This window comes from Winogradskyella sp. A3E31, from assembly GCF_046720935.1.
Classification (GTDB): Bacteria; Bacteroidota; Bacteroidia; order Flavobacteriales; family Flavobacteriaceae; genus Winogradskyella.
The window spans coordinates 403,701-461,371 of record NZ_JBHNWH010000001.1 but is presented as its reverse complement, the minus strand read 5'-3'; the positions used below and the strand labels follow the sequence as shown (position 1 = coordinate 461,371).

Genomic DNA, 57,671 nt, shown 5'->3' with positions numbered 1-57,671 from the left:
ATATCATTAATATTGGTTCTTCTGCTGGTAAGGAAGTGTATCCAAAAGGTAATGTCTATTGTGCAAGTAAACATGCTGTTTTAGCAATTACCGAAGGGATGCGGATTGACTTGAATCCCTACGGAATTAAAGTTAGTGCAATTAACCCTGGGTTAGTTGAAACTGAGTTCTCTGAAGTGAGGTTTAAAGGTAATGACATTGCAGATGATGTTTACAAAGGCTACAAAGCCCTGCAGGCTGAAGATATTGCAGAAATTATTCATTTTGCAGTAACACGTCCAGCACATGTAAATTTAGCAGATGTTTTAGTGTTTCCGACAGCTCAAGCGAATTCTACAACGGTAAAAAAGGATTTGTAATTTTGAAGGTGTCTTCGAGAGCCTCAGACACCAAAAAAAGAGATCCTCTGAAATTAAATTAAACGAATGAACAATAATAGTAACGGTCACTGAGGTTCTCGAAGTGACCTTCTAAACATGAGAAAGATCCCTGAGTAGTTATGATTAATAAACGCCTTCTCATCAAACACCTACTCGCTCACAATGACGAGAACAGTTTCTATGATAAAAAGCGTAAAATTGATATTGGGTATAAGGAAGGAAAAGCAAAGTTTTTAAAACATGTCTGTGCACTTTCAAATAGTAATCCTAAAAATAATTCGTACATCGTTATTGGGGTTGAAGACACTGATAATACGATAATCGGAGTTGATTTTTTTGATGATAGTAAAATCCAGAATCTCATTAATGCCTATCTTACCAATCCGCCAATAGTACAGTACGAAAATATTCCGTTTCCCCATCTACCTGATGATAAAGTCGTTGGGTTAGTTACCATCCGACCAATGGAAAAACTAACATCACTACGGAAAAATATTTGGAAATATTATGGAGGTGCCGTTTTCTTTAGGGATGGTAGCATTAGTATGCCCAAGGTTTTTGATATTAAGGTCGAAGACGTCAATTCTTCAATTGTTTCTGCTATTGAAAATCATGCACAAAATAATATTGAACTGACCTTAAACGGGGTTTTTGACTTTATGAAAAAGCGTGAAGACTACGACCCAAAATACAAGGTTTTTAAGGAATATTTTGTTTTATGTTGGGCTGGCCAACGCAAAGAAGTAAAAGATGAAATCTTTTTTTCTCGTGTTGATATTGAATTGATAAATGAGCAGAAACGTTTGTTTTATTCAGCTTTGGATGAAGTCTCCATTTTTCATTCAGACAACGAGTTTAAGATTATAGAATACGTAAAGCTAGGCCTTCATAATACACACAAATATTATAAACTTGAAGAAACTGTTATTCATTTTGAAGACAATGCCAAGTATTCTATAGATACAGAATTAATCTTTGAGCCTCCTTTGTTTGATAAAAAAGTGTTACATCATATCTACAATTCTAATAATGCTATTATTCAACGATTAAAAAAGGGGCTTCATCTCAGCGCTAATGACAAACAAGATCTTATTAATTTACCAGCAACCTATCTTATCTGTTATTTAAATGGTTTTGAAGAAGCACTTTCAAAATTATTAGGGGCAAAATCTTTGATTAAAAACTATAACAAACCTCTTTATACATCTTACAAAGAAACACTGCGGATTCTGCGTAAAGTAAAATACAATTAATTGTAACTAAATTGTTAACAGACAGACTTCTAGATTCGTTTTTATGGATTATTTTATACACTTCGTCGAAAAATTGAAAATTATCAGCCGTTCATCGAAAAATTGTATGTAAAAAGGATTTTTTAAACTATATTAGCTTAGCTATTAATAAGTTATAACAACCTTGTTTCTCCCGACAAAGATACGGCACTGAAACAAGGTTTTGTTTTATATGAAATTGACACCTTATTGATAAGTTCTTTATAAAATATCAGTCCAAAAACCTCGATAAGAAATCGTTAGTTCCCATAACAAACACAAGCCCAAAACCTATATTGTGATATGTTCCTCTGTTAAATGTACTTTGTAATTCTGTTGGTACATTAATTTTGGTCTTACTTGTTTTATATGAATAATCGATAAATACCATAAAGTTCCCTCCGATCTCATAATTAAAATATAAACCATAAGACGCTAAGCGACCGTGATCCGTTTGAGAGACATTATCACTTTGCAGGTTATATTTGTTTTTAAATTGAGCGTCACCAATAAGAGAAGCAGAAACACCCAATCTCATTTTTTCTGCTGGTAAAAATTCGTAACCAACATATAAGTATTGTTCGGTAAGTGTTGTCTTTTGATAGTTACCTACCAGCGCCTTATTTTTGACCTTAAAATAATTCTGCCCTAATCCTACTCCTACAAAAAATTGCTTGTAAGGATACAAATGAAATCTGAAATTCATTCCACCTCTGCCTTTAAGACCGTCACCCATAAAGTTCTCGCCAGTTGTAATTGGAGCATTATATCCTAAGTTAAAGGATGCGAAGCGTTGTCTTGTAAAATCTTGTTCGTTGATTTCTATATCTATATCATCCTCCTGCTCTTCATCCTGGCTGCTAACAACTAAGCTGAAACATAAAGCCACAAATACAAAAAAGATCTTAGTAGTTAAAGTTGAAGGCATAAGTTGAATCGGTTAAGATGAATGTTTCAGTAACTTCGGGCTCCCCATTAATAGAATATGTAAATTCTATTGTAGAGTTCAGCGGGGCAAAAAAGGATTGCTCAACATCAGGTCTATTGTCATTAAGACTGCCTGTTTCCGTTCTATCTTCAAAGCAAAAGCCTTCATTGAGTGCCAATTCACCAGCATCATATACTTCCACACAAATAGCATCTTTAAATTTAAAACTGAACTGTATAGAATTTCCGTCCCCACTCGTCCTGGTAATTGAGTAATTAACTTGCCCTAAACGTATTAATTCAACAGTGTCTAAGTCGAAAATTAAATCATCCGGAGTATAATTGACCGTGGTAGTTCTGTAAACGTATTTTGAATAATAATCTCCTGCATCAATTTCAATGGAAAAATCATCGTCCTTATCGAATAAAGAAGTTACTGAGAAGTTGCCGTCATTACTACTAAAATTTCTTCCTAATAAAAATTCATCTGTACCTTGCGGGCCGGGAACGAAAAACGAACCCGTTCTTCTCCTGGTAAAAACACTTACCTCAGCGTCTGGGATAGGGCTGCCTTGTTCATCTAGAGTTTGTCCTTTTATCAAGATTCTTGTATCATCTTCAAACCGTACCTCACAATTAAAAAGGATAAGTAAAAAGATGAAAAATGCTGAAGTTTTAAATTTCATTCCTGTTTAGGTTAGTTCTTATTAAGATGGGTTTTGTAGGAAAAGGTTGCGTATTAAATGACAAAAAAAGAGCTATTCTCTCTCGAATGGAGGCGGAGGGCAAACAGGATATTGATATTCTTTAGGAATTTCTTCTATTTCTTTAGTATGATAAAGACCAAAAATATGCATCCACCAACTTTTTAAAGCCTCTCCTTCTGTGAACAAATAAGAGTTTTCGATATTCGGTTTATTACTACTTATGTCTATACTAACGACCGTAACAAAAAAGTATTCAAGCTTACCTTCCTTTGTTCTGTGATATGCAAAAAAGTTATAAGAATAAATCGAATCATTGTTTGATGGCCCAATAATACGACCAGAAAGGATCATTTTATCCTCATCAACCAAGGCTTTTTTATAATCAAGAAGCCGATTGTAGGACCAAGTATTTGGAGGAGGGTTGTAGTTTTTCAAAAACTCGATATCTCCTTTAATCAGTCTTTGAGAATGTTTCCTCCCTATTGAATCTAAAGATTTAAAATCGACAATCTTCTGGGCAAAGCTATTCAAACAAATTAAATAACTAAGCCCAAATAAAATTGTTTTCATCTTCAACATCAAATTACAAATCGAACTTAATACCTTGGGCTAAAGGTAATTCTGTTGTGTAGTTAATGGTATTGGTTTGTCGGCGCATGTATATTTTCCATGCATCAGAACCAGACTCTCGTCCTCCACCTGTTTCTTTTTCACCACCAAAGGCACCTCCAATTTCAGCACCTGATGTCCCAATATTTACATTAGCGATGCCACAATCAGATCCACCAACAGATAAGAACCGTTCAGCTTCTCTTAAGTTATTGGTCATAATAGCTGAGGATAACCCTTGAGCAACGTTATTTTGAATGTCTATGGCATTTTCTACATCACCCGAGTACTTCAGCAAATACAATACTGGGGCAAATGTTTCGTGCTGTACAATTTTATACTCTGGCTGTGCTTCAGCAATTGCTGGTTTTACATAACATCCACTTTCAAAACCTTCGCCAGACAATACTCCGCCTTCAACAACGATATTTCCGCCTTCTTCAACCACTTGTTCTAAAGCCTTGTTATACATAGCAACCGCATCTGTATCAATAAGTGGTCCAACATGATTGTTTTCGTCTAATGGATTGCCGATTCTTAATTGTTTATAGGCATCAACAACCGCATCTTTTACTTTGTCGTAGATACTTTCGTGTATAATTAAACGACGTGTTGACGTACAACGCTGACCGCAAGTCCCAACGGCTCCAAAAACAGCACCAATCACGGTCATTTTAATATCAGCATCTGGAGTGACAATAATGGCATTGTTTCCACCTAATTCTAATAAGGATTTTCCTAAACGCCCAGCAACTTCTTTAGCAACTATTTTACCCATTCTGGTTGAACCCGTTGCCGAGACTAAAGGAATTCGAGTATCCTTCGTCATAAATTCACCAACTCGGTAGTCGCCATTTATAAGACAAGAAATACCTTCTGGTAAATTGTTCTTTGCAAAGACCTCAGTAGCTATATTTTGACAAGCAACACCTGTCAACGGAGTCTTTTCGGAAGGCTTCCAAACACAAACATCACCACAAACCCAAGCTAAAGCTGTATTCCAAGCCCAAACTGCTACAGGAAAGTTGAATGCAGAAATAATACCGACAACACCTAAAGGGTGGTACTGCTCATACATACGGTGGCCTGGTCTTTCAGAGTGCATGGTCAATCCATGTAATTGACGAGATAGACCAACTGCAAAATCACAGATGTCAATCATTTCCTGAACCTCACCTAATCCCTCTTGGTAAGATTTTCCCATTTCATAAGACACTAATTTTCCGAGTGGCTCTTTCTTTTCTCTTAACTTTTCACCGAACTGTCTTACAACTTCACCTCGTTGTGGTGCTGGCATTGTTCTCCAGGTTTTAAACGCCGTTGTTGCTGCCTCCATGACCTTGGTATAATCTGCTTCAGAAGTTGTTTTAACTTTAGCAATTAGCTCTCCATCAACCGGGGAAAGACTTTCAATTTCATCACCGTTAGAGAACCAATCCGACCCTGTTGATGTTCCTAAGTTTGTCTCTTTTACACCCAAATCTTGTAGTGCTTCTTTTATTCCGAAATCAGTTGCAACTGCTTCCATATATTTTATTTTTATTAAAATTTTACGATTAGAAAGCACCAGAATACTAGTGCTTATTTTGAGCCACGAAGGTACTAATAAAAAGTGGGTTTACTCTTTGAAAAGCCTTTGGATTTTAGCTACCTTTAAAACTGATTAAAATAATTTAAGACCATTTTAACATTAGCCTTGCGTCTATTCCTACATTTTGAAGCGTACAAATTATACACGCGAAGTTTTACACCGCTTTTTCGCCATATTTTAATCATTAATTCATTCTCATCATGACAATTAAAAACTTCGCATGCCTTCTTCTCATTTTGGCACTTACCTCCAGCTGCAAAAAGAAATCCATTGAAACCGATAACATTTTTAAGTTTAGGGACTATATCAGTTATACAACTTCAGGTGTAGTTTCAGTAGCAAGCCCTGTTAGAATTTCCTTAGCAGAACCAGTTGATAGCTGGGTCATTGATGAAGAATTGGATGCTGACATTATTAAAATCGAACCAAACGTTAATGGTCGTTTAATCGTTAGAAATCCGAGCACTATTGAATTTATTCCCAAAACACGGTTAAAGCCAGATACAGAATATGCGGTTACCATACATCTTGATGAGGTCATCAAAAATATACCAAAGGATTTTGATGAATATACATTTCAATTTAAAACCATTACACCAAGTTTTAATATCACCACAAATGCCCTTCAATCTTACTCAAAGTCATGGCAGTATATGAATGGAATTCTACGATTAGCTGATGTTTTAAATATTGAAGATGCAAAAAAATTGGTGCAGGCAGAACAAAAAGGAAAAGACCTAAACATAATTTGGAATACAAAATCTGAAACTTCAAAATATTTTGAATTTAAGATAGATAGTATTCAACGTTTTGAAGGTGATAGTCAACTAGATATATCATGGGATGGAAAAGCTGTTAACGCAACAAACAAAGGTTCAAACCTCATTAATATACCAGGCAAAGACAATTTTACAATTGTCGCTGTTGATGTAGAACAAGCACCTGAACAATATCTCTCCATTAACTTTTCTGATCCTTTAAAAAAACAACAAAATTTTGATGGCCTTGTCACTATCGAAAATGTGTCCAATCTAAAATATGTGGTAGATGGAAATGTGCTTAAAGTCTATCCGAATGAAAAAATAGTTGGTGATGTTTTAACTGAAATCTTTAATGGTATTATAAGCACGGATGGGTATAATTTAAAGAACCCTTATTCTGAAACGATTTCGTTCGAAGCTCTAAAACCAGAAGTTAGGCTTATCAGCAATGGGACAATTCTTCCAAATTCCAAAAATCTCACTTTTAATTTTGAAGCGGTTAACCTTCAAAAAGTAGATGTACGCATCATCAAAATTTTTGAAGACAATGTACTTCAGTTTTTACAAACACAAGACCTCAACGACAACAATGCATACACCATTAGAAATGTTGGTCGTCGTATTGCCAAACAGACGATTACACTCATGGAAAGCCCTTCCGAAAATACTGGAGATTGGCGAGCGTACAGTATTGATCTTTCAAAATATATGCAAGCTGAGGCAGGTGCCATTTATCGTGTAGAACTAAGTTTTAAAAAAGCCTACTCTTTATATGAGTGTAACGGAAATTCAGTCTCAAATAATCAAGAAGAATTTTCTGAAGATGATTTTAACTACTATACATCTTTACAAGAAGAGGTTGATGAAGAGTTACTTGAAGAAGCTTACTGGGACAATATCAACTATAATTACAGGGATAGAGGTTATAATTACAGAGAACTTAATAATCCGTGTACACCTTCATATTTTAATGTAAATAGAGTTGTTTCTCAAAATCTAATCGCTTCAAATTTAGGTGTTATTGCCAAGCAAGGAGCAGATCGTGATTATTTTTTTGCCGTTACCGATATTTTAACGACGCAACCTAAATCTGGTGCTATCATTACGCTCTACAACTACCAACAACAAAAATTAAAAAATGCCTCTACCAACTCTTCCGGAATTGCTAAAATTTCTACGGAACAGCGAGCTGCATTTGCAATAGTCTCACAAGGCAAAAATGTAACCTATGTAAAATTGATGGACGGCAATGCTCTTTCCTTGAGTAAGTTCAATGTGTCTGGTCAAAAGTTACAGCGTGGTCTTAAGGGATACATTTATGGTGAGCGTGGTGTTTGGCGTCCTGGCGACAGTCTGTTTTTAACTTTTGTTTTAAATGATAACGCTAATAAGCTTCCTCCAAAACACCCCGTAAAATTAGAAATTACCGATCCTGTAGGTAAGTTAGTGTATCGTAAAGTGAGTATTGATAACGTTAATCATTTTTACGATTTTAAAGTACCCACTACCTCAAATTACAAAACAGGAAATTACACAGCAACCTTTTCAGTCGGTGGCGCAAAATTCACCAAAGCTTTAAAAATTGAAACTATTAAACCTAATCGCCTAAAGATTAATATTGATTTAGAAGCCGATATCCTTTCTGCGGCAAAACCGATGACTGGTGAACTTAATGTAGCCTGGTTACACGGAGCTCCAGCAAAAAATATCAGAGCAGAAATAAAAGCGAAATTTACAGCATCTAACCAAGCTATAAAAAATTACGAAGCCTTTACTTTTACAGATCCTACGCAAAAATTTTCATCGGAAGAAAGTGTCTTATTTGATGGTAAACTCGATGTCAACGGAAAAGCTAAACTTAAAAAAGCCTTATCAGTCAATAATAAAGCGCCAGGCATGCTTAATGCTCAATTTTTGGTAAGGGCTTTTGAAACTGGTGGTGACTTTTCTATGGATGCCTTTTCTTTGCCATTTGCCCCTTACGACACTTTTGTAGGTTTAAAATCCCCTGAGGCGAATAAATATGGTTCTTATTTTACAGATGAGGATCATCGTTTTGAAATTGCAACCGTAACACCTGAAGGACAGCCCGTAATGCAGAAAAATGTTGAAGTTAAAGTCTATAAAATAGAATGGCGGTGGTGGTGGAATTCATCCTATGATGATTTAGCAAGTTACATTTCTTCTGACTATCACAGACCTATGCAACAATTTACCTTAAACACAGATAGTAATGGAAAAGCCAATTTTAAACTTAACATTCCAGACGAAGAGCGCGGTCGCTACCTTATAAGAATTACCAACCCAGAAAGTGGTCATTCCACAGGTCGAACGGCTTATTTCTATAAAAATTGGTGGGGTAGTTCTAATAATGGTGATAAAGAAGCGGCTAAAATGTTGGTGTTCTCTTCAGACAAACCCAAATACAATGTTGGAGAAACAGCAAAAATCACCTTTCCTTCTGGTAATGAAGGCAGAGCATTGGTCAGTATAGAAAATGGGTCCGAAGTATTATCGCATCAATGGATTAAAACCGAAAAAGGCGAAACCTCAGTTGACATTGATATCACTGAAGAGATGGCACCTAATGTATTTATAAACATATCCTTGCTGCAACCACATTCTGTTACTGCAAACGATTTACCAATCAGGCTTTATGGGGTTATTCCTATTGAGGTGGAAAATCCAAAATCCATACTACAACCTAAAATTAGTATGCCAAGTAGCATAAGACCAAAAGAAACCTACAGCATTAAAGTATCAGAAGCCAATGATAAACCAATGACCTATACGTTAGCAGTTGTGGAGGAAGGCTTGTTAGATTTAACACGATTTAGAACACCAAATGCCTGGGATAGTTTTTATGCCAAGGAAGCATTAGGTGTTAAAACCTGGGATGTTTTTGATGATGTTATTGGGGCTTATTCAGGAAGTATAGACCAAGTATTTGCCATTGGTGGCGATGGTAGTGCTACAACTGGTAAAAACAAAAAAGCAAATCGCTTTAAACCCGTGGTAACCTATCTTGGCCCATTCGTTTTAAGTGCCAGTGAAACCCAAAAGCACGAACTGGTTATGCCAAATTATATCGGTTCTGTCCGTGCTATGGTTGTCGCAGGTAATAATGCTGCGGAAGCCTACGGTATTACAGAAAAAGCAGTGCCTGTTAAAAAACCATTAATGGTTTTAGCAACTGTGCCACGAAGCCTTAGCCCCGGTGAAAAGTTGACATTACCTGTAACCGTATTCGCCATGGAAAACAACGTGAAACATGTTGATATCAATCTTAAAATAAGTGATGGCATCAAAGTTATTGGGCAACAAAAACAGAGCTTATCTTTTGATAGACCAGACGAGAAAATGGCCTATTTTCAATTAGATGTCAGCCAAGCTAAAGGGATTGAAACTATTGAAGTCATTGCCACAGGAAATGGTGAAAAAAGCAATTACAAAGTTGAAATTGATGTGGAAAACCCCAATCCAATTACTTCAAAATTAATAGACAAAACACTCGAAGCCAATTCAACTTTAAACATTGATTTCAACACCTTTGGTGAGAATGATTCTAATTCTGCTCAGATAGAATTCTCAACCTTACCTCCGATGGATTTTTCAAAACGTTTGGCGTACCTCATTAGGTATCCTCATGGCTGTGTGGAGCAAACCACTTCTGGTGTATTTCCACAATTATTCCTTTCAGATATTTTTGATTTAACTGGGCAACGTAAAGCTGAAATTCAAAAGAATATTAAGGCAGCGATAAAAAGATTGGGGAATTTTCAACGACCTGATGGTGGTTTAAGTTATTGGATAGGCGAATCTACCGCTGATGATTGGGGCACCTCTTATGCTGGCCATTTTATGATTGAAGCCGAGCAAAAAGGATATATTTTACCACTTAGCTTTAAAAGTAATTGGTTGCGCTACCAAAAAATGGAAGCCCGTCAATGGCGACCAAAATACCGCTCGTATAATGACGACCTTTCACAGGCTTACCGACTATACACTTTGGCATTAGTGGGTGAGGCAGACTTAGCATCTATGAATCGACTCCGCACCTTTAAACAACTTTCAAATGATGCCAAATGGCGTTTGGCGGCAGCTTATGCATTAGCAGGTCAAAAGGAAGCAAGTGATGCTATATCCCAAACAGCTAATATCGATTTTAAATTATCAACTTATAATTACCATACTTATGGTTCTATAGATAGAAACAAAGCAATGGCTTTAGAAACTATGGTTTTAACCAAGAATCCTAAGTCAAGAGAATTGGCTGTTTCTTTGGCAAAATCCTTATCAAGTGATACGTGGATGAGCACCCAAACTACAGCCTATGCACTATTGGCCATGGCGAAAATGGTAAAATATAATGGTGGCAAAGCAATTAATGTTACCTATGAAGTTAATGGAAGAAGCTTTACTGTAGATTCCAAAACAGCTATGGCACAACGCGGATTGAATATTAATGGAGGTCAAAATAAAATCACTATTAAGAACAATAATGAGAATCTGGTATATGCAAGAGTGTTGTACTCGGGAAAATTACCATTAGGTCAGGAAACTTCTGAGCAACGAGGCCTTAAAATCAATATGGTTTTTAAGAATCTAAATGGTAAAGTGATAGATGTTTCAAAATTGTTGCAAGGGCAAGATTTTGTTGCAACCGTGACCGTGAGCAATCTTAAAAATAATGCAATTAAGAATGTTGCGTTATCTCAAATTTTTCCTTCAGGATGGACAATTGTTAATACACGATTTAATGATTTTGGAGACACAACTGTGAGTAGTGCCAGATATACAGATATTAGGGATGACAGAGTTAATTTTTATTTCGATTTGGAAAGGAACAAAGCCAATCAAAGCAGTAAAACATTTACGGTTTTATTAAATGCATCATACTTAGGCACCTATTATTTGCCAGGAACACAAGTCGAAGCTATGTACGATAATGACTATTTAGTCCGTACCAAAGGAAAATGGATTACAATAGAAAAATAGAATGAACACAAAACCGCCATATTACGCCGTAATTTTTATTTCTAAGCAATCTGAAGCTATTGAAGGCTATTCAGAAATGTCTAAAAAAATGGAAGAATTAGCAACGCAGCAACATGGATATCTGGGTATGAATACTGCTCGAGATGAGGTTGGCATTACTGTAAGCTACTGGAAAAATTTAGAGGCAATAAAGCAATGGAAAGCCAATTCTGAACACCTAATGGCACAGCAAAAAGGAAGAGAGCAATGGTACAATTGGTATAATGTAAAAATCTGTAAGGTTGAACGTGAATATGGGTTTGAAAATTAATATATGACGTTTATCAATTACATAAGGCAACATAAAATCAAAACTATAATAGTTTTAGCACTTTTGATAGCCTATTATTTCTGCTTACCCAAACCTTTATTTTCTGACCCTACGGCTACAATTGTAACGAGCAAAAGCAATACATTAATAGGTGCATTAATTGCTGATGATGGCCAGTGGAGGTTTCCTCAAAACGATAGTTTACCAGAAAAATTTAAAACCTGTGTCCTTCAATTTGAAGATGAGTATTTTTATAAGCACCCTGGATTCAACCCCGTTTCTATTTTTAAAGCACTCAACCAAAACTTGTCTTCAGGAACAGTAAAACGAGGCGGAAGCACCATCACGCAACAAGTGATTCGTTTATCCAGAAAAGGAACAAAACGTACCTATTTAGAAAAATTTAAAGAACTCATACTTGCAACCCGATTAGAGTTTCGACACAATAAAGATGATATTTTAAAACTCTACACGAGCAATGCTCCATTTGGTGGAAACGTTGTAGGATTAGATGCAGCCGCATGGCGCTATTTTAATAGAGATGCGCACGATTTATCATGGTCAGAAAGTGCTACGCTTGCCGTTTTACCTAATGCTCCAAGCCTTATTTATCCTGGTAAAAATCAAGAGAAGCTCCTCAAAAAACGTAATCGCTTGTTGTTGAAGCTTCATAAAAATAGTATTATCGACACGCTTACTTACCAACTTTCTATCTCAGAAGATCTTCCTCAAAAACCGTATTCTTTACCTCAATTAGCACCACATTTAGTTCAAAAAATAGCGAAATCCCATAAAGGTAAACGTATCAAAACCACTATTGATCCTTATTTACAAGAGCAAGTAAATGCCATTGTAAACGAACATCATAAACATTTAAAGCAAAATGAAATCCACAATATGGCGGTACTGGTAATGGGTGTAAAAACAAGAAATGTTCTAAGTTATATCGGTAATTCCCCCACTGAAAAAACACATCAAAGTGCCGTAGATATAATAGATAAACCACGAAGTACAGGAAGTATTCTTAAACCATTTCTATATGCAGCGATGATGGACGCGGGTGAGTTATTACCCAATACTTTGGTTGCCGATGTCCCAACGCAATACGGGAGCTATCAGCCAGAAAATTACAATCAGACATACGATGGTGCAGTACCTGCAAGTACAGCTTTATCCCGCTCTTTAAATGTCCCTGCCGTTCGGCTATTAAAAGACTTTGGATTAGAACATTTCTATAGCTATTTAAGTCAACTTCACTTAAAAGACTTGGATAAAAATGCAGATCATTATGGCTTATCTCTCATCTTAGGTGGTGCTGAAAGTAATCTTTGGGATTTGTGTAAAAGCTACGCAGCATTGTCCTCTACTATAAATCATTTTTCAGAACATTCTAGCCAGTATTATACGGATGAATTTATTGAGCCTAATCTATTAGCCGAAAACTCGGTTGATTTTGGTCAACTTAAATCAGAAAAAACCATTTTCGATGCTGGGTCTATTTATCTTACGTACGAAAGCTTAAAACAAGTCAATCGTCCGGATTCTGAGGTTAATTGGGAATTTTACGATGAAAGCAAATCCATTGCATGGAAAACAGGTACCAGCTTTGGGTTTCGGGATGCTTGGGCCATTGGAACCACCAAAGATTATGTCGTTGGTGTTTGGGTAGGTAATGCAGATGGTGAAGGAAGACCAGGGTTGGTTGGTGTAGAGACAGCTGCACCTATCTTATTTAATGTTTTTGATGTCTTACCAAACAGCGAATGGTTCTCTATGCCTTATGATGAAATGCAACAAGTTACACTATGTAGTCGTAGCGGTTTTAGAGCATCCCATGCATGTGATGAAACGAAACATTCATGGATTCAAAATAGTGGGCTTAAAACAAAAGCCTGCCCTTATCATCAACTTGTAAATTTAGACACTTCAGAGCAACATAGAGTTAATGGCTCTTGTGAAGATATTATAAATATTAAGCAAAAGTCTTGGTTTGTGCTTCCGCCCATACAAGCGCATTACTATGCTTCAAAACATCCATTTTATAAAGATTTACCACCATTAAAACAAAGCTGTGTTGACCTTGAATCTTCACCAATGGAGTTTTTGTACCCTACCCAAAACAGTAAACTATTCTTACCTAAAGACTTTAACGGAAAGACCAATGATGTTGTACTAAAAGTGGCACATTCTAAATACAACACCAACTTATTTTGGTATGTTGATGACGACTATGTTGGCACTACAAAGGACATTCATAATTTGGCCATAAAACCTTCTATTGGCACCCACCAAATTACTGTTGTTGATGATATGGGGAATGAAATTTCAACTCGAATAACGATTGCGGAATAAATTTTCCCACGTTTTATTCCCTATTTTTGCTTAACTAACAACATTTTTAAATGGACACACTTCAATTTATACATTCTGGCTGGGCATACTTGGTTTTAATCATTTTAGTCTTGGCAACACTTAATGCGCTTTATAAATTCTTTGCGGATAAAGAATTTGACGCCAAAGATTTTAGAATCTCTCTTTTTGCATTGATTACCATGCACATTCAATTACTCATTGGGATCATCTTGTATTTTACAAAAGATTATTTCTCGACGATTTCAGAAGTTGGAGGCATGGGAGAGGTTATGAAAAATGACACACTCCGAAAACTCATCGTTGAACATCCTTTAACCATGATAATTGCAGTCGCTTTAATAACTATAGGTTACTCTAAGCACAAAAAGAAACTGACATCAAAACCAAAGTTTAAAATGTTAGCCATTTTCTACACCATTGCTCTGGTTCTGGTTTTATATATGATTCCTTGGCAACAATGGTTTAGCTAAAAAACAAAGGCAAAACTTCTCAGTTTTGCCTTTATTTTTTATTATAGTTAGTTTTTAATCTGTGACTTCTTTAATGAGATATACATATACTGGGAAGTGATCACTAAAGCCATCTGTAAACCCGCCATCTGCAAAACTTCTAAACGGATAGCCTTTATAGCGACCTCTTTTATTTACTAAATATTGCTTGTTAAAAATACCTGCTTTCCACATTCTGAAAGACGAATAGTCATCTTCAATTAAAGGCTTTGTTACCATAATCTGATCAAACAAACTCCAGGCATCTCTATATGCCGTTGTGCCATATCCTTTCTCAACAAACATTTTTTCAAAAGGGTTATAGATCCCTTTAAGCTCGACATCTTCTTTTTCTTTTTTGGCATTCAAAACTTTCTTTACGCTGTCATTTGTCGGGTCGTCATTTAAATCACCCATTGTAAAAATCTTAGCATACGGATCAATAGCTTGTAAGGAATCCATTAGTTTTTTTGTCAGTTTTGCAGCACCTACTCTTTTAGGTCTGCTTCGGGCTTCTCCTCCACTTCGAGATGGCCAGTGGTTTACTATAATATGAATTAGTTCTCCATCTAATTTTCCTGATACTAATAATTGATCTCTTGTATAAACTCGTTTTCTTGAAAAGTCATCAAATATTTTTAGTTCGTGAGAACTTGAGCTTATCGGTTGAAATAACGCTTTTTGATATAGTAGTGCTACGTCAATGCTTCGTCGGTCTGGACCTTCAAATTGAATAATCCCATAATCCTTTCCTACTAATAAAGGGTCATTAACTAAATCTTCTAAAACTTTACGGTTTTCAATTTCACATACTCCAAGTACGGCTGGTGAATTTCTTGCTATATCAGTCCCTATATCGGCGATAACCCTTGCCATATTTTTTACTTTTTTGGCATATACCGCTTCTCTATCCGCATTCATTTCCATTATGGGACTAGCTTCATCAAACTTTGTAGTATCATCAACGGTGTCGAATAGATTCTCTAAATTATAAAAAGCAACCGTATGGATTTTGAAGCGTTTTTTTTCTTGTGCAGTTGCACTAAAAACAAAGAATAAAGTAAATATAATTACTATCGATCTTATCGTTTTCATTACTATGTATTAAGGTTTTGTTATGAAATATCAAATTGCCTGCCAAAAGTATGATATTATGATAAATAATGTAACTTTGTGCGCCTTAATTCTTTCAGATTTAAGGAAATTTTAAACTCAATTTTACAAATAGGCATGAAAAAAAGTTTTTTACTCGTTCTGTTTTCAATGGCTTTTATCTTAGTAAGTTTTGCTCAGCAAACTCTTATTAAGGGAAGTGTTTTAGACGGAACAACGGGTGAACCTATACCAGACGTAATAGTCACATTAGAAGGCACAACCCTAAGTACAAAAACCAATGGTGTTGGTGAATTTCAGTTCACAATCAACATCCCCTTAGGTGAACAGGTACTTAAAATCGAAAAAGCAGGATACGTTACTAAGCGTTATCCAATTGTTGTTAACGAAGGTGAAACTGTCGATATTAGCGACATGACCATGAGTTATGACCCAAGCGACAAGGATGACCTCTTTATTATTTCTATCTCTGATGACAACCTTAATAGTGAGGATGATGGGTTAACAGATAACATTTCTGGTCTACTTCAATCATCGAGGGATGTGTTTTTAAATGCGGCTGCGTTTGATTTTAGTGCAACGTTTTTTAGACCTCGTGGTTTAGATAATGCCAATGGAAAAGTACTTATTAACGGTGTTGAAATGAATAAGCAATTCAATGGAAGACCACAATGGGGAAATTGGGGAGGCTTAAATGACGTACAGCGTAACCAAGTGTTTTCAATGGGAATTACCGCCAATGATTATACCTTCGGTGACTTAGCAGGTACAAACAATATTATTATGCGTGCTTCTAGTTATAGAAAAGGAGGGCGTGTGTCTTATGCTTCTGCCAATAGAAGTTATACTGGCAGAGTAATGGCAAGTTACAGTTCTGGTTTGTTAGAAGGAGGCTGGTCTTATTCTGTTTTAGCATCTCGTCGTTACGGTGATGAAGGATTTAGAGACGGAACTATATATGATGCCAATTCATTCTTCGGTGCAGTTGAAAAGAAAATAAACGACAAGCACAGTATTAATTTTACAGGTATTTACGCTAAGAACAGACGTGGCCGTTCAACGGCGATAACGGAAGAGGTCTTCAATCTAAAAGGAGCGGAGTACAATCCTTTTTGGGGTGAGCAAGACGGAGAAATCCGGAACTCAAGAATGCGAGAAATTAATGAACCTATTTTAATGCTGAACCATTATTGGGACATTTCTAAAAAAATAAGATTAAACACCAATGTTGCCTATCAATTTGGTGAAATTGCTAACTCTAGAATCGATAATAACGGAACACGACTTGTTGTAAGTAATGGTGAAAACGTATATATCGGTGGTGCGAGAAACCCAACACCAGAATACTATCAAAACCTACCTAGCTTCTTTCTACAAGATGCTAACCCGAGTGCTTTTGATTATCAACAAGCCTATTTAGCACGAGAACAGTTTGTTAATGATGGGCAATTGGATTGGAATCGTTTATACGAAGCTAATGCAACCTTGGCTGCTCAAGGAGGGAACTCTATTTATGCTTTACAGTCTGACGTTATTGACGACCAGCAATTAACAATCAATTCGATACTAGATGCCGATTTAGCTGAGAACATTCGCTTAAATGCTTCTATAAATTATAGAACGTTAAATAGCGAAAACTATGCCCGTATAGAAGATTTATTGGGAGGTTCTGGTTACTTAGATATTGATGCTTTTGCTGAGCTAGAAGATGGACAAGTCGGAGCGGGTCAGTTAGAAGATTTAGCCCAAAGTAATATAAGAACACCTAACCGTATCGCTACCGAAGGCGATCGTTATAAATATAACTACGAAATTGATGCGGATGTTTTTAGTGCCTTTGCACAAGCGCAGTTTAAATATAGCAAAGTAGATTTCTATGTTGGAGCTAATGTCTCACAAACCAGTTACCAAAGAAATGGCCTTTATGAAAATGGTTATTTCCCAGGAACAGGTGACAAAGGATCTTTTGGGAAAAGTGAAAAATTAGATTTTTCAAACTATGGTGTTAAAGCCGGTGCAACTTATAAACTAACCGGACGACATTTATTTGATGTTAATGCTAGCTACTTTACTAAAGCCCCAAGTATAAGAAACTCATTCGGTAATGCTAGACAGAGTAATGAAACTGTAATTGGTCTTAAGAGTGAAAAAATTCAATCTGTAGATGCGAGTTATATATTTAGGTCGCCAATTGTTAAGGCTAGATTAACTGGTTTTTATTCTGGCTTTTCTGATGGCTCGGATATCGGATTCTTCTTTACGGAAAGTTCATCAGGATTTTTTGTTCAGGAAATTCAAACTAATATAGAAAGACGACACATTGGGGGTGAACTAGGAATTGAAGCTCAAGTGACACCAACTATTAAATTAAAAGGTGCCGCTTCAATTGGGCAATATACTTTTACTAATAACCCAAATGTCTATTACACTAGTGCAGACTTAGCACAGCCTTTGACTTATGGTGACGGAACAACAAAGCTTGAAGATTTACATGTTTCTGGTGGACCAGAGCGTGCCTACCAAGTTGGGTTTGAGTACAGAGATCCTGATTTTTGGAATATAGGAGTTACAAGTAATTTCTTTTCTAATGCCTATGTCGATGCTAGTGCTTTAAAGCGCTCTGATGCATTTGCAATAGATACGGATTTAATAGATGAGAGTCTTTTTTCTCAGGGAGGTAATATTTCTGGGAGTCCATTTAACGATTATGATGAGGAAGTCGCCAGACAACTTTTACAACAAGAACAATTTGATGACTATATGTTAGTTAATGTTATCGGTGGAAAATCTTGGAGAATCGATGATTATTTTGTCGGCTTCTTTGCAACTATCAATAATGTATTCAATACTAAATATAGAACTGGTGGTTTTGAGCAGTCTCGGCGTGTAGACTATCGCAGTCAGATTGAAGAGCAAACCAATCCTAACGGTCCGGTATTTGGTAACCGTTATTTTTATGGTAACGGTACTACCTATTACCTAAACGTTTACGTAAGATTTTAAAATAAGACACAACAACATAAAATATATAAAATGAAAACTTTAAACATTAATAAAATAATACTACTTCTAATCAGTCTAGTGGTATTTACAGCTTGTGTGCAAGACGATGAGTTCAGTGTACCAGATATCACGGTTGAAGAGCCTACGTTAGATGGTCCCGAAGTACCTATTAGTTCTTTAGCTGGAGATTTAGCTCAAGAACAAGGGAACTCAGAATTAGATTATTCTGATGAGGATGCCATAGTAGAATATGTATTTAATGAGAACCCTCAGTACGTAACTGGTTACGTTGTTTCTAGTGATGAAGCTGGCAACTTCTTTGAGGAGATTATTCTTCAAGACAGTCCAGAAAACCCTACAATCGGTATAAAATTATTAGTAGACGTTAATCCATTGTTTGTACGTTACGAAGTTGGTCGTAAAATTTACGTTAAGCTAAATGGACTGGCCGTTGGGATTACAAATGGTGTATTGACTTTAGGTGCTAGAAATGGTAACGAAGTCGATAAAATTCCTTCTGCATCTGAAACCAATGTCATTCAGCGCTCTGCAGAAGTTGCAACATTAGTACCACTTCCATTGAGTATGACAGACTTTTCTGAAGACAAGACCAACTTATACATTCAGTTACAGGATGTACAATTTAATAGAAACGAAGTTGTGTCTGAATCCAAAACGTTTGCTTCAGAGCAAGAAGATCAATTTGATGGTGAGCGTGTTTTAGAAAGCTGTACTTCTGGAGCTACACGAATTTTTAGCACCAGTACTTTTGCAGATTTTAAAGGACTTCTTTTACCTTCTGGTCGTGGTAGCATGAATGCGATCTTAACACGAAATTTCTTCGGTGACACCTTTAATGTTGTGGTAAATTCACCTGCAGATATTAATTTTGATAGCGAAGAACGTTGTGATCCAGATTTTGTAGAATGTACAGGTGCTTCTGGTGGAGGAGCTGCTTTCTATGAGGAAAATTTTGAAGGATTTGCTGGTTATGCAGCCGAAGGTTGGACAAACGTTAATGTAAGTGGCGGAAGCACAGAATGGGTTATTGGTAGCTTTAGTGGTAGCAGTTACGCTCAAATATCTGGCTTTAGTAGTGGCGAAGATGAAATTGATGTATATCTTATTACGCCACCAGTAAATATGGACACTACAACAGGAGAAGAACTCTCTTTTGATGTGCAAACCAATTTTGACAACGGTAATATCTTAAGCGTGTTAGTGTCTTCAGACTTTACAGGCGACCCAACAACAGCGACTTGGAGTCTATTGGATGCGTCTATTCCTTCTGGTCCATCAGGCGGATTTGGTTCATTTGCCCCAGTTGGTCCGATTAACATTTCGTGTTTAGATGGTACGGTTCATTTCGCATTCTTCTATGAAGGTTCTGACCCAACAGCAACAACACGTTATCATGTTGATAATATTGAAATAACAGGAAATTAATTCCTGCAGTATAAAGCATAAAAAACCACATCTTATCGATGTGGTTTTTTTATATAACTTTCAAGCTATGTTTATAGACACCTTTTATATTTCATTTTTTAACCGTTTTAAAAAGGGCTTTAAAAAGAAAGCTGTTCTTTTGGCTCAAGTATATATTACGTTCTTAGAACTCTCATTAGTGCTCTTATTGGTTAGTTTCTTTGCCGCTTTTGCCAACCAAATGAAGATAGATTTAATGTCTCAAACAAAAGCCATAGTCCTTCTTATAATTTTAGCAATAGGTATTTGGTTTAAAAATTGGCTGAAGTTTACTGGCAAAAAAAGGAATGTTTTAAACGCCAGCAAAAAAAGAAAAGATGAGCCTTTGTGGAAACTGATTTTGGTGCCTATTGTATGCCTTATTTTAACATTTGTATTTGTAAAATCCATATATTAAAAATGCCACCCATTGGGTGGCATTTTAAAAGTCTTTATGTAAACTAATCTAAGCTTTTTCTTTTTTACAACAGGCTTTGTTGCAATCCTTAGCGCAGGCCATTTTTTGTTCCGCAGTTTTATCAGCACAACATTCTTTTTTACAATCTTCTGGACATGGCGCTTTTTCTTCAAAGCTATCGACCTTAGCCATATTCTTTACCATATAAACATCACCTCCACCAACTTTGGTTACCACATCTTCTAGAGACTTTGGCGTTACCTTGTCAGAATCGTATTCTACCATAGCCAATTCATTCTCAAAATCTACCTTAGCAGATTTAACACCTTCCATTTTTGCCATTTTCTTTTCTATGGTCTTTGCACATCCCATAGCACATGTCATACCATCTATGTTAAATTTTACTTTCGCATAGTTAGCATTAACATCTACAGTTTCGACTATATCATTTTCAGAAGTCTCAATCGCTAAGGTCTTAACTTCAGGTTGAGTTTCATTCTTACATGAAAATGCCATAATTAAAAGCGCAATGATTGTAATATTCTTTAATGTCTTCATAAATCTATTATATAATTAGCCTGACAAATCTAATAATTAACGTGATTATTGAAAGATAATTAACGAATTTTGTGATTTGTTTGCAAGTCTGTTGTATGAAAAATCTTAACCTAAAGTGGTTTTACCTTATTTTACTGTCTATCATCTGGGGCAGCTCATTTATACTCATAAAAAAATCTTTGCTAGGTCTTACCGCTTTTCAATTGGGCGCCCTTAGAACTGTGTTTGCTGGTATCATTCTGTTAGCCTTTGGGTACAAAACACTAAGGCCTCTTAAAAAATCTCATTGGCAATGGATTTTTATTTCAGCTTTATTGGGCTCGTTTTTTCCTGCTTTTTTATTCGCCATTGCACAAACTGAAATTGACAGTGCCATTACTTCTATAATCAACTCCTTAGTACCTTTAAATACGGCACTTGTTGGTGCTGCCGTTTTTAAAATTGGCACGACGAAAAGACAATTTTTAGGAATTGTCTTCGGGTTTATTGGTTGTGCTATTTTAATTTTTAGAGGAGCGGAAATCAATCCTGACCAGAATTATATGTATGCTGGTTTTGTAGTCGTTGCTACGTTGATGTATGCCGGAAATGTCAATATTATTAAGCGCCATTTAAACGACGTTAAACCTCTAGCCATTGCTGCGGGGAATTATACGTTTATAGTTATACCCGCATTAATCATTCTATACGTTACTGATTTTTTTGCCGAAGCTACATTTGAAAGTCCATATTTTAAATCAGCTATTCTTTTCACATTGATATTATCCATTTTTGGGACAGCAATGGCAAAAGTAGTTTACAATACCTTAGTACAGATTTCAACACCGGTATTTGCTTCTTCAGTAACCTATATTATGCCAATAGTTGCTTTAATTTGGGGATTAATTGACGGAGAGTCCTTTGGTTTACTGCAAGGAGTTGGTGCAGTAATTATTTTAGTCGGTGTGTATTTAGCAAACCCATTTAAAAACAAAAAACCGAAGCCTATGACTTCGGTTTAGATTTTTGTTCTTAACTAATTTTAGTTAAAATCTTCTTCAGTGACTCCTTCGTTAATTTTAGCTTCAGTCGTTTCAAAACTTAAAACTTGTGGGCCAGCAGTAATTGTCATACTAAAAGGCATCATTACACCATTAACATCTTGATAGTTTGAATAATCAGTAATGCTTGTTACAGATTGTCCTCCTGCTTCAACAGTTTCTTCTGTTCTCAGTAAATAACCTGTTTCAGCATCATAGTACCTAAAGCTTTCGTTTTCATCTTTAGTTACCTTAATTTTATAGACATCTGTCCCATCAATATCTGTAAGGCTCTCTAAACTGATATTAGAAGTGTCCATATATAATTCTGGATAAAGCCCTTTTTGAGATTGACTTTTGCTTAATTGGTCATCTGTCATAGGAATGCGCTGCCCTTGTTGCTCTTGGTAACCCGTTGAACCATCAAACTTACGTTTTACGATGGTTCCCATACCTTCAATCGACATTTCCATAGAAGACTTATTAGGAGCCATAGCTTTCATAACAGCCTTCGGCTTAAAAGGTGCTCCCTGAATAGTAACATCCGCATTCATCAATGTGGTGTTTACTGTTTTTAGTTTTGCTTCGCCTCCAATGGCCTTGACATAACTATTTAAAACATCAACAGCAGTTAACCCTTCTGGTAATGGTTTTGAAAATACTGGCTTCTCTGTTGCTTCGGCATATTTGGTGTAGTATTTAATTGGCATTCCCAACGTTTCCAACCCAGTTAAAACATCACTTCCTTTGCCAACAACTACAATTCTAGCATTATCAATGTCAAAATACTTATTGGCTACGCGCTGAACATCTTCTACTGAAACATCATTAATATTTTCTAAATAATTTTCATAAAAATCATCTGGAAGATTATTACGCTTAATATTTAATGCATAATTGGCAATTGTTTGTGGACGTTCTAATGCCATAACAAAATTACCGACATACTTTTCCTTTGCATTAGATAATGTTTGAGGATCCACAGGCTCAGTTCTAATGCGCTTAATTTCTTTTATAAACTCAACTACGGCGCTATCCGTAACTTCATTTCTTACTTTTGCACTTGCCACAAAACGTGAAACACCATAGCGGTTTGAGCCCAAGCTAGAACCTGCACTGTAGGTGTAACCTTTATCTTCTCTGATATTTTTGAATATATAACTATCTGTACCGCCACCTAAAATAGTATTAGCTATTATAGCAGAAAAATAATCATCATCGTTTTGTTTTAGGTCTACATTATTTGTTACAGAGATACTTGATTGTGTAGCATTTGGCATATTCACAAAATCAATCTCAGTACTAGCAACATTTGGGGTTAACTTTGGATCAGGTAAATCCGTTAAATTTGACTTTTCCCATTTCCCAAAATGTGTTTTAATCTGTTTTTTAGCTGTTTTCTCATCAATATCACCAACAATAACAATATAGGCGTTGTTAGGACTAAAGCGTTTTTTGTATAAATCCTTTACATCTTGAAACGTTACATTTTTTACCGTTTCTTCAGTAGTAAACTCACCATAAGCATGGTCTGTTCCGTAAGCTAATGCTGAACCAACTCTGCTCGCTGCAGCATCTACACTTTTTTCACCCTGCCTGAGGTTATCTAACAACTTATCTCTTTCTTTTTTAAACTCTTCTTCTGTTAATAAAGGATTAATTGCTGCATCTGCCATTAATTCTACAATACGATCTGCATATTTGGTCAACGTGCTTGCAAAAGCTCCACTGGAACCAAAATTAACATTAGCCCCTAAAAAATCAACTTCTTCATTAAAATCGTCTTTAGAAATGTTTGTTGTACCGTTTCCTAACATAGAAGATAGAATACTTGCCACACCAGCTTTATCGCCTTCAACTAATGGCTTATTATCTATACTTAAAGAATAAGAAACTCTAGGTAGTTTGTTGTTTTCAACAAAAAGCACTTTAATACCATTGTCTAACTCCCACTCCTTTGGATCATCGATGGATATTTTTGGAGACGGTCCACCCTCCGGCATTTTGGATCGGTCTATCTGTGCATTTGCCCCAAAAGATAATAGAGCAATAATTAAAAATCCTGATATTTTGGTCATAAATGTCTTCATCTTATTGGTCATCTTTTTTAGGTAAATATTCAATTTCTACACGCTGATTTGGGCTCAAATACTTTTTAGCCACATCTCTTATTTCTTCCCTAGTAATAGAACGGTATAAATCTAATTGTGTGTTTATTAGATTTACATCTTCATATAAAAGATAATAGGTAGCTAAAGAACTTGCAATACCAGCAACACTAGAATTTGAGCTCACAAAACGACTCTCGAATTGATTTTGAAGTTTTTGATAATCGCGTTCTGAAATTAATTCAGTTTGCATCTTTGTTATTTCTTCGTCCATCTCTTCTAAAAGCGTATCTAAAGCAGTATCTCCTTGTGGTAAGGCAAAAAGTGCAAAAATATTATAGTCTACTTGTGGTAAATTAAATGCTTGTACTTGTAATGCTTGCTTCTGTTCATCAACCATTTTTTTATAAAGTACTGAACTTTTACCTCCACTTAAATAGGTAGAAATCATATTTAACACATAAGCTTCCCGAGTGGCTTGACCCGGTAAACGATATGCAGCTAATATTGCCGGTATTTGAATATTAACATCATAAGCCGTTACTTTTTTTGTTTCTGTTATCGGAGTTTCTTTCGGAAAATTTCTAACCACTTCAGGTCTAGATTTAACTGCACTAAAATAGTCTTTGACCAATTGCTTTGTCTCTTCGATATCAATATCACCAGCAACAACAAGCACAGCGTTATTAGGGCCGTAGTATTTATTGAAATAAGCATTAAATTGATCTAAAGTAGCTGCATCTAGATCTTCAGCATAACCAATATTAGGATCTTTGTAGGGATGAACTTCAAATAAATTACTTCCGATGGTTTCTAACAACTTTCCATAAGGTGCATCATAACGTAGTCGTTTTTCTTCTTTTACGACTTCATTTTGAGTGTCTACTCCAACTTGGTCAATCACAGGATGTAACATGCGCTCAGACTCTAACCATAATGACAGTTCCAGTTTATTGGATGGAAAGACCGCGTAATAATCTGTGCGATCTTGAGATGTAGAGGCGTTAAACGTCCCCCCATTTGCAGGGATAATTTTCATAAATTCCCCTCGCCCTATATTTTCTGAACCTTCGAACAAAAGGTGCTCAAAAAAATGAGCAAAACCAGTACGGTTTTTTTCTCGGTCTTTTCCGCCTACATTATACATCACCGTTGTCGCTACCACTGGAGCTGTATTATCTTGATGTAAAATAACATGTAAACCATTTTCTAAATCGAATTCTTCAAATTCAACTTTTTGTGCAGTAGCATTGACGCTAACAAGCACTAAAAGCGCAAAGCTTAAAAAGCAATTTTTCATTTTTAAAAGTTTTGTTAATAAAATTTCAATGTGTTAGTCTAGGTGTTTTAGATTTTGTTACACCCAAGTCTTCAAATATAATCAACTATTTAGGCATATTGTGTTAGCGCAGTATTAAATCTTGACTAAGTCACTCAATTAAAGGCCATTAATAGCGTTTTATTTTCATAAATTTCCTAAAACTATTGAATTGCCATTCAAAGCCCACAAAGTATTTGTAGATTAATAATTTAGGAGTATATTTGCACCCGCCTTAATTAAAGGTGAGTTCATTAATAAAAACAAATTAATAAAAACGTTACGCTATGTACGCAATTGTAGAGATAGCAGGGCATCAATTTAAAGTTGAAAAAGACCAAAAAGTTTTTGTTAACCGTTTAGCAACAGAAGAAGGTAAGAAAGTGGATTTCGATAACGTTCTTTTAATTGGTGATGGTGACAATGTAACTGTAGGCGCCCCAGCTATAGACGGAGCACAAGTTAGTGCTAAAGTCTTAAAGCACCTTAAAGGTGATAAAGTAATCGTCTTTAAAAAGAAAAGACGTAAAGGTTACCGTGTTAAGAACGGTCACCGTCAAGCATTGTCTGAAATTATAATTGAAGGCATTACAGCTTCTGGTGCTAAACCTGCAGCTAAAGCTAAGGCAGAGAAGCCAGCAAAGAAAGCTGACACTTCAACAAGCTCAGCAACCAAAGCAAAAGCTGCTCCTAAGGCAGAAACCAAAAAGGCAGCACCTAAAAAAGAAGAAACTAAAACTCAAGATTTAAGCAAAAATACTGTTGCTGAATTAAAAGAGATGGCTAAAGCAAAAGGTATTACAGGATATTCTTCAATGAAGAAAGCTGAATTAATCGCTGCTTTAAGTTAATTATATAACACTAAAATCGAAATACAATGGCACATAAAAAAGGAGTCGGAAGTTCGAAAAACGGTAGAGAATCAGAATCGAAACGCTTAGGTGTTAAGATTTTTGGTGGACAAGCTGCTATCGCAGGAAATATTATCGTAAGACAACGTGGTAACACGCATCACCCAGGTGAAAATGTTTACCAAGGTAAAGACCATACATTACACGCACAGGTTGATGGTCTTGTAAAGTTTACAAAGAAAAAAGACAATAGGTCTTATGTTTCTATTGAGCCGTTTGAAGCTTAATTAAACATTCTTTTTCAATACATTGAAGCCCTTTCTTTTAGAGAGGGCTTTTTGTTTTTAACCCTTTATTGGTATTGGCTAATTTGAAAGTGAAGATTCTTCACTTTGTTCAAAATGACAGACATGAGTATTTAGACAATATCCATCTTCTTCAATAAAAAACTGGCATTCATGTTTTGGCAGACTCCCTTTTTAAGTTTGTAGTCGAAATGAAGTTCGTCATCTATTATTTGAGCATCGAAATAATAATTTTTAACTGGTTCTAATTCGCTTTCTATCTCAGTAAGGCTTAAGTCGTGTGTAGCAATAATTCCCGTAGCATTAAGATTAACCAACTTCTCAACGAACTTTTTTGAGCCAATGGCCTTATCTGTGCTATTGGTGCCTTTTAAAATTTCATCCAAAATAATAAAGTAAGTATCGTTTTCGAGTTGATCCACAATAAACTTAAGTCGTGTCAATTCTGAAAAGAAATAAGAACTATCATCATCTAATGAATCCGTAGTTCGCATACTTGTCACTAGCTTAATGGGCTTATATCTACTAGATGCTGCACAGACTGGTAGCCCCACATTGGCCATAACAATATGAAGGCCAACTGTTCGTAAAAACGTACTCTTACCTGCCATGTTTGCCCCTGTGGTGATAAAAAATTCTTTGGTATTAATCTCTAAATCACTGTTTACCCGTTTAGATTTTTCAAGTAATGCATGTCCTAATCCTGAAGCTTGAATAGTTTCTGAAGAACTGATAATTTCAGGATACACATAGTCTGCGTGATTAAAAGCATAGTTACCTAAGCTATTGTAAGCATCGAAAAAAGTAACCACTTCGAACCAGTCTTCAACCTTATGATTGTTATCCTGTATCCATCTTTCAATATAATACGATTGCCGTATATCCCACAGAAAATAACCATTTCCTAAAATCGCAGACAGCAAATTATTTCTATTATCCAATGCATCTAACGCTTTTGAAAATTTTGAAAATAATTGTGATGCTTTTACGGTATTTGACTTAATTTTTTGCTGTTGATGCTTTAATAATTCAGATGAAAATTCAACATCTTCTATATGTTTTAAAAGCAAAGCATATTGCCTAAAGGTATCTTTAACTTTTGATGTATTATTAGCTAATAGGTTGATTTTTTTTAAGTACAAGCCAGTGATTCCTAAACCTATTAGCAACCAATAACCCAACCAATCTATTGGGATGAGTTGTGTAACGGCAAGGCCAACAATTATCACGGATGCCACACTAAATAGAGACGTTACAAGTAACAATTGCTTATTTAAAAAGGGCTTGTGATTTTTGAGCCAACTAATTACGTCTTTTGCTGAATACTCTACCTCAACTCCTTGTGCAATTGCTGCGTATTTCTGGTACCATTTGGGGTGACTTGCCAATTCCATGGTAGCTTCTTGTCTTTCCTTAATGCCTTTTGTGTTATTTGACAAAAGGTAATCTACTAACCTTTCTGTTCCCTCTTTAATAGTCGTTCTATTTATAAACTGGAAAAAAGATCCCTTTCCAAAAAGGTCAATGTCTAAACTGTAATAATGGTTTGGGTTTTGAAACTCTAATCCTTGTGGTCTTTCTTTAAAAATCCCTTTAGCGATTTCAAGCTCTTCTTCGTTAATTTTAACCAAGCGTTTATTAAGGTCTCTTTCAATCTTACAGTCCGTATATATAGATAAAACATAAAGGAATAAGCCTATCCCAATTATTGCTATTACTACTGCAACCTGCCAATATGAATAAGACAGATATATACCAAAAATAGTTGTCGAAAATATGATTAGGCGTATGGTACTAAGTGCCAATAAACGCTTCTTTAATTGCGAGACTTTAGAAGTGTGCTCTGAAAGCTGTTTTTTATAAAAGTTCTCAGAGTTGTCCATATCCTAAAGATCTAGAGCATCTAATTCCTTAAATACATTGATCACCGTTTGCACAGCATCTTTATAAAATTCTGGGTCTATATTTTCGAAGTCGTCCGTAGGTTTATGGTAATCCTCATGATCGGCTACACCAAAATATATAAACGGGATATTTGCTTTATGAAAAGCAGCATGGTCACTAGAATTTGTCCAGTTTTGTGCTTTGTCTAAACCTTCGTGACCAATTAAAAGATCAACTCTTCCAAAATCTTGAAAGTTGACTATTGTAGGTTTTATTTTAGGATATAGACTTGGGCCTACAGCAAAAAGCTGATTGTCCTCACTGCGACTGATCATGTCCATATTAAGATTTAAAACCATTTTATCTTTTGGAATTAAATTACTCTCAACAAAATGATAAGCTCCTTTTAAACCGAGTTCTTCAGCATCGAAAGCAGCTAAAATCACATTGTGGTTTGGAGGGTTTTCTTTTAAGTATTCTGCAAATGCAAATAGAGCACTTGTCCCAGAAGCATCATCATCCGCACCATTATATATTATACCGTCTTTAACACCTTCGTGATCATAATGTGCAGAAATAACTATGTACTTGTCGGTTGCCTTTTGACCTTTAATCAACCCTAAAACATTAGTGCCTTCGTAAGCTTTTATCTTGGTCTTGAAACTGAATGTCTGGATATAATCATCATCAATAGGCATCACATCTAATGCCTTAAATTGTTCTATAACATACTCCTTAGCTTTTATTCCACCAACGGTTCCTGTTCTTCGTCCTTCAAAGGCGTCCGAGGACAAGGTTTTAATATTGTTTATAAGGCCAACTTCATCAAAACTATAATTTTGAATGTCTTTTGTTACCGATGCATTTTCAGAAATTTGTCCGACACAAGACAAGCAAAATACGATACTAAGTAGGCTTAAGAATAGGTTTTTCACAGTTATAAAATTAGACCTTAAATCTAACAAAAAAATCCCGAGCAAAAAGGGCTTTGCTCAGGATATTATGCGTTAGTTTTATAAGTTTTCTGTTTTAGCCCTTTAAAGTAGCTGCCATATATTCTCTATTCATTCTTGCAATATTCTCAAGAGAAATTCCCTTTGGACATTCCACTTCGCAAGCACCAGTATTGGTACAGTTACCAAACCCTTCTTCGTCCATTTGTTTTACCATGTTCATAACACGGTCAGTAGCTTCTACCTGACCTTGAGGTAATAAGGCAAACTGAGACACTTTGGCACCTACAAACAACATCGCCGATGAGTTTTTACAACTTGCTACGCAGGCTCCACACCCAATGCACGTTGCTGCGCTAAAGGCATCATCTGCATCGTGTTTATTTACTGGGATAGCATTAGCATCTATAGTATTCCCAGATGTGTTTACAGAAATAAATCCTCCTGCATGTTGCACGCGATCAAAGGAACTTCTATCGACAATTAAATCCTTTATTACCGGAAACGATGTTGCTCTAAATGGCTCAATATATATGGTATCACCATCGTTAAAAGATCTCATGTGTAATTGACAGGTTGTAATATATCGATCCGGTCCGTGTGCACGTCCATTGATAAATAAAGAACAAGAACCACAAATTCCTTCTCTACAATCATGATCAAAAGCAACTGGAGATTCTCCTTTAGAAATCAATTCTTCATTTAACACATCTAACATCTCAAGAAAAGACATGTCTGGAGATATCTCGCTGATTTTATAATCAACCATTTTCCCTTTGTCATCAGCGTTCTGTTGGCGCCATATTTTTAACGTTAAATTCATAGCTGCTTTTTATTTATAACTTCTTTCTTTAACTTCTATATTTTCGTATTGCAAGTCTTCCTTATGAAGAACTGCATCTTTAGGCTCTCCTTTATACTCCCAGGCTGAAACGTATTGGAATTCTTTTCTACGCATAGCCTCACCTTCTTCGGTTTGATATTCTTCCCTAAAATGGCCACCAGCAGACTCTTCTCTCAACAAAGCATCTTTAGCAAATAATTCACCAAGTTCTAAAAAGTCTGATACCCGCAACGCTTTCGCCAATTCTTCATTATATTCTTCACTGGTTCCTGGCACTTTTACATCTTTCCAAAACTCAGCTCTTAACTCTGAAATCTCATTGATGGCAGATTTTAAATCTTCTGCATTACGAGCCATTCCACATTTATTCCACATAATTTTTCCTAAACGCTTATGGAAATGGTCTACAGAGTGTGTTCCGTTGTTGTTGATTAAATGATTAATAGTATCAACAACGTTTCTCTCAGCTTCATCAAATGCTTTTGAATCCGTTGGGATTTTTCCGGTACGAATATCATCAGCCAAATAATCTCCTATAGTATAAGGCAACACAAAATAGCCATCTGCTAACCCTTGCATTAATGCCGAAGCACCAAGTCGGTTTGCGCCATGATCTGAGAAATTAGCTTCACCAATACAGTATAAGCCAGGAACAGTTGTTTGAAGGTTGTAATCAACCCAAACACCTCCCATGGTATAATGAACCGCTGGATATATCATCATTGGAGTTTCATAAGGGTTCTCATCGACGATTTTCTCGTACATCTGGAATAGATTTCCATACTTAGCTCTAACAACCTCTTGCCCTAATTTTTTAATTAAAGCATCATCGTTTTCGTCTAAACCTTTTACGTGTGCTTGCTCCTTTCCATATCTCATAAATGCTGAAGCAAAGTCTAAATAAACGGCTTCACCCGTAGCATTAACTCCATAACCGGCATCACATCGCTCTTTTGCTGCTCTTGAAGCCACATCACGAGGCACTAAGTTTCCGAAGGCAGGGTAGCGTCTTTCTAAATAATAATCGCGATCCTCTTCTTTTATATCCGTTGGTTTTAATGTTTTATTTCTAATGGCCTCTACATCTTTTTTATGTTTTGGCACCCAAATTCGTCCATCGTTCCGCAAGGATTCTGACATTAGTGTTAATTTCGATTGGTGATCCCCAGAGACAGGTATACATGTCGGATGGATTTGAGTATAACAAGGGTTGGCAAAGTAAGCCCCACGTTTATGGGCTTTCCATGCTGCTGTTACATTACTCCCCATAGCATTTGTTGATAAGAAAAATACATTTCCGTAACCGCCTGTTCCTAAAACGACAGCATGAGCTGAATGCCTTTCAATTTTTCCTGTTACCAAATCTCGGGCTATTATTCCTCTTGCTTTTCCATCGACAACAACAACATCCAACATTTCGTGTCGGTTGTACATCTTAATCTTGCCACGTCCAATTTGGCGATTCATAGCAGAATATGCTCCCAAAAGTAATTGTTGACCTGTTTGTCCTGCCGCATAAAATGTTCTAGACACCAATACTCCACCAAACGAACGATTGTCTAACAATCCACCATACTCCCGGGCAAAAGGGACGCCTTGCGCCACACATTGGTCAATAATATTAGCCGACACTTCCGCTAAGCGATACACATTCGCTTCGCGCGAACGGTAATCTCCACCTTTAACAGTATCGTAAAATAATCGATATGTTGAATCACCATCCCCTTGATAATTTTTTGCCGCGTTAATTCCACCTTGTGCTGCAATGGAATGCGCACGTCTTGGTGAATCCTGAAAACAAAATGCCTTTACATTATATCCAAGCTCTGCTAAAGTTGCTGCTGCTGAACCTCCTGCTAACCCAGTTCCAACAACAATGACATCGATGAGACGCTTGTTAGCTGGATTAACTAAGTTGATATTATTTTTGTGATTAGTCCACTTATCTGCTAAAGGACCTTTTGGTATTTTTGAATCTAAAGCCATAGAACTATGATTTAGTGATTAAAATGATGATAAAGCGCAATAAATACAAACCCTAAGGGAATTCCGATTGCATATACTTTTGCAAAGCCTTTTAATCCTTTTGTGTATTTGTTATTTGCCCCTACAGACTGAAATGCCGAGCCAAACCCATGAAGCAAGTGTAAACATAGAAGCACAAAAGCTAAGACGTAAGCACCAACTCTTAATGGGCTTTCAAATTTATGGTGTAATTCTTCATAATATCTGTATCCTTCACCATCTGCTAAAAGACCCGACATGTCCCCTTGAATGTATTTGGTATTGATCTCAGGAATCCAGAAATCAATAAAATGAAGTACTAAAAAGGCTAGGATAACCAAACCACTCAATAGCATATTTCTACTCATCCAAGTAGAATTGGCACCACCAGTATTTTTTGCATAGCTGATTTTACGGGCACTTCTGTTTCGAGCTTCTAAAATAAAGCCCATTACAAAATGAAAAATGACTCCAAAGATTAAAATAGGCTGTAAAATATATTGAACCGCCCAAAATGTTCCCATAAAATGAGATACTTCATTAAAGGTATCTGGACTAAAGACGGATAAAATATTAATAGCAAAATGTTGCAGTAAAAAAACCATTAGGAAAAAAGCTGAAAGTGCCATCGCAAACTTTCTTCCTACCGAAGAATTTAGAATTCCGCTCATTGTAGATAATGTCTTATGTGTTAGTTACACAAAGGTACGGCGCAAATGACGTTTCTACAAAATGGCTAACATTAAATTAATTATTTAGAATGGTTTTAATCTAAAAATTGAATCTCGGATTGACCACCGTATTATAAATGGACCCGAATGAATAGCTAAACCCTACACTTACAAAATAATTATAGCCAGATTGTAATTGTTGCTGCTGCAATAGCAATTCTTCTAAAGAAACATCCCCGGCCGGAATGGTCACCTGATTTCGGGTGATACTATAACGTCCAAAAATGTCGAAATTAAACCCCTTGAATATTCTAATGTTGGCACCGAGAAAAAATCCTACTGAATATAATTCGGTGTCGTGGAGATATTGTTCAAAAGAAGCTTCTGCATTAAGGTTTCCCCATTCTTGATTGATGGCACCACCTAAAACAATGTTATGCTCCCAAAGATATTCTTCAGTTTCATTAAAAACGGTACGCTCAATGTAGTCATTAAAAACAATACCGTTTCTGTAAGATAATGTCAGAATCTTTTTGGCGGATTCATCATATTTAAAAAAATCGTACTCAATAGCGGGTTTAAAGCCCCAATACAAATCCCTATTACTAAATGTTGTTGTACCTATATCACCAAAAAAACCATAAGACCAATGCTGGTTGATGCTTATGACGTCGCTAATACTAATGCTTTTATTATTATTTATGGTTTTGATTTCTTCATCATCGAAAGAGAATGTGTTTTTATTTTCACTAAATCCAGCCCTTAAGAAAAATTTGTTTTTAGCTGTTACTCTTCTCGCCGAAAAATTGAAATTAAAATTACTGGAGTTATTTGTTTCTTGTCCATTTAACCTCCCTCTTGCGCTCAACCTAAAAAGCCAAAAATTCCACGGATCTTTTTGTTCAACTTTATTTTCCTCATTCTCTGGTGTTGGTACAGCAACAGAAACTTCGTCAATTGTCCCTTTTGCAATCCAGAACCTAACCAACCCAAGTTTTAGTTGTTCTAAAATCTTTTTTCTAACGTCATCGTCAGTCATGTTCGTATCTGTATTAAACAACAGTTTGTAATTAATGAGCTCAAATACATCCTTTCCAATAAAGTCAACTTCATAACTTCGCCCTCCACTACCATTTCTTTGGGTAGTAAAAAACAGGTGTACATCAGCTAAGCCTTGATCTCTTACAAACTGAACATTTCCAAGATTTTGACGCAAATAATTACTGTCACAAACATTACAGTCTAAAAAAATTCGAAGTTGTTGTGTGGTGTCTTCTTGAGCGTTTGCAGATAAAAACAAACAAAAGAAAGCAATGAAAGCGGGGTACTTTAGCATGGTTGATTGATGTCTTGATTAGGTTTGGGCAAATGTAGCCACCCTAATAACGACTAGCTTCCGCTTTTAGTTTCTTTTAACAGATGTTTTACATTTTTGACGCTTTTTTTACAATTGGCTAGTTAGAAACAGAAGGAATCAGTCCTCTAAGACCCATATCTACTACTTGTTCCCCCGCTGATGGTTCAAATTTACCGTCGACATTTACTTCGGTCCATTCAAAACTATTGTTGATTGAGAAAGATAAGGTTACTTCAACGTCGTTGGTTTCATTTCCTGTAATGGTAAAACCATTTTCAAATTCCCCTGTTACCACACAAGACCCTTGTGGTACTGGAGAGGTGTCAAACAAGGGATTAGGTACTGTTGTAGCACCTTCTGGAGCTTGTCCTTGGGCAGTAAAGCCTAATGCTTCAAATGCCCAAAAACCCTGTAACACATCATCATTCACTGTGAATTCGCTACCGTTTAAACTGAACGATGTAATGTAGTTGTTATACCCTAGAAAGCTGGCCAATCTCCCAGTAATATCAGTGTTATTTTCGTGTATTATAATATCCCCTTCTTGATAGGATAAGGAAACACGCACCCAATTATAAGCTCCAATAGACACTTCTTCTAGAGGAATACTCAAAAACACCCCATTATCCCCAGTTAAAATTGCATTTTGAAAATCAATAGCCAATTCCCCACCAGCCGTAGTCTCTGGCCCTTCATAAATAATTTCTCCTTGCCCAAGAAGCGTAGTGGCTGTTGGTGCAAATTCAATATAATTAGCGCTCATTTGCTGAATAACTGGGGTCTGAGCTGCATTACCCTGTGCAATACTTGCTGGTTGCCCTAAATTATTTAACCGTACTTGGTTAGAGTCAAACTTTAATTTTATAATTAAATTGGGGTTTGCTGTTGGTGTTGAGTCATCGCTAGAATTACAAGAAATAACAACCAGCATTAAGCACAACAAAAGTGGAGCAATTGGTTTCATAGGTTTTTGAATTTTATACGTATTAAGTAAAACTCAATTTTTACTATTTTATTTCAAGCTTGGCTTTACTATTATTGATTTCAATACTATAATTCCCTTTAGGCAAATAGTACTTTCCATTACTTGCTTTATTGATATCAATACTCGTGTCGGCTTTCATCAAAGCTTTTCTTCCTTTTTCAGTAAGCTCTAAATTGTAATCGATGTAATTGAACCCTTTATCAGTATTCACATTCATTGAATTTAATTCGGATCCATTTTCTGAAAGTATTTTAATCGTCTTTTCTCCCGAAGTCTTACTATAAAACTGAATTGTTGTAGATGGTTCGTAAGCCTCTAACCATTGACTCCATGAGCTTCCCCAACGAGAAGAATGGCGAATTGGGTCTATGTCGAAAAAGGTTATCGCATTGTTGTTAGGCTGATAGTCTTGTAGAGGTTCAACATTTGCCAAATATATACTTCTGCCGTGAGTTCCTATCAAAAGATCCTTTGCGTTTGGTTGAATTACCATGTCATGTACTGCAACATTCGGCAAGTCTTTAACAAACAAGTCCCAATTTTTACCCATGTCAAAAGACACATAGGCTCCATTGTCAGTTCCTAAGTAAAGGATGTTTTCATTTTCTGAATCTTCAATAATGACATTGACTGGTGATGCAGGTATATTACCGCTGATATCCGTCCAAGTTTGTCCATAGTTATCGCTCATATAGACATACGCCTTAAAATCATCCCATCGGTAGCCGTTAAGCGTTACATAAACACGCTCTTTTTTATGTTTTGAAGCGACCACACGACTGACCCATAAATCTTTAGGAAACGCACTGGATATATTAGTCCAACTGCCACCTGCATTTTTAGTAACATGTACCAAGCCGTCATCGCTTCCGGTGTAAATTAACCCAAATTGAAATGGGCTTTCACTAATTGTTGCTAATGTGCCATAAGCAACATTGCCTTTTTTCCCTCCTGTTGTTAAATCATCGCTAATGGCTTCCCAATCACTGCCTTGATTCATGGAACGCATCAGTTTATTGCCCCCTAAGTATAAGATATCTTGATTGTGCGGGGATAACAAAATAGGAGTTTGCCAATTGAAACGGTAAGGATTCTCACCCAAAGTGTGCTTTGGTTGAATATAGGTTCTATCTCCTGTTTCTAAATTCAAGCGATAATAATTTCCAAATTGAAAACCGGTATACACAATATCAGAATTACGATTATCAATCTGAACTTGCATGCCATCACCACCCATTATTGATTCCCAAGGGTATTGCCCTTGCTGGTGCCACGATTTATCCTCTCTTGCATTATGTGCGCCTTTCCAAACACCATTATCTTGCAAGCCGCCATAAACATTATAAGGTTTTTCGTTGTCAACATTTATAGCATAAAACTGCCCAACAGAAGGAGAGTTGTTTTTAATCCAGTTTTCTCCATCGTCATAGGTAATATTTACCCCACCGTCATTTCCGTTAATGAGGTGGTTCGGGTTTTTGGGGTTTATCCAAAGTGCATGATGATCCGCATGGACATTTTCTGCCGAAATAGAAGAAAAACTTTTTCCTCCATCTTTAGATTTTAAAATTGGAACGCCGTAAATGTAAATATGATCTTCATTAGCTGGGGACACATGAATGTGACCAAAATAATAGCCGTAACTGAAATAAATACCATCCAAAAAGTCTTCATGAGTCTTCTTCCAACTTTTACCTCCATCAGTACTTTTATACACTTCAGCTCCAACAACAGGTGTATCAAAAAGCATAGAGTTGGCATCTTCCAAATATTTAGCCAGATCAATAGGCTTTACATTACCTGAACGTACCATTTGCTTTACATTCTCGGCACGGTACTTTTCCTGAAAGTTATTGCTCTTTAAAAAATTGTTTAATTTTTTATCTTCTAATGCTAAAAAGTCTGAAGTGCTCATCGACTTAAAATCATCTTTAGTTAAAGTCCTTTTGCTTGCTGAGCTTTTCGAAGCATTATCTGGTCGTCTAAATTGACTGTCGTGTATGGCATAGATAGTATTGTCATCGTAAATAGCCACTCCTATACGTCCAACCCCTTCACCAATTGGGAAGCCGCTTTCTTCAGTTGAAACTTTAGTCCATGTTTTACCTGCATCTGTACTTTTATAGATTGCTGAATTATTCCCATTCCCAGAAAAATTCCATGCTTTACGGTCTTTGGCCCAGGATGTCGCGAACATAATATTGTAATTATCTGGGCTATGTCGCAAATCAATGATACCGCTCATGTCGTCTACAAAAAGGGTTCGATTCCATGTTGTTCCGCCATCCGTGGATTTATAAATACCTCGTTCTGTATTAGGTGAATATAAGTGCCCCGTGACACCAACAACAACGATATCTGGATTCTCTGGGTGAACTAGAATACGGCCTATATGATGACTATCTAAAAGCCCAACATTTATCCAAGACTTGCCATTATCTGTAGATTTTAATATTCCGATTCCTGCATAAGACGAACGTGACGCATTATTTTCACCCGTGCCCACATAAATGGTTCGCGTTGGCCAATGCGCAGCAATATCTCCAACATTTTGAGTGTCCGAATTATCTAAAATAGGTGTAAAGGTTGTTCCATTGTTTACCGTATGCCATACTCCTCCAGAAGCATAGGCCACGTAAAATTCTGAAGGCATGTCTGGATTAACATCTAAATCCACAACACGCCCACTCATAATCGTCGGTCCAATATTTTTAAATGGCACATTTTTTACTAAGGAATTTTCAGCCATCTGGCGCTTTTGTTCCAAAGCATTTTTAATCGTTTCAGCAGAAGTAGCAGGTTGTTGTGAAAATCCTAAAAAAGAAATAAATAATAGGGCAAGGGTACAGTTTTGTAATCTCATCTTTACGGTTAGTTTTTAATGTGATGAAATTAATCATTAAAAGGACGCCTTCAAAATTGACTGAGAAAGTTTAACAGCATAAAAAAAGCAGCTTTCTTAGAAAGCTGCTTTTATCCGCTATTATTTTTTTGGATTAATTGATTATTATCTTTTTTGTGGCTATAGCATTTTCGCCTTGTATTCTAAAAAAGTAAATCCCCGATCTCATTTGGTTAACCGAGATACGTTGTACTCCATAGCTTGTGTCTAATTGTATCGATTGAATTATTCTACCATTAATATCAATAATCTCAACAGACTCTATAGTTATCGGAGAATTATTCGATAGGTTTATAAAGTCACTAGCCGGGTTAGGGTATAATGAAATGCCCTCAGCCAATACATTATCCTCAGTGCCTAAAGAACAGGATGCAAAATTGGTCATTAATGGTTCACTACAAACCTGACTTGATGTACTTCTGGCTTGCAATTCATTTCCACCATCAATGTCATTTTGATCAAGATTACGTTTTGCCACACCATTAGAAACCGAATAGTGCATTATGGTGTTACTATCGATAACATGACCTAATTGGTGACCATGCCCTAACTCATGAACAGAAACTGTTTCGAAATCGTATTGACTTGCTGTCGGAGCACTTGTACTAAAGTTCCAGTTTGCAGTATCATCAAAAGCAATATCTAATTCGGTAACATACCAATCAATACCTCCACTACCATCAAAACAACCTGAGAAACGCGATGTACAACGTCCTAAGACTCCACCTGGCAATTCCGCACCATTATCAAATCGCACCACGTTGACACCATCACTGGCAATCACATCAACCGTCGTTGGGGAACCAACAGTCCAATTGATTTTTGAGTTACACCTCCATGTATCTAAAGATCTAACAAACGCGTCGTTTGCGGCAGTGTTAGCATCAAAATCCGTTTGCATTTGCCACTCGTACCCGCCATTGCCATCAGTATCGACATGTTGCAGAAAATAAGCGTATTGGGTTGTCCCTGGTGTTGGTGTGTATTCGGCATTACTATGCGCATACTCAACCGTTAAGCTCTGACCCGATACTTGGGTGCTTGTATCATCATGTCTAATTCTTATCGCTCCAGTACCTGCTTTGTCTGGTACCTCAACAACAATTTCTGTGTCTGACCAACTCATTATTTGAGACTCTAAAGCATCATAATAGAGCATTCCGCCATAATCTGAATTTGAAAACCCGACGTCACCCATTACAGTTCCAAAACCGCTACCAGTAATGGTAATCGTTGTTTTTGTTCCTGCCGTAGCAACCATAGGAGAGATATTTGTAACCGCTATAGCACTTCGGCTATTAGTGGTAGCCATACTTGCTCTTTTAGTATCCGGGTTAAAATCATTTAAAGACTGTAATTGACGTCCTGTTTTGTTCTGTAATTCCTGATATAATGTTGTTGTAATTCCATCGATACGCTCAACTGCACTTACAGCTCTATCCGTTTCAATATCGTATTGGTAAAAACCCTGTACGGAACTATGTGACCTGTAAGCCGGCAAAGTGGATGATCGTTGTAGTTGCTGAGAACTGTTGTTTAAAAAGAACACACCAATGCTATTGGTTTGCAAACTTAGACTTGGAGACACTATTTCCATTTCTAAGTCGACTGTACCTCCGCTGGTAATAATTTCAATCGTAGGCTGTACTTCTCCTTTAAAGGATTTGTACACCTCTACAGTATTTACTGTATAGATATTAGTTCTATCAGCATTCCAAAACGATGCTTTAGAAATCACTTTTCCTTCGACAATGGCATCAGAGTGACTCACTTGTTCGTCTAGTGTTAAAGGTTTAAGTGCGGCTTGCGACCAAGCTAATGTCGCAAAAGTTAGGGTGAAGAAGAGTGTAGAAACTCTTCTTACTAAAGTAGTGTTTTTCATTTTCGGTAGATTTAGGACAGGCAATATATGTCTTTTATCGTATTAATCAGTATTTAATCGATGAAATGTATTCATTTGTAGTAAAATTCATATTTTCATCGATATTTTTTGCATTTCGTCGGGCGAAAATAGTGGTCTTTTTTCAATTGAGCAATTTTAAAAAGTATTAAATACGAACAATTTTGTAGCTCTGGATGTTTCAAAAAATAGATTTAATCTGAAGCGACGCATTAGGTGTTGATTTTCAATAAACTAAAACTGTTCAGTTTTAAAATTCTTTCCCTATAAAACTGTTTATAACTGTCACCAGAGATTTTAAGATTTCCCTTTTTGGTGCCCTTCAGAATTCTTACTTTTGAAATCAACTTATACTATTTGATGTGCTGTTTAAATTACAGCAATTCAAATACCAAAATATTATCTCGATGAAATACACTCCAATAGATTCTAGTCTCTTTATAAAAAACCGTAAAAACTTTGCCAAGTTTATGCAACCGAGCAGTTTGGCGATATTCAATTCTAACGATATTTATCCGACTGGTGCAGACAGTACCTTGCCATTTGCACAGCATCGCGATATTTTTTATCTCAGTGGTGTGGACCAGGAAGAAAGTGTATTGGTCATTTTTCCGGATTGTCCAAAGGAAAAACATCGTGAGGTGTTGTTTTTAAAAGAAACCAATGAACACATTGCGGTTTGGGAAGGTGAAAAACTCACCAAGGACAAAGCCTTTGAAACCTCTGGTATTAAAACCGTGTATTGGTTAAAGGATATGGAAAAAGTGTTGTTTGAACTGATGACCCAATGCGACACCGTGTACCTCAACACCAACGAACATTACAGAGCAAGTATAGAAACCGAAACCCGTGAAGCCCGGTTTGCGAAGAAATTAAAAGACAAATATCCTGCACATAGTGTCGCTAAAAGCAATCCTATTTTACAACGCTTGCGTTCTGTAAAAGATCCTATAGAACTAGAGATTATGCAACAGGCTTGCGATATTACCGAAAAAGCCTTTCGTCGTATCTTAAAATTTACAAAACCTGGTGTTTGGGAATACAATCTCGAAGCCGAATTTATGCACGAGTTCCTCAACAACCGCTCTAAAGGGTTTGCCTATACTCCGATTATCGCTTCTGGAAACAATGCCAACGTGTTACACTATATTGAAAACAACCAACAATGTAAAGCTGGCGATTTAATATTAATTGATGCTGGTGCAGAATACGTCAACTACTCAAGTGATATGAGTCGTACGATTCCTGTTTCGGGAAAATTCACCGATCGTCAAAAAGAAGTGTATAACGCAGTCAATCGTGTAAAGGACGAAGCGACCAAAATGTTGATTCCTGGTGCGTATTGGGAGCAATACCATGTAGAGGTTGGTAAACTGATGACCTCAGAACTTCTAGGTTTAGGATTACTAGATAAAGCCGATGTCCAAAACGAAAACCCAGATTGGCCAGCATACAAAAAATACTTTATGCATGGCACGTCTCACCATATTGGTTTAGACACGCACGATTATGGTTTACTACACGAACCGATGCAAGCCAATATGGTCTTTACCGTTGAGCCTGGTATTTATATCCCAGACGAAGGTTTTGGTATCCGTTTAGAAGATGATGTCGTAATCCAAGAGTCTGGTGAGCCATTTAATTTGATGCGTAATATCCCAATTGAAGTTGAAGAGATTGAGGAGATTATGAATTCTTGAGTTTTATCATAATCAATAAAATCTTAGTAATAATTTGAGATTATTACCTAATTTCGGTATCTTTCTCAAATTATTACTAAGATTATGACCTTATCTGATTATATAAATCAACGCTTATCCTACGAAGAATATGCATTCTCGTTAGATGAACTCCAATCAAATAGTGATAAAAGTGAAGTTGCCATTACAAGAGAACTCTCAAGACATGTTAAAAAAGGAGATATAATAAGTCTTAGAAAAGGTTTCTATCTTATAATTCCTCCTCGCTATTCAACATCTGGAAAAGTTCCTATTCAACTTTATGCCGAAAAACTTTTCAAGTACCTCAATAGAGATTATTATCTCGGATTCTACACCGCAGCAAAATTTCATGGTGCGAGTCATCAACAAATCCAAAGTGATTATGTAATGATAGAACAGCCCAAGCTTTACAATACTAAAAAAGACAATGTTCATATTAACTTTATCACAACTTCAAAGTGGCCAAAAAACAACATCATAAAAAAAACAGGAGACGCTGGTTTTTTTAATATTTCAAGTCCTGCGTTAACAGCCATAGACCTTATCCATCACCAAACTAAATTGGGTGGTCTTAATAGAATGTTAGCTGTTTTAGAAGAGCTGTTAGAAGCCATCACTTTAACAGATGTTGAAAATGTTTTACGTTGGTATCCTTATAAAAGCACCTTACAACGATTTGGGTTTTTATTGGATGAGTTGGGAGCGGATGCACAAATCACACAACCTATAATAGAGCATCTTAGGGAAAAACCGTATTACCCTGTGTTGCTTTCGCCTAGATCGCAACAAAAAGCAGGAGCTGTAGATACTATTTGGAAGGTGGACGTTAATATTAAATTAGAAAGCGACTTATGATTCCCAAGCCTTTTATAGCGAAATGGCAATCCCAAGCTCCTTGGAAAGAATTTGCCCAAGTAGAGCAAGATTTGGTGATTAGCAGAGCTTTGGTTGCCATTTTTTCTAATGATTTTCTTAATAAACATTTGGCGTTTAGAGGCGGAACTGCTTTACATAAGCTCTACCTCAATCCTGCTCCACGCTATTCTGAAGATATTGATTTGGTACAGATAAAACCAGGACCTATAAAACCTATTATGAAACGGTTAGGTGAAGTCATTACTTTTATTGACCAGCCAAGACGCACCCAAGTTAAAGGCCATGGCGCAAAAGCATTGTACAGGTTTACCTCAGAATACGAAGGCATTCCGCTACGTCTAAAATTAGAAATTAACTGTAAGGAACATTTTAATGTATTGGATTGGGTAAGTTTTCCTTTTAAGGTGGAAAGTGAATGGTTTACTGGTAGTGCAAATATTAGAACCTATAGCATCAACGAACTTTTGGGCACAAAGTTAAGGGCTTTGTACCAACGGAGCAAAGGACGCGATTTGTTTGATTTAGATTACTCAAGACGAAACATAAAGATTGATATAGACGAGATAATACACTGCTTTAAAGTCTATACAGAATTCTCAACAGGTAACAGACCACCAAGCCAAAAAGAGTTTCTATTAAATATGGAACAAAAAGAGCAAAACCCAGATTTTATTGGCGATATGGAAGCGCTTTTAAGACCCGAAATTACATATATCCAAGAGGAAGCTTTTAGTTGGTTGAAATCTGAGGTGGTTAGTAGGATGTAGTTTTATTAATATTGTATTTTGGGGATTGAGGAGATTATGAATGCTTAAGACCTATAGGTTAATTTGGAATTGAATTCTTTTATTTCTTATAATTTTTTCAAGTTCTTCTATTGTTAACATTGAATAAGAAGGGGACTTTTCGTTTAAACAAACAAAGCAAAATCTAAATTTATCACCTAACAGTTTTCCAAAATTGAATTCATTTTCAGTTGCTCCAAAAAAGAATCCTTTTGGGTTTTCAGGTAAATATTTTTTGGTTGTTTTTAATTCAACAAAGAGAATTTCATCCAAATGAGTTTCTATGTAACCTTTCTCAAAAATTATCCCTTTCAGTTTTGGTATATAAACCATGTCAAAAGACTGTAAGTAACTATATGGAATATTAACTCTATCCAATAGTTCCTTCTTCATGTCCTTATCTATTTTAAAAAAGCCTGTTTGCTCTTCAATAAGGTAGTTTATGCCTTGCTTTTCCGTAGCATTATTTGATAATGTCAATTTAAAAGAATCCTTTCTTGACATTATTGGCTTGTTTTTATTTGGTAATCATTGAAACTAAGTTTTGGATTCTGATTCTTAAAATCAAGTAATTCAGAAACATCGATTTCAAAAGCTTTAGCAAAAACTAAAATATTAGTAAGTGAAATATTTCGTTCACCTCTCTCAATCATTCCAATATATGTCCTATGAAAACCTGTTAAAAAAGATAGTTTCTCTTGACTTAGTCCTGCCTTAGTTCTTAGATGTCGAACTCGGTTACCAAATTCTTGAAGTATGAATTGATTTATCATAAATCAAAACTATACTTATTGTATGCGGCATTCAACATACAATAAGTATCAATATTGAGATAAGAAATTTACATCTTTACCATACTCTTCTCAAAAACATACCGCTGTAACTTCTGCAAACTCTCCAGCTTATCACTGGTATTGACCAAAAGGGAGATATTGTTATTACTACCACCATAGGCAATCATACGCACATTCACATCTTGTAGCACCTGGAAGAGTTCTGGCGTATCTGGGTGGTAAATGATATGATGGCCTACCAAACAGACAATACTCATGTAATCATCCACCTCAACGGTAGCAAATTCTTGTAATTCTGCTGTAATGGCTTCCAGGTTTGTGGTATCGTCAATGGTTAAGGATACGGCAATTTCGGAGGTGGTAATCATATCAATGGACGTTTCATAACGCTCAAAAATTTCAAATACCTTCTTTAAAAAGCCATGCGCCAATAGCATACGTACCGACTTTATTTTTATGGCTGTAATGCCATCCTTTGCGGCTATAGCCTTAATACCTTCACCATTTACTTGGTTAGTGATTAATGTGCCATGAGCCTCTGGTGCCATGGTGTTTTTTAGTCGTAGTGGAATATCTAAACTGCGCACTGGCATTACGGTTTGTGGATGCAAAATCTTGGCACCAAAATAAGCGAGCTCAGCAGCTTCATCATAAGATAAATGCGACAGCGCTTGTGTATCGTTAACATAACGAGGATCGTTATTGTGGAAGCCGTCAATATCTGTCCAAATCTGTACTTCTTTGGCTTGGACTGCTGCACCAAGAATGGTCGCTGTATAATCACTTCCGCCACGTTGTAGGTTCGTTATTTGTCCTTCGGCATCGAGACAGATAAAACCTTGGGTGATGTACATATCGGCATCTGGAGTTGCCTCTAACAATCGTGTTAGATTTTGTTGTATGTAGAAATTATCTGGCTCATGACTTCGGTCAATACGCATAAATTCTAGTGCAGGGAGCAACACAGCATTAATTCCTTCTTGCTGTAATAATCTGCTAAACATATACGTGGATAGCAATTCCCCCGTAGCCAGTACAGTATTATTTATAGTTTGTGTGAAGGGCTCGTTGACAAGGTCTAATACCAATTTAAAAGACCTGTTGACATAAGCACTCACGGCTTTACGTGGGTCTTCGTTTTGCAGTAAATCGTAAACTGTAGCATTGTAGGATTCATTCAACTGACGAATCTGTTCTATAGCCTGGTTGGTCTTTCCTTGTTCCATAAGCCCAGAGATTTCAACCAAAGCATTGGTGGTGCCAGACATGGCAGATAGCACTACAATTTTTTGTTCATTGTCTGCTGTAATAATATCCTTAACATGGTTCATGTTTATTACTGAACCAACCGATGTGCCGCCAAACTTATATACTAACATGATTAAAACATTTTAGGACGCAAAAATAAGTGAGCTTTAAGGCCAACACCTAATAAATAAAAGAATTAGTTTATTTTTGCACAGATTGTTAATTAAATAACAAGTGATTGCTGAGGTTCTCGAAGTTACGATAGGAAATACTAGACATTTCGAGAGCACTTCGATAAACTCTGTGTAAGACCTCAATGTCCATAAGCATTAACAAAAATTAACTAGTAAAATGAAAACCATAGCCTCTTGTGTTGAGGAAATACTCATTACACAGCCCTTTTTAGAAGAAGCCCTTTTTAGGCAGATCATTAATTTTTCGGCGTTATCCGAAGAATTGCAACAGCCCATAAGCAAAATGCTTAGAAAGCCTGTAAAAACAGGTGCCATAATGATGGCCTTGCGTCGGTATAATCCACCTACACATTTGCGCCAGTCTCAAAAACTTAAAGGTGTTTTAAACCAACTGGGCGATATTACCGTTCGTTCTAATTTGGAAGACTTTACATTTCAGAATTCGGACACCTTGGTTAAAAGTCATGCTAAGGTTCTTGAAAATTTTAATCCAAAGGCGTTTTATGGATTCTCTAGGGGAATTTATGAAAGTAATATTGTGGTTTCGACCTCCGAAAGGCAAAAGGTCATAGATAATTTTAAGGCAGAAACGATGATTGGCTCGCAAGATAATTTATCGGCCATCAGCATTCGATTACCAGAAAACAACTCTAAGATTTCTGGATTGTATTATCAAATTTTTAAGCGTTTTGCTTGGGAAGGGATTGCACTCTACGAGGTGATATCTACGACTAATGAGTTTACTGTTCTTGTTGAAAATCATTTAGTGGATCAGGCCTTTTCTGCGATTAAGAATTTGAATAACAATTAAATTATTGAGTACTTTTTTTCACCCCTAAAGTCCCCTCAAGGGGACAATTGTTGTAATCAGCCAATCAGAAAAGTTGAAGATTAATGACTTTAAACAAAATCTATTGCACCTTTGTTTTCTCTTAGTATTTTAATTGGGACTTTAGGGGTGTTTTTCTATAAGAGTTATTGCTTATATACAAACAACCGCTCGATACTTTCTTTAGGTGACAAATTCTCTGCATGCCAAGAAAAGGTCGTTTTTGCTCCTTTTTCCCAAATGCATTTAAAATCATTTGGAGCAGCATACTCACTTATAAAAACGGTTTGTCCATCCTTAGATTTTTCCCTGCACCATTGCCAGAATTGCTCGTGGTCAAAGTCGTCTTTATATTTTGTTGTTGATGCGTAGGGCGGATCGCAATACACGATGCTATTAGCTGGTATTTCTAATTCTAAATAGGATTTACAAGACAGCTCAACTCCTTTTAGTTTGGGGACTTGCTTTGTGATATTTCGGTAATGCTCGGACCAATAATCGCGCTTGCCTTCCTTATCTCGTCGATAGCCTGCAAACCATTTGCCGCCAAACGAATTGAAGCCCACATAACCCACAAGATGTTTCGGATAATCGTCTTGGTGGTATTTTATCGCCTTATATTCTGTCTCACTTACGGATTTCGGTGGATCCCAATGTTCATAGATTAAAGCATGCCACATTGCCATTAATTCTTCGTGCTGGTCATTGGCAATTCGTAATCCATCTACTTTGTCAATCATGTTCATACCACCAGCAAAAGGTTCTACATAGGCCTGCCCCTGTTTTCTATCCTTCAATAGTATCGGCAATAAATCTTTGGCAAAGCGCGCTTTGCTTCCCATGTACTTCATTTTACTTCCTGTTTAAACGTTGTAAAAATAACGTAGCTAGAAAAACGGTAAACGCAGGAATTACCCAACCCAAATTATACTTTGCCAATGGAATAATAGCCACAATGGGTTGAATCGTTTCAGGAGGAACCAAAAAACTGAGGACATCTGGTAAACTGAACATAAACGTAGTGATAACTACTGCTCTAAACACTAGTTTAGTAGCATACCTGTCTGGGACCACGTTGAGCAATATCAATACAATTGTTATAGGATAAATGAACATCAGTATCGGTAAAGCGACCATAATGATGGTGCCAAAATCTAACTGACCTACAACCACACCTAATACAGATGCAATAATAGCCGTTACAACAAATACGGTTTGCGAGTTGCCCAATAAGCCTTTAAAATAATCGGCGGTACCAGCCACAATACCAATGGCTGTGGTAAAACAAGCTAATGAGATAAGAATACTCAGCACCGTATTTCCAAACGTCCCTAAAGCCGAAATACTAATGCCTCTCAATAAATTAGCACGTTGCATATCGCTACTTAATGTGTCGTCGATATTGATTTCTGTACCGTAGTAGGCCCCAACCGAAATTAATCCGGCGTAGATTACAAAAAGACCAAACCCTGCGATAAAGCCTGCGCGTCTAATTAAAGCTCGTTTGGCATCAAAAGCGTCTACAGAAACATTTTTAAAGTTCAGTGATACTATTATTACCGCACCTACGACGACTGCGCCAATAGCATCAAACGTTTGGTAACCTTCCAATAAGCCACTAACCAATGGCACCTCTAGAGTTGGGGAATTAGGCAAACTACTGGAGTATAAGCCAATACTTATAACCATTAAAAGCATAATGACAATCAACGGGGTCAAAAACTTTCCGATAAGACTTAAAATTTTAGAACGATTTAAGACGAAGACCAAAACCAACGCGAAATAAATAAGGCTCGTTAACAATGGACTTGTTCCAAAGGCAGGATGAATAGCAATCTCATGTGTTGCAGAAGCTGTTCTGGGAGACGGAATTGCTGCCGAAATCACATACACTAAAATACAATAGACATAACTGAATGTCGGGGACACCTTCTTGGCAAAATCGAACATGGTGCCCTGTAATTTGGCATGGGCTAAAATTCCTATAATAGGAATAAGCACAGCCGTAACCATAAACCCTATGGAAACCCAAAGCCAATCTTCACCAGCAGTGTATCCTAAAAGAGGTGGCAACAATAAATTCCCAGCCCCAAAGAATAATGAAAACAAAGCAAAACTGGTGACTAGGAGTTCTTTTCTTTTATACACTATTGTGTTTTTTATTGTAGATAAGCACCAAATATAGTAAAATGTACTAATGAAGTAAGCCCTACCAAAACCTAAATTTTATCTTTGTTCTAATGACTATAGCGTATAAAAATAGTAAGGTTTATTTCACTGATTCTAAAAACGGGATTCCTGTTGTTTTTCTTCATGGCTTTTTGGAAAACAGTAGCATGTGGCATACTCTTATTGAAGCACTACCCTCAACGTATCGTTTTGTATGTATAGACCTTCCTGGCCATGGCAAAACAGACAATTTTGGATATATCCATACGATGGAAGATATGGCTGAGATGGTATATTTTGTTTTGAAACACCTTAAAATTGAATCGGCTTTTATGATTGGTCATTCCATGGGCGGTTATGTGGCTTTGGCTTTGGCCGAGACCCATCCTGAAGTATTTAGAGGTCTTTGTTTGATGAATTCAACATTTGAAGCTGACAACAAGGAAAGAAAATTACTAAGAACGCGCGCAAACAAAATGGCCCAAACCAATTTTGAAAATTTAGTGAAAATGTCCTTCGCCAATTTATTTGCCCCAGAAAGTAAATTAAAGCACAAGACTGAATACGAAAAAGCATTGTCCGAAGCACTAAAAACATCTCCTCAAGGTTATATCGCTGCACAGGAAGGCATGAAATTAAGACCCAATCGATTAAAGGCTTTAGAAGCACTAAAAGCAAAAAAACTTATTATTTATGGTCTTAAAGACCCCGTAATTAATGGCGAATCCATGAGAGAAAATCTCTCAGAAACCGATGTTAAATACGAAGAGGTTTCCGAGGGTCACATGAGTCATATTGAAAATAAATCAGAATTATCTTACATAATAAATCATTTCATCGAATAATTAAGCATAAAAACTTGTATTTTCATTTATTTTAAATAAGTTTAAGGACTAAACCTAGAGATTATGAAAAACTCTACACAACCTCTTAAGCCAAATAAACTGTTATGTGACGTCTTCGGTCATAAGTACGAGATGTCCAAACAGGTGACCTATCATGTTAAGGAATATACATGCAAGTGTTGTAAAAAGGAATTAACTACCGATAGTAATGGCCGCCTAACTGAACTGACGCCCAAGTTTAAAGATATTAATTCTGTTTTGGCGCGTATCTACAGCAATAAGCTATCAAGAATGAAACAAAGGCGCTTCTCCACTTCTGCAGCTTAATTTTTTTAGAATAAGAGTATCTTAACATAATAAATTTTTCTCTTTCATATTTTATGTTATACTATCAGTTGTAAAACCCCAAAAACAATTAATAGCACTACATGAAGCATATACTTTGCTCCACCTTTGGACACCAATACAAGATTACCAAACACATTACAGATTACGTAAAAGAATATGAATGTGCACGTTGTAAAAATCGTGCCACTATAAATAGTCTTGGTCATTTAATTAAATTGACCAAAAAGAGAAAAGATATTAATTCTACTTTAGAAGATTTCTTCAAAAAAAGGAAGGAGAAGAAAAAAGAACTTAGTCATTCTCATTAAAGCTCTTCCAGCCTTTTGCAATGATTGGAATTTTAGTTTCCGCCCGCGTAACCAAATGAGCACCCTTACTCTCTTCTGTCATATACCCAATAACGGTTAAATTAGGGTTGCCTTTTATTTTTGGAAAATCATCTTGTGAAATGGTCATCAATAATTCATAATCCTCTCCACCATTTAGAGCAATCGTTGTACTATCGATATTAAACTCTTCACACGTTGAAATCACCTGGGGATCTAATGGTATTTTATTCTCATACAAATCACAGCCTACTTTGCTGTGTTTACATAAATGAAGAATTTCGGAAGATAAGCCATCACTTATATCAATCATACTTGTTGGCTTTACTTTTAAATCTTTTAGTAAAGCAACAATATCTTTTCTGGCTTCAGGTTTTAATTGTCGCTCAACAATGTAGGTGTACATCGATAAATCTGGTTGATTATTTGGGTTGACTTTAAACACTTCTTTTTCGCGTTCAAGAACTTGAAGCCCCATATAAGCACCACCCAAATCACCAGTAACCACCAATAAGTCGTTTGGTTTAGCACCATCTCTGTAAACAACAGATTCGCTCTCAACCTCTCCAACTGCTGTTACTGAAATAATAAGTCCAGAGGTTGAAGACGTTGTGTCACCACCAACAACGTCGATATTATAAATTTTTGCTGCATGTTGAATGCCAGCGTACAATTCTTCTAAAGCTTCCAAAGGAAAACGATTAGAAACTGCGATAGAAACGGTAACTTGAGTCGGAGTGGCGTTCATGGCACAAACATCCGAAAGATTAACCATAATTGCCTTATAGCCTAGATGTTTTAAAGGCACGTAACTTAAATCAAAATGCACCCCTTCAACTAACATATCTGTAGTCAATACAACCTGATTCTTTTTAAAATCTAAAACTGCGGCATCATCACCGATACTTTTAATCGTAGATTTTTGAGTGATTTCAAAACGTTCCGTTAAATGTTCAATTAACTTAAACTCACCGAGTTCACTCAAAGGGGTCCGTTGAGGGTTCTTATCTTCTATCATGCTGCAAAAATATTGTGCTTTTTATAATTATCGCATACTTTTATTGTGTTATTTCGTTTTATAGTACCCTGAAAATCCCAAATTTGAAGTAAATTGCAAAAAACTGAACCTATGAAATTCTCTAAATCCCTAATACTAATCTTAACTTTAGGTACATTCTTAACCATGTTAAACTGTGGTGATGACGATGAACCAACGCCCCCAACAGTTGTAGATACTGATAGTGATGGTAGAGAAGATGCTGCTGACAATTGCCCTAACGTTCCAAACCCTGATCAATTTGATACGGATGGAGACGGCATTGGCGATGTCTGTGATGACGATGATGATAATGATGGAGAACCAGATGTTAGTGACAACTGTCCTTTAACATCTAACGCTAATCAATTAGATACTGATAATGACGGTGTTGGGGACGCTTGTGATGACGATGATGATGGCGATGGTGTTTTAGATGAAGATGATAACTGTCCATTGATCCCAAATGCAGACCAAGCTGATGATGACAATGATGGAGTAGGTAATGTGTGTGACGAAACAGCTACTGGTAATACTGAACCTTTATTTAGATGTGTTGGTGGTTTAGCCGGGCCTTATCCATGTGATGGTTTAGATGTACTATCTATAATTAATATTGATACTTTAGGCGGAAACCCTTCAGTAGAAGGAAGTGATATTTGGGGTTGGACTGACACTTCAACGGGTGACGAATATGCTTTAATTGCCTTAAGTAATAGCACTGCCTTTGTCAATGTAACAGACCCATTGAATCCTATTTTTCTCGGTCGATTAAATTCTAATTCATCATCAAATGTTTGGCGAGATGTTAAAGTTTATAATGACTATGCGTTTATAGTTGCGGATGGTGTTGGTCCACATGGCATGCAGGTGTTTGATTTAACCAAACTCAGAGGTCTGACGTCAGAACAGTCTTTTTCATCCGATGCAGTTTATAATGGAGTAGGAAGTTGCCATAACATTGTGATTAATGAATCTGAAGCAGTTGCTTACTTAGTAGGTTGTAGTTCCACAAATGGCGGAGGCCCAATTTTTATAGATATTTCCAACCCCTTGAGTCCAACATTTTTAGGGGATTATACAGCGGGAGGCTATTCTCACGATGCACAGGTTATAACGTATAACGGTCCAGACTCGGATTACACAGGTAAAGAAATCTATGTAGGAAGCAATGGAAATTCAGATCGAGTCGTCATATTAGATGTTACGGATAAATCTAATGTCGTTCCGATAAGTGACTTTACCTATCCACAAACAGCATATGCGCATCAAGGGTGGTTTACGGAAGACCAGGCTTATTTTATATTAGGGGACGAACTCGATGAGACTGGCTTTGGTTTTAATACCAAAACATTGGTCTTTGATTTTACAGATTTAGACAACCCTTCATTGTCGTCCACCTACACAGGACCTACGGCTGCTATTGACCATAATGGATATGTATTAGGAAACGAGTACTACCTTGCAAATTATAGAGCGGGTATGCGAATTTTAGATATCTCGAATATTGCTGCGGCTACTAACTCGATGACAGAAACTCATTTTATAGATACCTTCCCATCTAGTAATAGTGCAAACTTCAATGGCACATGGAGTGTCTATCCTTATTTTGCAAGTGGTAACATTATTATAAGCGATATAGAAGGAGGCCTTTTTATAGTGCGAAAAAGCGAATAACTATGTTGGCCAAAAACATACAGCTACTATGTATTGGCGTGTTCTTATTGTTTTTCAATTGTAAAAATGATGATTCAAATAATTCCCCGCTTCTACCTAATTCGGGTACTATTGAATTTGTAAAAACATTCGGAGGGTCTCAAAACGATAGTGGTCAATCTGTTGTTAATACTAATGATGGCGGTTACGCTGTGTTGGGGTTTACTCAAAGTAGTGATGGTGACATCGCAGACACACAAAATCAAAGTTTTAAGTATTGGCTCCTTAAATTTTCGGTGTCCGATGACCTTGAATGGTCAAAAACCTATGGTGGATCAAGTGACGATAGAGGAAGAGATTTAATTCAGACAAGTGATGGTGGCTATGCTATATTAGGCTCAAGCAATAGTAATGACGAAGATGTTACTGAAAATTTTGGTTCAGCGGATTATTGGTTAGCTAAGTTAGATGCAACAGGAAACATTTCTTGGCAAAAGTCATTTGGGTTTCAAGGCAACGATAATGGCATTTCTGTGATACAAACAAACGACCAAGGTTATTTAATTACAGGTGTTTTAGATGTCACAGCTTCAGGGGGTGAGGGCAATACAAACAGAAACGCTTTAAGACATGCTGGCGGAGATTATTGGGCCATAAAATTAGATACAGCTGGCAGTTTAGAATGGAGTCGCTATTTCGGGGGAAATTTTACGGATACCCCTGAAGGTGTAGCTCAAACGGAAGACAATGGGTTTATCATTGCAGGAGGTTCAGACAGTGCTGACACGGATATATCAAATAATATTGGATCTTATGACTTTTGGGTCGTTAGGATTTCAGCAACTGGCGAATTAGTTTGGGAGAATTCTTTTGGAGGTGAAGAAATTGATGAAGCTAGAGCCATTGTAAAATCTGGTGATGGTAATTTTATTATCGTCGGAGATACCAGAAGTAGCACAAATGACGTTTCTTCTAATAATGGTGCTGCTGATTTGTGGCTTATAAAAATATCACCAGAAGGCGAATTAATTTGGGAAAGAGCCATAGGAGGTACAAGTTTTGATGTTGCTCGTGATATAGTGAAAACTCAAGACAATGGGTTTTTACTAGCTGGAAGTTCTCGCAGTAGTGACGGAGACGTTGCTCAAAACAAGGGGCAAAACGACGCTTGGGTTTTAAAGGTCAATTCAGATGGCAACTTATTATGGGAAACCTCAATAGGCGGATTTGATATTGATTTTGCTTATGGAGTTGCACAACTAAATGACGGCTCGGTAATTGCTGTTGGCGACACCAATAGTAATGATGGGGATATTATAGAAAATAAAGGGTTTTCGGACTTGCTTCTTGCAAAGCTGAAAAAATAAAAAATGGACAAATGAAAAAGATATTTGCCCTATTTCTAGCTATAGGAATGGTTACTTTATCGTGCAGTGAAGATGCGGACGACAATAGCGTTGCCAATAGTATTGTAACATTTAAATTTACTCACAACTGGGATGGTGAGGTTGTTACCAATACAGATTTTAATACCATCAAATTCACAAATGCCAATGGTGAAATGCTCAGCATAGAGCGTTTACGCTATCTGGTTTCAGATATTACATTGACCACAAGTCAAGGTGAAAGCCTTGTTTTAGATCTTTATAGTCTAGTTGACGTTACAGAAGGAAATAACTTAAGTTTTACACCTCTTTCTTCTATTCCTGTTGGCGAATATAGCAATGTATCTTTTACATTTGGGTTTGACAATGAAGATAATTCTGAAAATTATACAGACTTAAATTCTGCCTCATTTAACGTTCCTGAAATGTTGGGAGGTGGCTATCATTACATGCAGTTTGATGGGAAGTTTATCAATTCTAATTCTGAAGAGCAAGGGTTTAACTATCATGCCATAAGAGCTGTCGATAATCCGGGGGATAATCCAACATTTCCTCAAGACACCTTTTTTAGAGTAGATTTAGGCCCAGTGACCATAGCTAGCGATACTGAGATCGAAGTTAAAATGAATATCTCTGAATGGTTTAAAAACCCTAATCTATGGGATTTGAATCAACTCAATTCTGTTTTAATGCCAAATTCTTCAGCCCAAATAATGATGTCTGAAAATGGCAGAAATGTCTTTAGCATAGGTACAATAATTCAATAATAAACACTAAAGTGTCTAAAAATTATTTAAGTTTATTTGTAAGCATACTTATCCTTTTAGTATCCTGCTCAAACGATACCGAAAGCTATGAACCTGTTCCTTATTCTTTGGATATTCCTCAGATTTTTTCTGACAACATTATTCCCCCAATAATTCCCAATGATAACCCTTTAACAGAGGAAGGTATTGATCTCGGAAAGCGCTTGTTTTTTGACTCTATTCTTTCAAGTGATGAAAGTATTTCTTGCGCTAGTTGCCATAACCCCCAAAATGCATTTACAGATGGAACTCCAACTAGCCCGGGAGTCGATGGCGTATTTGGCAACAGAAATTCAATGCCTCTTTTTAATTTAGCATGGAACTATGATGAACGTTTTGCATGGGATGGCAAAGAATTAAGTTTAGAGCGGCAAGCTCTTGAGCCCGTTCAAAACCCTGTAGAAATGCATAGTAATTGGCCAGATGTTGTCGAGAAGCTGCGTGCTCATCCTGAATACCCAATCCTATTCGAAAATGCGTTTAGCTCCTCTGAAATTACTAAGGAGCTAGTCACTAAGGCCATTGCCCAATTTGAGCGAACACTTATATCTGCCAATTCAAAATTCGACAGATATTCTTTAGGTCAAGAAAACTTAACCCAAGAAGAACTAAATGGCCTAAACGTTTTTATGGATGAAGCCAGAGGTGACTGCTTTCATTGTCATGGTAACCCAAACAATCCCCTTTGGACGGATAATGCCTTTCACAACAATGGGCTTGACAGTTCATTTTCTGATCTTGGTTTGGGAGCGGTTACGGGTGACCCTAATGATAATGGGAAATTTAGGTCTCCTTCATTGAGAAACTTAGCATTTACAGCACCTTATATGCATGATGGTAGGTTTTCTACTTTAGATGAGGTTATAAATCATTACAGTGAAGGTCTTCAAAATTCTTCTACTATTGACCCACTAATGAAAAAGGTAGATCAAGGTGGAGTTCAATTATCAGATCAAGATAAAGCGGATTTAAAAGCTTTTTTACTAAGCCTCTCCGATGCTTCATTTATAAATAACCCTGATTTTCAAAGCTCAAATAATTAAGCTAGAATTTAGTTTTGTGCATTTCATCGAAAATATTAGCATTTCAACAGCTTTTATTAGGGTTTTTTGTATGTTGGTTGTCCCAATAATAAACCTACTTGTTATGTCTAGAGCTACTTCTAACTTATCGTGCCTTGTATTTGGCCACAATTTTTTTAAATTCAAGGGACAAAAAGGGCAATCTCTTTTTGTCTGCAAAAACTGCAGAACAAAAGCAAATCTAGATGCAAAGGGTGATTTCATTTTAAATGACACTTCACATGCCGAGTTACAACCCTTATTACAAGAGCTGTTTATATTAAACAAGGGGTAATCAGACTAAAATTAATCTTCTTTTTTTGTTAGAGAATTCTCATTTCTCCGACTATTACATTTTTATAGCTAAACCCTATCAAATCATATCCTAATATAATGTTAGTTGGTATGGTAAAACACTAGTTATATCGTATATTTGCATTCTATTTAGAACTAATCTATTTAAGATTTATGATTAAAGTTTCTGAAACAGCTAAAAACAAAGTCGTTGAACTTATGAAAGAAGACGGCTTTAATCCTAGCACCGACTATGTAAGAGTTGGTGTAAAAAGTGGGGGCTGCTCTGGCTTGTCCTATGATTTAAAGTTTGATAAAACCCATATTGAAGAAGACAAAATGTTTGAAGATAATGGTGTTAAAATCATAGTAGATAAAAAGAGTTTTTTATATCTCATTGGTACTACATTGGAGTATTCTGGTGGACTAAACGGTTCTGGATTTGTATTTAACAATCCTAACGCCAACCGTACCTGTGGGTGTGGAGAGTCATTTTCATTGTAAACGCCCGTCCCAACCTTCCTGAAAGGAAGGAGTTTTAAAATCTAAAAAATAATATGTCAAAATATACTGAAGACGATTTAAGAGAAGAGTTAAAGACCAAAGAATACGAATATGGTTTTTACACAGACATAGAGTCTGACACATTCCCTATTGGTCTAAATGAAGAAATCGTAATCGCCATTTCAAAGAAGAAAGGGGAGCCCGAATGGATGACAGAGTGGCGACTAGAGGCTTTTAAAGGATGGAAAGAAATGATTGAGCCAGATTGGGCAAACGTACATTATCAAAAGCCCGATTTCCAAGCCATATCCTACTATTCTGCTCCAAATAGCAAACCTAAATACGACAGTATTGACGAGGTTGATCCTGAACTATTAGCAACGTTTGAAAAATTAGGGATTTCACTAGACGAGCAAAAGAAATTGGCAGGAGTAGCAATGGACGTTGTTGTCGATTCTGTTTCTGTAGCAACGACTTTCAAGAAAACATTGGCCGAAAAGGGCATTATTTTCATGAGTATTTCTGAAGCCATTAAGGAACATCCTGAGTTGGTTAAAAAATATATTGGCACAGTCGTGCCACGAAAGGATAATTTCTATGCAGCACTTAATTCTGCTGTGTTTTCAGATGGGTCATTCTGTTACATTCCAAAAGGAGTAAGATGCCCTATGGAATTATCCACCTATTTTAGAATCAATCAAGCTGGCACTGGTCAGTTTGAA

General features: G+C 36.5%; 47 protein-coding genes (2 of these 47 cut by a window edge). 24 read left to right on the top strand and 23 right to left on the bottom strand.

What is annotated here, in order from left to right:
• Positions 1-359 carry the 3' end of an SDR family NAD(P)-dependent oxidoreductase gene (locus tag ACFEMA_RS02150; protein WP_411766319.1) on the top strand. Its footprint begins 394 nt before the window's first position, so the window shows 359 of its 753 coding nt (coding positions 395-753); the start codon falls outside the window, past its left edge; its stop codon occupies positions 357-359.
• 140 nt (positions 360-499) lie between these two features.
• A complete protein-coding gene (locus tag ACFEMA_RS02145) occupies positions 500-1,633 on the top strand; it encodes an ATP-binding protein (RefSeq protein WP_411766318.1) in 1,134 nt (377 codons plus the stop codon).
• Between the two features lie 250 nt (positions 1,634-1,883).
• Here ACFEMA_RS02145 and ACFEMA_RS02140 read toward each other — a convergent pair whose 3' ends face one another.
• From ACFEMA_RS02140 to ACFEMA_RS02125, 4 genes are all read right to left on the bottom strand, one after another.
• Entirely contained in the window at positions 1,884-2,579 is a 696-nt protein-coding gene (locus ACFEMA_RS02140; protein ID WP_411766317.1) for an outer membrane beta-barrel protein, read from the bottom strand.
• A complete protein-coding gene (locus tag ACFEMA_RS02135) occupies positions 2,557-3,264 on the bottom strand; it encodes a hypothetical protein (RefSeq protein ID WP_411766316.1) in 708 nt (235 codons plus the stop codon). Before ACFEMA_RS02135 ends, ACFEMA_RS02140 begins: the two co-directional genes overlap by 23 nt.
• A 72-nt stretch (positions 3,265-3,336) precedes the next feature.
• Complete coding sequence (locus ACFEMA_RS02130; protein ID WP_411766315.1) at positions 3,337-3,855, bottom strand: hypothetical protein; 519 nt, start codon at positions 3,853-3,855, stop codon at positions 3,337-3,339.
• 13 nt (positions 3,856-3,868) lie between these two features.
• Positions 3,869-5,422 (bottom strand): aldehyde dehydrogenase family protein, encoded by a 1,554-nt coding sequence (locus tag ACFEMA_RS02125; RefSeq protein ID WP_411766314.1) that lies wholly within the window; start codon positions 5,420-5,422, stop codon positions 3,869-3,871.
• Between the two features lie 263 nt (positions 5,423-5,685).
• Between ACFEMA_RS02125 and ACFEMA_RS02120 the strand changes: the two genes are divergently transcribed.
• From ACFEMA_RS02120 to ACFEMA_RS02105, 4 genes are read left to right on the top strand one after another with little or no spacing between them, the layout of a single operon-like run.
• The gene (locus ACFEMA_RS02120; protein ID WP_411766313.1) at positions 5,686-11,244 is read left to right on the top strand and encodes an alpha-2-macroglobulin family protein; all 5,559 of its coding nucleotides are present in this window, start codon (positions 5,686-5,688) and stop codon (positions 11,242-11,244) included.
• Between the two features lies 1 nt (position 11,245).
• Positions 11,246-11,554 (top strand): antibiotic biosynthesis monooxygenase family protein, encoded by a 309-nt coding sequence (locus tag ACFEMA_RS02115; protein WP_411766312.1) that lies wholly within the window; start codon positions 11,246-11,248, stop codon positions 11,552-11,554.
• Between the two features lie 3 nt (positions 11,555-11,557).
• Positions 11,558-13,906 carry a penicillin-binding protein 1C gene (gene pbpC / locus ACFEMA_RS02110; RefSeq protein ID WP_411766311.1) on the top strand — a complete coding sequence of 783 codons (2,349 nt, stop codon included), beginning with the start codon at positions 11,558-11,560 and terminating at the stop codon, positions 13,904-13,906.
• 50 nt (positions 13,907-13,956) lie between these two features.
• Positions 13,957-14,397, top strand: a complete 441-nt coding sequence (locus ACFEMA_RS02105) for a hypothetical protein (protein WP_411766310.1) — start codon at positions 13,957-13,959, stop codon at positions 14,395-14,397.
• A 54-nt stretch (positions 14,398-14,451) separates the two neighbouring features.
• Here the strand turns inward: ACFEMA_RS02105 and ACFEMA_RS02100 are convergent, their stop codons facing one another.
• On the bottom strand, positions 14,452-15,510 hold the full coding sequence (locus ACFEMA_RS02100; RefSeq protein ID WP_411766309.1) for an endonuclease/exonuclease/phosphatase family protein: 1,059 nt from the start codon (positions 15,508-15,510) through the stop codon (positions 14,452-14,454).
• Between the two features lie 135 nt (positions 15,511-15,645).
• On the opposite strand from ACFEMA_RS02100, the gene ACFEMA_RS02095 reads away from it, so the two are divergent.
• The 3 genes from ACFEMA_RS02095 to ACFEMA_RS02085 all read left to right on the top strand — a co-directional run bounded on the left by ACFEMA_RS02095 (position 15,646) and on the right by ACFEMA_RS02085 (position 20,413).
• The gene (locus ACFEMA_RS02095; protein ID WP_411766308.1) at positions 15,646-18,531 is read left to right on the top strand and encodes a carboxypeptidase regulatory-like domain-containing protein; all 2,886 of its coding nucleotides are present in this window, start codon (positions 15,646-15,648) and stop codon (positions 18,529-18,531) included.
• A 30-nt stretch (positions 18,532-18,561) separates the two neighbouring features.
• Positions 18,562-19,977 (top strand): DUF5689 domain-containing protein, encoded by a 1,416-nt coding sequence (locus tag ACFEMA_RS02090; protein WP_411766307.1) that lies wholly within the window; start codon positions 18,562-18,564, stop codon positions 19,975-19,977.
• 67 nt (positions 19,978-20,044) lie between these two features.
• Complete coding sequence (locus tag ACFEMA_RS02085; RefSeq protein WP_411766306.1) at positions 20,045-20,413, top strand: hypothetical protein; 369 nt, start codon at positions 20,045-20,047, stop codon at positions 20,411-20,413.
• A gap of 48 nt (positions 20,414-20,461) precedes the next feature.
• Here ACFEMA_RS02085 and ACFEMA_RS02080 read toward each other — a convergent pair whose 3' ends face one another.
• Entirely contained in the window at positions 20,462-20,971 is a 510-nt protein-coding gene (locus ACFEMA_RS02080; protein WP_411766305.1) for a cation transporter, read from the bottom strand.
• 95 nt (positions 20,972-21,066) lie between these two features.
• Here ACFEMA_RS02080 and ACFEMA_RS02075 point away from each other — a divergent pair, with 95 nt between their 5' ends.
• Positions 21,067-21,972: a DMT family transporter gene (locus ACFEMA_RS02075; RefSeq protein ID WP_411766304.1), complete on the top strand. Its 906-nt coding sequence runs from the start codon at positions 21,067-21,069 to the stop codon at positions 21,970-21,972.
• A 20-nt stretch (positions 21,973-21,992) separates the two neighbouring features.
• Here the strand turns inward: ACFEMA_RS02075 and ACFEMA_RS02070 are convergent, their stop codons facing one another.
• Together ACFEMA_RS02070 and ACFEMA_RS02065 are read right to left on the bottom strand one after the other, a co-directional pair.
• Positions 21,993-24,080, bottom strand: coding sequence for a M16 family metallopeptidase (locus ACFEMA_RS02070; RefSeq protein WP_411766303.1), 2,088 nt, complete (start codon positions 24,078-24,080; stop codon positions 21,993-21,995).
• 1 nt (position 24,081) lies between these two features.
• The gene (locus ACFEMA_RS02065) at positions 24,082-25,398 is read right to left on the bottom strand and encodes a M16 family metallopeptidase (RefSeq protein ID WP_411766302.1); all 1,317 of its coding nucleotides are present in this window, start codon (positions 25,396-25,398) and stop codon (positions 24,082-24,084) included.
• Positions 25,399-25,703: 305 nt separating this feature from the next.
• On the opposite strand from ACFEMA_RS02065, the gene rplU reads away from it, so the two are divergent.
• Together rplU and rpmA are read left to right on the top strand one after the other, a co-directional pair.
• The gene (rplU, locus tag ACFEMA_RS02060; RefSeq protein ID WP_411766301.1) at positions 25,704-26,267 is read left to right on the top strand and encodes a 50S ribosomal protein L21; all 564 of its coding nucleotides are present in this window, start codon (positions 25,704-25,706) and stop codon (positions 26,265-26,267) included.
• A 26-nt stretch (positions 26,268-26,293) separates the two neighbouring features.
• Positions 26,294-26,554 (top strand): 50S ribosomal protein L27, encoded by a 261-nt coding sequence (rpmA, locus tag ACFEMA_RS02055; protein ID WP_411766300.1) that lies wholly within the window; start codon positions 26,294-26,296, stop codon positions 26,552-26,554.
• A 131-nt stretch (positions 26,555-26,685) separates the two neighbouring features.
• Here rpmA and ACFEMA_RS02050 read toward each other — a convergent pair whose 3' ends face one another.
• From ACFEMA_RS02050 to ACFEMA_RS02010, 9 genes are all read right to left on the bottom strand, one after another.
• Complete coding sequence (locus ACFEMA_RS02050; RefSeq protein WP_411766299.1) at positions 26,686-28,455, bottom strand: MutS-related protein; 1,770 nt, start codon at positions 28,453-28,455, stop codon at positions 26,686-26,688.
• A 3-nt stretch (positions 28,456-28,458) separates the two neighbouring features.
• Positions 28,459-29,391, bottom strand: a complete 933-nt coding sequence (locus ACFEMA_RS02045; RefSeq protein WP_411766298.1) for a M28 family peptidase — start codon at positions 29,389-29,391, stop codon at positions 28,459-28,461.
• A gap of 94 nt (positions 29,392-29,485) precedes the next feature.
• Positions 29,486-30,232, bottom strand: a complete 747-nt coding sequence (locus tag ACFEMA_RS02040) for a succinate dehydrogenase/fumarate reductase iron-sulfur subunit (protein WP_411766297.1) — start codon at positions 30,230-30,232, stop codon at positions 29,486-29,488.
• A 9-nt stretch (positions 30,233-30,241) separates the two neighbouring features.
• Entirely contained in the window at positions 30,242-32,239 is a 1,998-nt protein-coding gene (locus ACFEMA_RS02035; protein WP_411766296.1) for a fumarate reductase/succinate dehydrogenase flavoprotein subunit, read from the bottom strand.
• Between the two features lie 11 nt (positions 32,240-32,250).
• Positions 32,251-32,928 carry a succinate dehydrogenase cytochrome b subunit gene (locus tag ACFEMA_RS02030; RefSeq protein ID WP_411766294.1) on the bottom strand — a complete coding sequence of 226 codons (678 nt, stop codon included), beginning with the start codon at positions 32,926-32,928 and terminating at the stop codon, positions 32,251-32,253.
• Between the two features lie 100 nt (positions 32,929-33,028).
• Entirely contained in the window at positions 33,029-34,264 is a 1,236-nt protein-coding gene (locus ACFEMA_RS02025; protein ID WP_411766293.1) for a hypothetical protein, read from the bottom strand.
• A 118-nt stretch (positions 34,265-34,382) separates the two neighbouring features.
• Positions 34,383-35,249, bottom strand: a complete 867-nt coding sequence (locus ACFEMA_RS02020) for a hypothetical protein (protein ID WP_411766292.1) — start codon at positions 35,247-35,249, stop codon at positions 34,383-34,385.
• Positions 35,250-35,292: 43 nt separating this feature from the next.
• Positions 35,293-38,133 (bottom strand): WD40/YVTN/BNR-like repeat-containing protein, encoded by a 2,841-nt coding sequence (locus ACFEMA_RS02015; protein WP_411766291.1) that lies wholly within the window; start codon positions 38,131-38,133, stop codon positions 35,293-35,295.
• Between the two features lie 133 nt (positions 38,134-38,266).
• Positions 38,267-40,054, bottom strand: a complete 1,788-nt coding sequence (locus ACFEMA_RS02010) for a T9SS type A sorting domain-containing protein (protein ID WP_411766290.1) — start codon at positions 40,052-40,054, stop codon at positions 38,267-38,269.
• Between the two features lie 425 nt (positions 40,055-40,479).
• Between ACFEMA_RS02010 and ACFEMA_RS02005 the strand changes: the two genes are divergently transcribed.
• From ACFEMA_RS02005 to ACFEMA_RS01995, 3 genes are all read left to right on the top strand, one after another.
• On the top strand, positions 40,480-41,772 hold the full coding sequence (locus ACFEMA_RS02005; RefSeq protein WP_411766289.1) for an aminopeptidase P family protein: 1,293 nt from the start codon (positions 40,480-40,482) through the stop codon (positions 41,770-41,772).
• An 84-nt stretch (positions 41,773-41,856) separates the two neighbouring features.
• Entirely contained in the window at positions 41,857-42,648 is a 792-nt protein-coding gene (locus ACFEMA_RS02000; protein ID WP_411766288.1) for a type IV toxin-antitoxin system AbiEi family antitoxin domain-containing protein, read from the top strand.
• Entirely contained in the window at positions 42,645-43,436 is a 792-nt protein-coding gene (locus tag ACFEMA_RS01995) for a nucleotidyl transferase AbiEii/AbiGii toxin family protein (RefSeq protein ID WP_411766286.1), read from the top strand. Before ACFEMA_RS02000 ends, ACFEMA_RS01995 begins: the two co-directional genes overlap by 4 nt.
• Positions 43,437-43,487: 51 nt before the next feature.
• On the opposite strand, the gene ACFEMA_RS01990 is transcribed toward ACFEMA_RS01995, so the two are convergent.
• The 3 genes from ACFEMA_RS01990 to ACFEMA_RS01980 form a co-directional block, all read right to left on the bottom strand.
• Complete coding sequence (locus ACFEMA_RS01990) at positions 43,488-43,958, bottom strand: hypothetical protein (RefSeq protein WP_411766285.1); 471 nt, start codon at positions 43,956-43,958, stop codon at positions 43,488-43,490.
• Positions 43,958-44,227 (bottom strand): helix-turn-helix domain-containing protein, encoded by a 270-nt coding sequence (locus ACFEMA_RS01985; RefSeq protein WP_411766284.1) that lies wholly within the window; start codon positions 44,225-44,227, stop codon positions 43,958-43,960. Before ACFEMA_RS01985 ends, ACFEMA_RS01990 begins: the two co-directional genes overlap by 1 nt.
• Before the next feature lie 68 nt (positions 44,228-44,295).
• Entirely contained in the window at positions 44,296-45,627 is a 1,332-nt protein-coding gene (locus tag ACFEMA_RS01980) for an aspartate kinase (protein WP_411766283.1), read from the bottom strand.
• A gap of 220 nt (positions 45,628-45,847) precedes the next feature.
• On the opposite strand from ACFEMA_RS01980, the gene ACFEMA_RS01975 reads away from it, so the two are divergent.
• Positions 45,848-46,501 (top strand): hypothetical protein, encoded by a 654-nt coding sequence (locus ACFEMA_RS01975; RefSeq protein ID WP_411766282.1) that lies wholly within the window; start codon positions 45,848-45,850, stop codon positions 46,499-46,501.
• Positions 46,502-46,665: 164 nt separating this feature from the next.
• On the opposite strand, the gene ACFEMA_RS01970 is transcribed toward ACFEMA_RS01975, so the two are convergent.
• Both ACFEMA_RS01970 and brnQ read right to left on the bottom strand, forming a co-directional pair.
• Complete coding sequence (locus ACFEMA_RS01970) at positions 46,666-47,370, bottom strand: DNA adenine methylase (RefSeq protein WP_411766281.1); 705 nt, start codon at positions 47,368-47,370, stop codon at positions 46,666-46,668.
• A 1-nt stretch (position 47,371) separates the two neighbouring features.
• Positions 47,372-48,667 carry a branched-chain amino acid transport system II carrier protein gene (gene brnQ / locus ACFEMA_RS01965; protein ID WP_411766280.1) on the bottom strand — a complete coding sequence of 432 codons (1,296 nt, stop codon included), beginning with the start codon at positions 48,665-48,667 and terminating at the stop codon, positions 47,372-47,374.
• Between the two features lie 92 nt (positions 48,668-48,759).
• Between brnQ and ACFEMA_RS01960 the strand changes: the two genes are divergently transcribed.
• Positions 48,760-49,533: an alpha/beta fold hydrolase gene (locus ACFEMA_RS01960; protein ID WP_411766279.1), complete on the top strand. Its 774-nt coding sequence runs from the start codon at positions 48,760-48,762 to the stop codon at positions 49,531-49,533.
• A 63-nt stretch (positions 49,534-49,596) separates the two neighbouring features.
• Entirely contained in the window at positions 49,597-49,860 is a 264-nt protein-coding gene (locus ACFEMA_RS01955) for a hypothetical protein (RefSeq protein WP_411766277.1), read from the top strand.
• 312 nt (positions 49,861-50,172) lie between these two features.
• On the opposite strand, the gene thiL is transcribed toward ACFEMA_RS01955, so the two are convergent.
• A complete protein-coding gene (thiL, locus tag ACFEMA_RS01950) occupies positions 50,173-51,225 on the bottom strand; it encodes a thiamine-phosphate kinase (protein ID WP_411766275.1) in 1,053 nt (350 codons plus the stop codon).
• A gap of 111 nt (positions 51,226-51,336) precedes the next feature.
• Here thiL and ACFEMA_RS01945 point away from each other — a divergent pair, with 111 nt between their 5' ends.
• From ACFEMA_RS01945 to sufB, 6 genes are all read left to right on the top strand, one after another.
• Entirely contained in the window at positions 51,337-52,920 is a 1,584-nt protein-coding gene (locus ACFEMA_RS01945; RefSeq protein WP_411766274.1) for a choice-of-anchor B family protein, read from the top strand.
• Positions 52,921-52,922: 2 nt separating this feature from the next.
• Positions 52,923-54,266, top strand: coding sequence for a hypothetical protein (locus ACFEMA_RS01940; protein WP_411766273.1), 1,344 nt, complete (start codon positions 52,923-52,925; stop codon positions 54,264-54,266).
• Between the two features lie 11 nt (positions 54,267-54,277).
• A complete protein-coding gene (locus tag ACFEMA_RS01935) occupies positions 54,278-55,051 on the top strand; it encodes an MbnP family protein (protein WP_411766272.1) in 774 nt (257 codons plus the stop codon).
• Positions 55,052-55,062: 11 nt separating this feature from the next.
• Positions 55,063-56,133, top strand: a complete 1,071-nt coding sequence (locus ACFEMA_RS01930) for a cytochrome-c peroxidase (protein WP_411766271.1) — start codon at positions 55,063-55,065, stop codon at positions 56,131-56,133.
• Between the two features lie 486 nt (positions 56,134-56,619).
• Positions 56,620-56,949, top strand: coding sequence for a HesB/IscA family protein (locus ACFEMA_RS01925; RefSeq protein ID WP_411766270.1), 330 nt, complete (start codon positions 56,620-56,622; stop codon positions 56,947-56,949).
• Between the two features lie 53 nt (positions 56,950-57,002).
• Positions 57,003-57,671: the start of a Fe-S cluster assembly protein SufB gene (gene sufB / locus ACFEMA_RS01920; protein WP_411766269.1), read on the top strand. 780 nt of this gene lie beyond the right edge of the window; 669 of the gene's 1,449 nt are visible here — the first part of the coding sequence; its start codon is at positions 57,003-57,005; its stop codon lies beyond the right edge, outside the window.

Bases quoted from the DNA above. Each gene is read 5' to 3' on its own strand.
- ACFEMA_RS01960 (WP_411766279.1), top strand. From the start codon at position 48,760: ATGACTATAGCGTATAAAAATAGTAAGGTTTATTTCACTGATTCTAAA.
- ACFEMA_RS01980 (WP_411766283.1), bottom strand. From the start codon at position 45,627: ATGTTAGTATATAAGTTTGGCGGCACATCGGTTGGTTCAGTAATAAAC.
- ACFEMA_RS02135 (WP_411766316.1), bottom strand. From the start codon at position 3,264: ATGAAATTTAAAACTTCAGCATTTTTCATCTTTTTACTTATCCTTTTT.
- ACFEMA_RS02100 (WP_411766309.1), bottom strand. From the start codon at position 15,510: ATGAAAACGATAAGATCGATAGTAATTATATTTACTTTATTCTTTGTT.
- ACFEMA_RS01970 (WP_411766281.1), bottom strand. From the start codon at position 47,370: ATGAAGTACATGGGAAGCAAAGCGCGCTTTGCCAAAGATTTATTGCCG.
- ACFEMA_RS01975 (WP_411766282.1), top strand. From the start codon at position 45,848: ATGAAAACCATAGCCTCTTGTGTTGAGGAAATACTCATTACACAGCCC.
- ACFEMA_RS02000 (WP_411766288.1), top strand. From the start codon at position 41,857: ATGACCTTATCTGATTATATAAATCAACGCTTATCCTACGAAGAATAT.
- ACFEMA_RS02085 (WP_411766306.1), top strand. From the start codon at position 20,045: ATGTTTATAGACACCTTTTATATTTCATTTTTTAACCGTTTTAAAAAG.
- ACFEMA_RS02030 (WP_411766294.1), bottom strand. From the start codon at position 32,928: ATGAGCGGAATTCTAAATTCTTCGGTAGGAAGAAAGTTTGCGATGGCA.
- ACFEMA_RS02015 (WP_411766291.1), bottom strand. From the start codon at position 38,133: ATGAGATTACAAAACTGTACCCTTGCCCTATTATTTATTTCTTTTTTA.
- ACFEMA_RS01955 (WP_411766277.1), top strand. From the start codon at position 49,597: ATGAAAAACTCTACACAACCTCTTAAGCCAAATAAACTGTTATGTGAC.
- ACFEMA_RS02120 (WP_411766313.1), top strand. From the start codon at position 5,686: ATGACAATTAAAAACTTCGCATGCCTTCTTCTCATTTTGGCACTTACC.
- ACFEMA_RS02010 (WP_411766290.1), bottom strand. From the start codon at position 40,054: ATGAAAAACACTACTTTAGTAAGAAGAGTTTCTACACTCTTCTTCACC.
- ACFEMA_RS02040 (WP_411766297.1), bottom strand. From the start codon at position 30,232: ATGAATTTAACGTTAAAAATATGGCGCCAACAGAACGCTGATGACAAA.
- thiL (WP_411766275.1), bottom strand. From the start codon at position 51,225: ATGATAGAAGATAAGAACCCTCAACGGACCCCTTTGAGTGAACTCGGT.
- ACFEMA_RS01940 (WP_411766273.1), top strand. From the start codon at position 52,923: ATGTTGGCCAAAAACATACAGCTACTATGTATTGGCGTGTTCTTATTG.
- ACFEMA_RS02065 (WP_411766302.1), bottom strand. From the start codon at position 25,398: ATGAAAAATTGCTTTTTAAGCTTTGCGCTTTTAGTGCTTGTTAGCGTC.
- ACFEMA_RS02075 (WP_411766304.1), top strand. From the start codon at position 21,067: ATGAAAAATCTTAACCTAAAGTGGTTTTACCTTATTTTACTGTCTATC.
- ACFEMA_RS01990 (WP_411766285.1), bottom strand. From the start codon at position 43,958: ATGTCAAGAAAGGATTCTTTTAAATTGACATTATCAAATAATGCTACG.
- ACFEMA_RS02130 (WP_411766315.1), bottom strand. From the start codon at position 3,855: ATGAAAACAATTTTATTTGGGCTTAGTTATTTAATTTGTTTGAATAGC.
- ACFEMA_RS02080 (WP_411766305.1), bottom strand. From the start codon at position 20,971: ATGAAGACATTAAAGAATATTACAATCATTGCGCTTTTAATTATGGCA.
- ACFEMA_RS02140 (WP_411766317.1), bottom strand. From the start codon at position 2,579: ATGCCTTCAACTTTAACTACTAAGATCTTTTTTGTATTTGTGGCTTTA.
- ACFEMA_RS01935 (WP_411766272.1), top strand. From the start codon at position 54,278: ATGAAAAAGATATTTGCCCTATTTCTAGCTATAGGAATGGTTACTTTA.
- ACFEMA_RS01945 (WP_411766274.1), top strand. From the start codon at position 51,337: ATGAAATTCTCTAAATCCCTAATACTAATCTTAACTTTAGGTACATTC.
- ACFEMA_RS01925 (WP_411766270.1), top strand. From the start codon at position 56,620: ATGATTAAAGTTTCTGAAACAGCTAAAAACAAAGTCGTTGAACTTATG.
- pbpC (WP_411766311.1), top strand. From the start codon at position 11,558: ATGACGTTTATCAATTACATAAGGCAACATAAAATCAAAACTATAATA.
- ACFEMA_RS02145 (WP_411766318.1), top strand. From the start codon at position 500: ATGATTAATAAACGCCTTCTCATCAAACACCTACTCGCTCACAATGAC.
- ACFEMA_RS02105 (WP_411766310.1), top strand. From the start codon at position 13,957: ATGGACACACTTCAATTTATACATTCTGGCTGGGCATACTTGGTTTTA.
- rpmA (WP_411766300.1), top strand. From the start codon at position 26,294: ATGGCACATAAAAAAGGAGTCGGAAGTTCGAAAAACGGTAGAGAATCA.
- ACFEMA_RS02095 (WP_411766308.1), top strand. From the start codon at position 15,646: ATGAAAAAAAGTTTTTTACTCGTTCTGTTTTCAATGGCTTTTATCTTA.
- ACFEMA_RS01985 (WP_411766284.1), bottom strand. From the start codon at position 44,227: ATGATAAATCAATTCATACTTCAAGAATTTGGTAACCGAGTTCGACAT.
- ACFEMA_RS02090 (WP_411766307.1), top strand. From the start codon at position 18,562: ATGAAAACTTTAAACATTAATAAAATAATACTACTTCTAATCAGTCTA.
- ACFEMA_RS01995 (WP_411766286.1), top strand. From the start codon at position 42,645: ATGATTCCCAAGCCTTTTATAGCGAAATGGCAATCCCAAGCTCCTTGG.
- ACFEMA_RS02125 (WP_411766314.1), bottom strand. From the start codon at position 5,422: ATGGAAGCAGTTGCAACTGATTTCGGAATAAAAGAAGCACTACAAGAT.
- ACFEMA_RS02050 (WP_411766299.1), bottom strand. From the start codon at position 28,455: ATGGACAACTCTGAGAACTTTTATAAAAAACAGCTTTCAGAGCACACT.
- rplU (WP_411766301.1), top strand. From the start codon at position 25,704: ATGTACGCAATTGTAGAGATAGCAGGGCATCAATTTAAAGTTGAAAAA.
- ACFEMA_RS02115 (WP_411766312.1), top strand. From the start codon at position 11,246: ATGAACACAAAACCGCCATATTACGCCGTAATTTTTATTTCTAAGCAA.
- ACFEMA_RS02005 (WP_411766289.1), top strand. From the start codon at position 40,480: ATGAAATACACTCCAATAGATTCTAGTCTCTTTATAAAAAACCGTAAA.
- ACFEMA_RS02020 (WP_411766292.1), bottom strand. From the start codon at position 35,249: ATGAAACCAATTGCTCCACTTTTGTTGTGCTTAATGCTGGTTGTTATT.
- ACFEMA_RS02035 (WP_411766296.1), bottom strand. From the start codon at position 32,239: ATGGCTTTAGATTCAAAAATACCAAAAGGTCCTTTAGCAGATAAGTGG.
- ACFEMA_RS02025 (WP_411766293.1), bottom strand. From the start codon at position 34,264: ATGCTAAAGTACCCCGCTTTCATTGCTTTCTTTTGTTTGTTTTTATCT.
- ACFEMA_RS02070 (WP_411766303.1), bottom strand. From the start codon at position 24,080: ATGAAGACATTTATGACCAAAATATCAGGATTTTTAATTATTGCTCTA.